Annotated in this window: 46 protein-coding genes (1 of these 46 running past the window's edge); 33 read left to right on the top strand and 13 right to left on the bottom strand. The window is 63.3% G+C overall.

What is annotated here, in order from left to right; all coding sequences use genetic code 11:
* Nucleotides 1-2951, top strand: partial view of an efflux RND transporter permease subunit gene (locus L981_RS01390; RefSeq protein ID WP_043611059.1) — the 3' portion only. It extends 205 nt beyond the left edge of the window; 2951 of the gene's 3156 nt are visible here — the last part of the coding sequence; the start codon falls outside the window, past its left edge; the stop codon is at nucleotides 2949-2951.
* Between the two features lie 54 nt (nucleotides 2952-3005).
* Here L981_RS01390 and L981_RS01385 read toward each other — a convergent pair whose 3' ends face one another.
* The gene (locus tag L981_RS01385; RefSeq protein ID WP_156133939.1) at nucleotides 3006-3548 is read right to left on the bottom strand and encodes a C1 family peptidase; all 543 of its coding nucleotides are present in this window, start codon (nucleotides 3546-3548) and stop codon (nucleotides 3006-3008) included.
* Between the two features lie 66 nt (nucleotides 3549-3614).
* Complete coding sequence (locus tag L981_RS01380; RefSeq protein WP_043611054.1) at nucleotides 3615-3803, bottom strand: hypothetical protein; 189 nt, start codon at nucleotides 3801-3803, stop codon at nucleotides 3615-3617.
* A 339-nt stretch (nucleotides 3804-4142) separates the two neighbouring features.
* Here L981_RS01380 and L981_RS01375 point away from each other — a divergent pair, with 339 nt between their 5' ends.
* From L981_RS01375 to L981_RS01265, 22 genes are all read left to right on the top strand, one after another.
* Nucleotides 4143-5072, top strand: coding sequence for a sugar ABC transporter substrate-binding protein (locus L981_RS01375; protein ID WP_043611052.1), 930 nt, complete (start codon nucleotides 4143-4145; stop codon nucleotides 5070-5072).
* Between the two features lie 149 nt (nucleotides 5073-5221).
* Nucleotides 5222-6064 carry a DMT family transporter gene (locus tag L981_RS01370; protein WP_052201521.1) on the top strand — a complete coding sequence of 281 codons (843 nt, stop codon included), beginning with the start codon at nucleotides 5222-5224 and terminating at the stop codon, nucleotides 6062-6064.
* A gap of 249 nt (nucleotides 6065-6313) precedes the next feature.
* A complete protein-coding gene (locus L981_RS01360) occupies nucleotides 6314-7546 on the top strand; it encodes an HlyD family secretion protein (RefSeq protein ID WP_043611048.1) in 1233 nt (410 codons plus the stop codon).
* The gene (locus tag L981_RS01355) at nucleotides 7528-9525 is read left to right on the top strand and encodes a glycosyltransferase (RefSeq protein ID WP_043611046.1); all 1998 of its coding nucleotides are present in this window, start codon (nucleotides 7528-7530) and stop codon (nucleotides 9523-9525) included. Before L981_RS01360 ends, L981_RS01355 begins: the two co-directional genes overlap by 19 nt.
* A 405-nt stretch (nucleotides 9526-9930) precedes the next feature.
* Nucleotides 9931-11544 (top strand): ABC transporter substrate-binding protein, encoded by a 1614-nt coding sequence (locus tag L981_RS01350; RefSeq protein ID WP_245281554.1) that lies wholly within the window; start codon nucleotides 9931-9933, stop codon nucleotides 11542-11544.
* A 19-nt stretch (nucleotides 11545-11563) separates the two neighbouring features.
* On the top strand, nucleotides 11564-12547 hold the full coding sequence (locus L981_RS01345) for an ABC transporter permease (RefSeq protein ID WP_043611044.1): 984 nt from the start codon (nucleotides 11564-11566) through the stop codon (nucleotides 12545-12547).
* Nucleotides 12544-13446, top strand: a complete 903-nt coding sequence (locus tag L981_RS01340; RefSeq protein WP_043611043.1) for an ABC transporter permease — start codon at nucleotides 12544-12546, stop codon at nucleotides 13444-13446. The genes L981_RS01345 and L981_RS01340 overlap by 4 nt, the downstream gene beginning before the upstream one ends.
* A complete protein-coding gene (locus L981_RS01335) occupies nucleotides 13443-14258 on the top strand; it encodes an ABC transporter ATP-binding protein (RefSeq protein WP_043611042.1) in 816 nt (271 codons plus the stop codon). Before L981_RS01340 ends, L981_RS01335 begins: the two co-directional genes overlap by 4 nt.
* Complete coding sequence (locus L981_RS01330) at nucleotides 14255-15205, top strand: ABC transporter ATP-binding protein (RefSeq protein WP_052201520.1); 951 nt, start codon at nucleotides 14255-14257, stop codon at nucleotides 15203-15205. Before L981_RS01335 ends, L981_RS01330 begins: the two co-directional genes overlap by 4 nt.
* Before the next feature lie 78 nt (nucleotides 15206-15283).
* The gene (locus L981_RS01325) at nucleotides 15284-17308 is read left to right on the top strand and encodes a beta-N-acetylhexosaminidase (protein ID WP_043611040.1); all 2025 of its coding nucleotides are present in this window, start codon (nucleotides 15284-15286) and stop codon (nucleotides 17306-17308) included.
* Nucleotides 17309-17537: 229 nt separating this feature from the next.
* Nucleotides 17538-18443, top strand: a complete 906-nt coding sequence (locus L981_RS01320; RefSeq protein ID WP_043611038.1) for a LysR substrate-binding domain-containing protein — start codon at nucleotides 17538-17540, stop codon at nucleotides 18441-18443.
* Between the two features lie 195 nt (nucleotides 18444-18638).
* A complete protein-coding gene (gene aldA / locus L981_RS01315; protein ID WP_043611035.1) occupies nucleotides 18639-20063 on the top strand; it encodes an aldehyde dehydrogenase in 1425 nt (474 codons plus the stop codon).
* A 108-nt stretch (nucleotides 20064-20171) separates the two neighbouring features.
* Nucleotides 20172-21449 carry a nitrate/nitrite transporter gene (locus L981_RS01310; protein ID WP_043611033.1) on the top strand — a complete coding sequence of 426 codons (1278 nt, stop codon included), beginning with the start codon at nucleotides 20172-20174 and terminating at the stop codon, nucleotides 21447-21449.
* 4 nt (nucleotides 21450-21453) lie between these two features.
* A complete protein-coding gene (locus tag L981_RS01305; protein ID WP_043611031.1) occupies nucleotides 21454-22671 on the top strand; it encodes a mandelate racemase/muconate lactonizing enzyme family protein in 1218 nt (405 codons plus the stop codon).
* 21 nt (nucleotides 22672-22692) lie between these two features.
* Complete coding sequence (locus L981_RS01300) at nucleotides 22693-24306, top strand: GMC family oxidoreductase (RefSeq protein WP_043611150.1); 1614 nt, start codon at nucleotides 22693-22695, stop codon at nucleotides 24304-24306.
* Nucleotides 24307-24558: 252 nt separating this feature from the next.
* A complete protein-coding gene (ggt, locus tag L981_RS01295; RefSeq protein ID WP_043611030.1) occupies nucleotides 24559-26298 on the top strand; it encodes a gamma-glutamyltransferase in 1740 nt (579 codons plus the stop codon).
* Nucleotides 26299-26506: 208 nt separating this feature from the next.
* A complete protein-coding gene (locus tag L981_RS01290) occupies nucleotides 26507-26863 on the top strand; it encodes an SPW repeat protein (RefSeq protein WP_043611028.1) in 357 nt (118 codons plus the stop codon).
* A gap of 611 nt (nucleotides 26864-27474) precedes the next feature.
* A complete protein-coding gene (locus L981_RS01285) occupies nucleotides 27475-28608 on the top strand; it encodes a YdcF family protein (protein ID WP_082005845.1) in 1134 nt (377 codons plus the stop codon).
* A 235-nt stretch (nucleotides 28609-28843) separates the two neighbouring features.
* Nucleotides 28844-29554, top strand: coding sequence for a 7-cyano-7-deazaguanine synthase QueC (queC, locus tag L981_RS01280; RefSeq protein WP_043611027.1), 711 nt, complete (start codon nucleotides 28844-28846; stop codon nucleotides 29552-29554).
* On the top strand, nucleotides 29554-29910 hold the full coding sequence (gene queD / locus L981_RS01275; RefSeq protein ID WP_043611025.1) for a 6-carboxytetrahydropterin synthase QueD: 357 nt from the start codon (nucleotides 29554-29556) through the stop codon (nucleotides 29908-29910). Before queC ends, queD begins: the two co-directional genes overlap by 1 nt.
* Entirely contained in the window at nucleotides 29907-30644 is a 738-nt protein-coding gene (queE, locus tag L981_RS01270; RefSeq protein WP_043611023.1) for a 7-carboxy-7-deazaguanine synthase QueE, read from the top strand. Before queD ends, queE begins: the two co-directional genes overlap by 4 nt.
* A 102-nt stretch (nucleotides 30645-30746) precedes the next feature.
* On the top strand, nucleotides 30747-31097 hold the full coding sequence (locus L981_RS01265) for a DUF488 domain-containing protein (protein ID WP_043611022.1): 351 nt from the start codon (nucleotides 30747-30749) through the stop codon (nucleotides 31095-31097).
* A 19-nt stretch (nucleotides 31098-31116) separates the two neighbouring features.
* Here the strand turns inward: L981_RS01265 and L981_RS01260 are convergent, their stop codons facing one another.
* Both L981_RS01260 and L981_RS01255 read right to left on the bottom strand, forming a co-directional pair.
* The gene (locus L981_RS01260) at nucleotides 31117-31962 is read right to left on the bottom strand and encodes an arylamine N-acetyltransferase (protein WP_043611020.1); all 846 of its coding nucleotides are present in this window, start codon (nucleotides 31960-31962) and stop codon (nucleotides 31117-31119) included.
* 2 nt (nucleotides 31963-31964) lie between these two features.
* Nucleotides 31965-33131, bottom strand: coding sequence for a serine hydrolase (locus tag L981_RS01255; protein ID WP_043611018.1), 1167 nt, complete (start codon nucleotides 33129-33131; stop codon nucleotides 31965-31967).
* Nucleotides 33132-33329: 198 nt separating this feature from the next.
* On the opposite strand from L981_RS01255, the gene L981_RS01250 reads away from it, so the two are divergent.
* From L981_RS01250 to L981_RS01240, 3 genes are all read left to right on the top strand, one after another.
* On the top strand, nucleotides 33330-34145 hold the full coding sequence (locus tag L981_RS01250) for an SDR family NAD(P)-dependent oxidoreductase (RefSeq protein WP_043611015.1): 816 nt from the start codon (nucleotides 33330-33332) through the stop codon (nucleotides 34143-34145).
* Between the two features lie 7 nt (nucleotides 34146-34152).
* The gene (locus L981_RS01245; RefSeq protein WP_156133938.1) at nucleotides 34153-35046 is read left to right on the top strand and encodes a LysR family transcriptional regulator; all 894 of its coding nucleotides are present in this window, start codon (nucleotides 34153-34155) and stop codon (nucleotides 35044-35046) included.
* 149 nt (nucleotides 35047-35195) lie between these two features.
* Nucleotides 35196-36047 carry an alpha/beta fold hydrolase gene (locus L981_RS01240; RefSeq protein ID WP_043611011.1) on the top strand — a complete coding sequence of 284 codons (852 nt, stop codon included), beginning with the start codon at nucleotides 35196-35198 and terminating at the stop codon, nucleotides 36045-36047.
* A gap of 57 nt (nucleotides 36048-36104) precedes the next feature.
* Here the strand turns inward: L981_RS01240 and L981_RS01235 are convergent, their stop codons facing one another.
* From L981_RS01235 to L981_RS01205, 7 genes are all read right to left on the bottom strand, one after another.
* Nucleotides 36105-37181 carry an ABC transporter ATP-binding protein gene (locus L981_RS01235; protein ID WP_043611009.1) on the bottom strand — a complete coding sequence of 359 codons (1077 nt, stop codon included), beginning with the start codon at nucleotides 37179-37181 and terminating at the stop codon, nucleotides 36105-36107.
* A complete protein-coding gene (locus L981_RS01230) occupies nucleotides 37178-39442 on the bottom strand; it encodes a glycoside hydrolase family 2 TIM barrel-domain containing protein (protein WP_043611145.1) in 2265 nt (754 codons plus the stop codon). The genes L981_RS01235 and L981_RS01230 overlap by 4 nt, the downstream gene beginning before the upstream one ends.
* 8 nt (nucleotides 39443-39450) lie before the next feature.
* A complete protein-coding gene (locus L981_RS01225) occupies nucleotides 39451-40272 on the bottom strand; it encodes a carbohydrate ABC transporter permease (RefSeq protein ID WP_043611007.1) in 822 nt (273 codons plus the stop codon).
* Nucleotides 40269-41168: a carbohydrate ABC transporter permease gene (locus L981_RS01220; protein WP_043611006.1), complete on the bottom strand. Its 900-nt coding sequence runs from the start codon at nucleotides 41166-41168 to the stop codon at nucleotides 40269-40271. Before L981_RS01220 ends, L981_RS01225 begins: the two co-directional genes overlap by 4 nt.
* 75 nt (nucleotides 41169-41243) lie before the next feature.
* A complete protein-coding gene (locus L981_RS01215) occupies nucleotides 41244-42512 on the bottom strand; it encodes an ABC transporter substrate-binding protein (protein WP_043611004.1) in 1269 nt (422 codons plus the stop codon).
* Between the two features lie 126 nt (nucleotides 42513-42638).
* Complete coding sequence (locus tag L981_RS01210) at nucleotides 42639-43655, bottom strand: LacI family DNA-binding transcriptional regulator (protein WP_043611002.1); 1017 nt, start codon at nucleotides 43653-43655, stop codon at nucleotides 42639-42641.
* 133 nt (nucleotides 43656-43788) lie between these two features.
* The gene (locus L981_RS01205; RefSeq protein WP_052201519.1) at nucleotides 43789-44676 is read right to left on the bottom strand and encodes a LysR family transcriptional regulator; all 888 of its coding nucleotides are present in this window, start codon (nucleotides 44674-44676) and stop codon (nucleotides 43789-43791) included.
* A 91-nt stretch (nucleotides 44677-44767) separates the two neighbouring features.
* Here L981_RS01205 and L981_RS01200 point away from each other — a divergent pair, with 91 nt between their 5' ends.
* From L981_RS01200 to L981_RS01170, 7 genes are all read left to right on the top strand, one after another.
* On the top strand, nucleotides 44768-45670 hold the full coding sequence (locus L981_RS01200; RefSeq protein ID WP_043611000.1) for a DMT family transporter: 903 nt from the start codon (nucleotides 44768-44770) through the stop codon (nucleotides 45668-45670).
* 200 nt (nucleotides 45671-45870) lie between these two features.
* Nucleotides 45871-46833: a galactofuranose ABC transporter, galactofuranose-binding protein YtfQ gene (gene ytfQ / locus L981_RS01195; protein ID WP_043610998.1), complete on the top strand. Its 963-nt coding sequence runs from the start codon at nucleotides 45871-45873 to the stop codon at nucleotides 46831-46833.
* A 133-nt stretch (nucleotides 46834-46966) separates the two neighbouring features.
* The gene (ytfR, locus tag L981_RS01190; protein WP_043610996.1) at nucleotides 46967-48481 is read left to right on the top strand and encodes a galactofuranose ABC transporter, ATP-binding protein YtfR; all 1515 of its coding nucleotides are present in this window, start codon (nucleotides 46967-46969) and stop codon (nucleotides 48479-48481) included.
* Nucleotides 48478-49503, top strand: coding sequence for an ABC transporter permease (locus tag L981_RS01185; RefSeq protein ID WP_043610995.1), 1026 nt, complete (start codon nucleotides 48478-48480; stop codon nucleotides 49501-49503). The genes ytfR and L981_RS01185 overlap by 4 nt, the downstream gene beginning before the upstream one ends.
* Nucleotides 49500-50468: a galactofuranose ABC transporter, permease protein YjfF gene (gene yjfF, locus L981_RS01180; protein ID WP_043610994.1), complete on the top strand. Its 969-nt coding sequence runs from the start codon at nucleotides 49500-49502 to the stop codon at nucleotides 50466-50468. The genes L981_RS01185 and yjfF overlap by 4 nt, the downstream gene beginning before the upstream one ends.
* Nucleotides 50469-50479: 11 nt before the next feature.
* Complete coding sequence (locus tag L981_RS01175; protein ID WP_043610992.1) at nucleotides 50480-51208, top strand: FadR/GntR family transcriptional regulator; 729 nt, start codon at nucleotides 50480-50482, stop codon at nucleotides 51206-51208.
* A 151-nt stretch (nucleotides 51209-51359) separates the two neighbouring features.
* A complete protein-coding gene (locus L981_RS01170) occupies nucleotides 51360-52886 on the top strand; it encodes an FAD-dependent monooxygenase (RefSeq protein WP_043610989.1) in 1527 nt (508 codons plus the stop codon).
* A 93-nt stretch (nucleotides 52887-52979) separates the two neighbouring features.
* Here L981_RS01170 and L981_RS01165 read toward each other — a convergent pair whose 3' ends face one another.
* Both L981_RS01165 and L981_RS01160 read right to left on the bottom strand, forming a co-directional pair.
* A complete protein-coding gene (locus L981_RS01165) occupies nucleotides 52980-56168 on the bottom strand; it encodes an efflux RND transporter permease subunit (protein ID WP_043610987.1) in 3189 nt (1062 codons plus the stop codon).
* A 3-nt stretch (nucleotides 56169-56171) separates the two neighbouring features.
* A complete protein-coding gene (locus L981_RS01160; protein WP_043610985.1) occupies nucleotides 56172-57284 on the bottom strand; it encodes an efflux RND transporter periplasmic adaptor subunit in 1113 nt (370 codons plus the stop codon).
* Between the last annotated feature and the right edge of the window lie 387 nt (nucleotides 57285-57671).

The raw sequence follows: 57671 nt of genomic DNA, 5'->3' as shown, positions 1-57671 counted from the left end.
AGATGCAGGACCAGGTCGTCAACAAGATCGAGCGCAAGCTGCAGGAAACGCCGCATCTCGATTTCGTGCGCTCCTATACGCGTGCCGGCAGCGCGATCATCACGTTGCAGGTCGAAGGCGATACCAACGCGCAGCAGGTGGCGGACGCCTTCTATCAGGTCCGCAAGAAGGTCGGCGACATCTCCAACGAGCTGCCCGAAGGCTTGCTCGGTCCCTATTTCAACGACGAGTTCGGCGACACCTTCATCACGCTGCATTCGCTGAGCGGCGAAGGTTACAGCTATCCGGAGCTGAAGAAGTTCGCCATCCAGGCGCGTGACATGCTTTTGACGACGCCCGGCGTCGAGAAGGCCGTCATCATCGGCGACCAGCCGGAGAAGATCTATATCGACGTCTCGTCCAATGCGCTGGCCGAGCGCGGGCTGACGCTCAACGATCTGCGCAGCACGATTGCCGGCCAGAACAACATCGATCCGGCGGGTGCGGTCGATACCGGCACGCGCTCGGTGCGCATCTCGGTCGAGGGTAGTCTCGACAAGGTGGAGGACTTGAAGAACCTGAGGCTTCGCGCCGGCGGCCAGATCACCCGGCTTGGTGACATCGCCACGGTCAGCTCCGGTCTCGAGGATCCCTATTCGCGCAAGTTCCGCTTCAACGGCCAAGACAGCGTGCAGATCGGCGTCGTCATGGCCAAGGGCTTCAAGGTGACCGACGTCGGTAACGCGGTGGAGGCGACCTATGAGCGCTTCGAGGCGTCGCTGCCCTACGGCGTCAAGGTCGACCAGGTCTCCAACCAACCCGAAGTGGTCAAGGAAGCCGTCGGTGAATTCATGAAGGCGCTCGGCGAGGCGCTGGCGATCGTGCTGGTCGTGTCGTTCCTGTCGATCGGCTGGCGTTCGGGCCTGGTGATCGCGATCACCATCCCGCTGGTTCTGGCCGCGACCTTCGCCATCATGTACGAGCTCGGCATCGACCTGCAGCGCATCTCGCTCGGCGCCTTGATCATTGCGCTTGGGCTTCTGGTCGACGACGCCATGATCGTGGTCGAGATGATGGAGCGCAAACTCGAAGAGGGCTTGGTGAAGGTCGAAGCTGCGAGCTTCGCCTATACCTCCACCGCCTTCCCGATGCTGACGGGCACGCTGATCACCACGGCCGGCTTCATTCCCGTCGGCTTTGCCGCCTCGACCGCCGGGGAATATGTGCGCTCGCTGTTCTACGTGGTCGGCATCGCGCTCGTCGTTTCCTGGTTTGTCGCCGTCTATTTCACCCCCTGGCTCGGCAACATGCTCCTGAAGCAGCGCAGCCACGCCGGCAACCATCACGACGTCTTCGACACGCGTTTCTATCGCCATCTTCGTACGACGGTGACGTGGGCCGTGCGCCATCGCATCATCGTGCTGTCAACGACGCTCGTCATCTTCTTCGTCAGCCTCTGGGCCTTCCAGTTCATTCCGAAGAACTTCTTCCCGCAGTCGTCACGGCCGGAAATCCTCGTCGACCTCTGGCTGCCCGAAGGCACCAGCATCAAGGAAGTCGAGAAACAGGCCAAGGCACTCGAAGCCCGCATGATGGACGACGAGGACAAGCGCTTCATCGCCACCTATATCGGCGAGGGTGCGCCGCGCTTCTTCCTGCCGCTCGACCAGCAGCTTCGCAATCCGAACTTCGCCCAGCTTCTCGTGATGGCCAAGGACGAGCCGGCGCGCGAACGGCTGATCGCCAAGATGCGCGGAATTCTAGCCGCCGATTTCCCGTCGATCCGCGCCAAGGTCGATCGCCTTTTCCTGGGGCCCCCGACCGGCTGGCCGGTGCAGATGCGCATCATGGGACCGGATCGGGAAGAGGTGAGGCGGATCGCCGACCGGGTGAAGGCGAAATTCCACGAGAACCCGCTTCTCGGTGCCGTGCATGACGACTGGCTGGAGCCGGTGCCGGGCATGAAACTGGTGATCGACCAGGACCGCGCCCGCGCGCTCGGCGTCACCTCGCAGCGCATCCGCCAGATGTTGCAGGCGAGCGTCACCGGTGCGCCGCTCGACAATTTCCGCGACGGCGAGGAGACGGTGGCGATCGTCGCCCGCGAGCCGGCGGACAGCCGCAAGCTGTTGAGCTCGGTCGACTCCATCTACATCCCGACCGACTTCGGTGGCTTCGTACCGCTCTCGCAGGTGGCCAAGGTCGTGCCGGTACTCGAACAGGGCATCGAATGGCGGCGCGACCGGCTGCCGACGATCTCGGTGCGCGGCACGCTGCCGGATGGCGTGCAGCCGAACGACGTGGCGATGAAGATGTTCGGCGAGATGCAGCCGCTGCGCGACAGCCTGCCTGCCGGCTACTCGATCGCAATCCAGGGCGGCGCCGAGGATTCGGCCGAAAGCCAGGCCTCGATTGCCGCCAAGGCGCCGATCATGCTCGGCGTCATCGTCATCCTGTTGATGATCCAGTTGCAGCATTTCGGCAAGGCAATGCTGGTTCTCGCGACCGGTCCGCTCGGCATCATCGGTGCGGCGGCTGCCCTTCTGATCAGCGGCGCGCCCTTCGGCTTCGTCGCGATCCTCGGGGTCATCGCGCTGCTCGGCATCATCATGCGCAACTCGATCATCCTCGTCGACCAGATCGACCAGGATATCGCGGCGGGCATGGACCGTGCCGAGGCGATCGTCGGGTCCGCCGTGCGGCGCTTCCGGCCGATCACGCTCACGGCGCTGACGGCGGTGCTGGCGCTGATCCCGATCTCGCGCGGTGTCTTCTGGGGACCGCTCGCCTACGCCATGATGGGCGGCATTCTGGTTGCGACCGTGCTGACGATCCTGGTTCTTCCGGCCGGCTATGCGCTCTTCTTCGGGCGCGAACCGAAGAAGGGTTCGGCCGAGCCTGAGACGGCGGAAAGCATCGAGGCCGAGGACGCAAAGACCGTAGCCTATCCCGCAGCCGTGGCGGCGGAGTAGGGCCACGGCTCCGTTCAGGGATGGTAGAACGGGCGGCGGGCAAGCCGTCCGACGTCAGCCGGTGATGTACATCGCCTGGCCCTGGGCGAGGCACTGGAACAGCTCATAGCCCATCCAGATATAGCCGCGGCGCCCGTTCCATTCGCAGCCCCAATTCTCACCGAAGCTGTTCTGGATGAGCACGGCCTGCTGCTCGTCGTCATAGCCGATGATCAGCATGCAATGGCCGGTGTTCGGCAGTTTTTCGAGGGGACCGGTCAGCACGCCGGGCCCTTCATAATCCATGAAGCCCTTGTTCAGTGACGTGCCGTAGCAGAGCGCGCCGCCCGCGACGATGACGGCCTTGATCGCGTCGAGATCGCTGGTCTCGACCGTCGCCCAGCCGGGGATCTGGAAGCTGGCATCGGCAAGGGCGTTGGGATCGTAGCGCGACCAGAGCTCGGGACAATTCGGGAAATAGGGCGCCGTCTTCCAGTTCGGGGTGCCGCCCTGCGTAAGCAGATTGAAATAGGAGGCCAGCTGTGATCCCGCGCAGCCCGTCTTCCCGTAGCTCTTCATCACTTCGATGTAGATATGGGCCGGACTTGCCTGCCGCACGGGTTGCAACGGCGCCTCGCCGGTCGAAACGGCCGCCCAATAGGTGGCAAGCCCGTAGGTCGTGGCTCAGGCGGCGCAACTGCCGGGACTGCCGACATGGCTCGGTGTGCCCTGCGCCTTGGGCGGCGGCAGATAAAGCGCGTTGACGCTTGCCGCGCTCGGCAGCGATGCCGGTATCGGCGGCCGGAGCAGCGGGCCGTCTTCCTTGATCGTGGGATCATAGCCGAAGTTGAGAATTGCTTCCTGTACGGTCATCGGGATCTCCTGCCGACAGCTTGGGTTGGGTGGGTGGAAGTCACGGATGCATGCGCCGCGCGCCGCCGATATGTCCGGTGAGACGACAGCCGAAAGCGGCGCCCTCGTTTCCCGAGGGGGCAGTCGAAATCTCCCCGGCGACCGCGGTGCGTGTGTCAAGGTGACACACGTATAGGTTTATATTATCAGGATTATGCACGCTGAAAATCCTGGGTTTCGAAGGGTTTTTTATCATTCCATCGTTGCGCATAATGAAATGTGCGTTTCATTATTGACATTTAATGGATCATGCATTCCGTTTAGCGTTCATAAGTCGTCTGGTCCCCTGGGAGGTTTCGAATGAGGAAGTTGCTGTTTGCCGCCATGTCGGTTCTGCTGGCTGGCACCGCCCACGCCGAGAACATCGGCATCACCGTTGCCCGTTCCGACAGCGCTTTCCTGACCATCCTGCGTCAGGGCATGGAAGACCGGGCGGCCAAGCTCGATGGCGTGTCGGTCCAGGTCGAGGACGCCCAGAACGATCCGAGCAAGCAGCTGGACCAGGTGCAGAACTTCATTTCCTCCGGCGTCGATGCGATCGTCGTGGTCGCCGTCGATGGTGACGGCACTCCGGCGCTGACAAAGATGGCGAGTGCTGCCGGCATTCCGATCGTCTATGCCAACCATCCGCCGGCCGATGTCGATGCGCTTCCCGAAACGGCGGCCTTTGTCGGATCGAACGAGGTGGACTCGGGCACGCTGGAAACGAAGGAAGTGTGCCGGCTGCTTGGCGGCAAGGGTGCCGTCTACGTGCTGATGGGCCCGCTCAACAACCATTCGTCGCTGACCCGCACGAAGGATATCCACGACGTCATAGCCACCGACGGCTGCAAGGGCATGAGTGTGATCGAGGAGCAGAGCGCCAACTGGGATCGCCTCGAGGCCAGCAACATCATGACCAACTGGCTCTCGACCGGACGGGAATTCGATGCCGTCATCGCCAACAATGACGAGATGGCGATCGGCGCGATCCAGGCGATGAAGGCGGCAGGCACCGACATGTCGAAGGTGGTGGTCGGCGGCATCGATGCGACGCCGGACGGGCTTGCCGCCATGGCCGCGGGCGATCTCGACGTCACCGTCTTCCAGAACGCAATCGCGCAGGGCGCAACCGCGATGGATGCCGCCGTGGCCCTGGCGCGGGAGGAAAAGACGGAACGGCAGATCTGGGTTCCGTTCGAACTGGTAACGCCCGAGAACATGAAGGACTACGCCAAGGCGAACCAATAGCCTTTCGCGTCAAACAATCACTGGTAGATCCCGGTTTTAAGCGATAGAGAAGCCGGCAGGCCGCTCGTTACGGGCCCGCCGGCTTTTCTCGTGTCCAACAGATGTCTTCTGATCGTTCCGCCCAGTACCCTTCCCAACCGATTGCCGACATGCAGATCGCAATCGCGGCCTTCGTGGCGGGGGCCGGATGGCTGTTTTCGATCCATGCGCTAGCCGAGCTGCCGCCGCTGCTCTTCCTCGGCAGCCGCTTCGTCATCGCCGGCCTGCTGATCGGTCTCCTGGCGCGGTTCGCGACCTTTGCCGAACTCGGCAGGGCGGTGCGGCTGCTTCCCGGCGCGCTCGCCTTTGCCGTCGCCATGATGGCCTGGATCTTCGGCCTGAAACAGACGACAAACCCTGGCGTTGCCGCCTTCATCTCCTCGACCGGCAACCTGCTGGTACCGGTTTTCGGCTTGCTGTTCTTCGGCTGGCCGGTCGGTCGAGCGCTCTGGATCTCGATCGCCGTCGCGCTTGCCGGGATGGGCCTGCTGTTTCTTGGCCCCGGCGCCCGCGTCGAGGCGGCTCACCTCTATTTTGTCGTCTCGGCCCTGCTTTGGGCGGCGAGCATCGCGCTGGTCAAACGCAATTCCGCCGAGGTCGGCGCGGTGGCCGTAGCCGCAATCCAGCTGGTGGTCGCAGGGGTGCTCATCCTCGCCGTTTCGCTGCTCGTCGAACAGATGCCCGCGGCAGTCCCTTCGATCGAGACCTGGGGCTGGTTCCTGGCAAGCATCCTGGTCTCGACCTGCCTGCGTTTCGTCCTGCAGTTTCGCGGCCAGCAGCTGATCTCGGCGGCGCGGGCATCGGTGATCATGTGCTGCGAACCGGTATGGGTTCTCGTCTTCGCGCTGGCGTTTCTCGGGACGCCCTTGGGCCTTTCCCAGATCCTGGGCTGCGTGGTCATCTTCCTCGCCATGATCTGTCAGGTTGCTTTGCCGTCCAGATCGGCCGCCTGAAGACCACTCTCACATTAACCCGAAGCATTTGCGCGGCATGATCGTTCCGGATCGAGAAGTCGCCCTGTTGTGTCAGGGGGCGCTGATCGTTCTCAACTGGTTAACCGAATGCCAAAAGCACCAATTTCTAAGGGTTGCCCTCCGCGCCTTTGCGCACAATCTTGCTTACGCGACCGGAGCCGCAGTTGCGCGCGAGATTGACGCGCCAATGTCTGCCGCCCTGGCATTTCGAGAGTGGGAACAGCAGGCATGCTCCTGAACCATCGCATCACACGCATAACCGTCGGCGTCCTGCTGCTCACGCTTGCAATCGCCGTGCTCCTGCCTGGCCTCACGGGCTTTACCAGCCTCGACGGCACTGTAAATGCACGCTTTGCGGTCATCAATGCGCCGATTGACGGGGAAATTGGACAGGCGCCGCCACGGATCGGCACGCCCGTTGCCGAAGACGAGACACTTCTGACCATCCGCAACGAACGCGTCAATCGGGCGATCCTTGCTTCCCTGCAGGCGGAAGGAAAGACGGCTGCCGATCGCGTCTCGGCGCTGGAGCGTGAACGGGACGAACTCGTCGCCTTGCGCAACCAGCTTGCCCATCGGCTCGAGAAATTCAAGAACGCCACCATTGCCAGTCTGGAACGAGAACTTCGCATCCTGCAGAAGCGGGTGGAGGTGTCGCGTGCCCAGGACGTCGTTGCACGGGTAGACCTCGACAGACGGCAGGAGCTGGAATCCAAGGGGATCTTCACCCGCAAGATGGTCGAGGCGGCAACCGCCGCCGGCGCGGCCACAGGCGGCGAGGTCGAGATCAGCAATTTGTCGCTCGATCTTCTCGAACAACGGCTGATGGCCCTGCGGGAGGGGATATTCATCGTTGGCGATGGTCAAAACGACGTGCCCTATTCGCGTCAGCGTCAGGACGAGGTGATCGTTCGCATAAACGACATCAACACCCGCATCGTCGAAAACCGCACGCGCGCCGACCAGACCGAACGACAACTGGAGGAAGAGGAGAAGCGCGTTCGCAGTCTCGAACTGGCAGAAATCGCGTCGCCGTTCAGCGGCGTGGTGTGGACCCGCAACGTCGTCAACGGCTCCAATGTCATCCTGAACAACGAACTGCTGCGTATCCTCGACTGCCGCGAACTGTTCGTCGATATTCTCGTTCCCGAAGTCGATTACGACGAGATCTATCCGGGCCGCGAAGCGGAAGTCCGGCTTCTCGGCCGCAGCGAAGTCTTCATAGGAAAGGTGCAGGCCGTCAAAGGCTCATCCGCAGTCGTCGAGAAAGACAATCTCGCCGCCAAGGAGCCGGAGGCCGAGGAGCGCGATGCGAGAATCCGCGTTCAACTCCTCCCCTCTGCTCTCAATACCGATTTCGGCAATTTTTGCCAGGTGGGGCGGTCCGCCCAGGTCCGCATCTCCCGGCACAATCTGCAACTGACACAGTGGATCAAAGGGCTGTGGTTCAACCTCTTCTAGCGCTCGCGCCCACATTACTGGTGATCGCCTTCTTCCTGCTTGGGCCATCGAACTGGTCTCGGCACCAAAGCTGGGCGCGCACCATCACCTGCGCGGTCGTCGGGGCGGTCGCATTGCGCTACATGGTCTGGCGCCTCTTCGAAACTGTCCTTCCCTATCCCGCCGATGGCGCCAACGTCTGGTGGGTTTGGATCGTCTTCATCATCGAGCTCCTTGCCTTCACGGAGGTCGTTCTCTTCCTCATTCTGATGAGCCGATACGTCGATCGAAGTTCTGAGGCGGACCGCTTGGGAAAGACGTTCTTCGCGCGCGAGGCGGAGGATCTGCCGACGGTCGATGTATTCATCCCGACCTACAACGAGCCACTCGATGTTCTGGAGCGCACGATTGTCGGAGCCTTGGCGCTCGACTATCCGAAGGACAAGTTCAAGGTCTATGTCCTCGACGACGGCCGGCGTGATTGGCTGAAGACCTTCTGCGCAGAGCGGGGCGCGGTCCACCTGACGCGGACGGACAATGCGCACGCGAAAGCCGGGAACATGAACAACGGGCTGCGGGCGAGTTCGGGCGATTTCATCGCCATCTTCGACGCTGACTTTGTTCCCTATCGCCATTTTCTCAAGCGCACCTTGCCGTTCTTTTCGGACGAGGGGATCGGGATCGTCCAGACCCCGCAGCACTTCTTCAACGTCGATCCGGTCCAATCCAATCTGGGTCTGGAGAACATCTGGCCGGACGAACAGCGCCTGTTCTTCGACGAGATCGCGCCCAGCCGCGACGTCTGGGATGTCAGCTTCTGCTGCGGTTCTTGCTCGATCGCCCGCCGCAAGGCCGTCGATGCGATCGGAGGCTTCCCGACGGAGTCGATCACCGAAGACCTATTGACGACGCTGTCGATGCTCAACAAGGGCTACAAGACCCGCTACCTGAACGAACGGCTGTCGATGGGATTGGCGGCCGAGAACCTGACGGGCTATTTCGTTCAGCGGGAACGCTGGTGCCAGGGCGGCATTCAGACGCTTTATCTCCACAACGGTCCGTTGCGTGGACCGGGCCTGTCGTTGTTCCAGCGGATCATGTTTCTCCCCATGTCCTGGCTGGTGCAATACGTGGTGCGCCTGATCGTCCTGCTCGTGCCGATCGCCTATCTCTGGTTCGGCGCCTTGCCGCTGCACTTCACGGGCGTTGCCGACTATGTCTCAAATCAGCTTCCGGTGCTCGCGGCCTATTTCCTCCTGATGCTCTGGATCACGCCGACACGTTATCTGCCCGTGGTCTCCAGCGCGGTCGGGACCTTCGCGACGTTCCGCATGCTGCCGACGGTTCTCTCCAGCCTCGTGCGGCCCTTCGGCAAGCCGTTCAAGGTAACCCCGAAAGGCACCGGCAACGAGGCGAACAGCTTCGACGCCTACACGTTTACCTGGATTGCCGCTTTCATCGCCGTCACGGCGCTCGGACTTCTGATCAACCTTGTGCCGGAAACGGCGCAGGTCCAAGGGGCGTTCTCGGCGATCGGAGCCGTCTGGTCGGGGATCAACATCGTCGTCCTCGTCATCGCGTCGCTGATCTGTTTCGAAAAGCCGCGTCGACTTTTCCAGGCTTTCAAGCTCGACGAGCCCGCCAATGTCGACGGGACGCCGGGGCGCGTGGTCAGCCTCTCGCTCGACAAGGCGGTGGTCGCGGTTCCGCCGGAGGTGCGCTTCGAGTCTGCGCAGGTGACCCTCAGGCTCGACGGTTTCGAGCCGCTGCAGGCTGATCTGAGGCAAGTGACGCAGCGGCGCGGCGACATATCGCGTATCGGCGACAAGCGGCGCTTCTATCTTCACCTTTACTACGACCTCGACGGCAAGGAACGCGACCGGATGATCGTCAAGCTCTATACGGGGCGCTACTCGCAGGACATTCCTGATATCGACAAGGTCGCGGTTTCCGTGAACCTCTTGCTGCGTGCCTTCGGTCGCACGCGCACTGTCTCCTAGCACACGGCCGCTGCGAGCCCGGCATGGCAGCTCCGGCAGCCACCAAACTTCGCCGGTCCGCGCAGTGATTCTCGCTTTTCATGATCCGGCCTGGATGCGTCTGCGCCCAATTTGGCGGCCTGAACGAACCGCTGAACGCCGCTTTTCCGGAAGTGGTATTCCCGTTCGAAATACCACTTGGCGGTTCTGATCATAACTTTAGTCTCGGCGAAAATACCCCGATTGACAGCGCGACTTTGGCGGACTTATCGTTAAGTCAAATTACTTGACTTAATAGTTCGATCAACGAAGCCTGAGGGGGAATTCGTCATGACGGCAGTCGAGGAAATGCGGCCTTTGCGCAATGCGTCGGGGGTCGGGAGGAGCGGTACGGCATGGCGTTTTGGGACGCTCGCGACCGTGCTGATGATGATCGGCGCCGCAGAGGCGCGCGCTGAATCCGTGCTCACCATGCATATCGAAGAGCAGACGAGCTGGGTGCAGAATTTCAACCCGTTCGACCTCGGCGGGCGCCGCCAGAGCACCATGGATTTCGTCTACGAGCCGCTGGTGATCTTCAACGATTACGACGGCGGCAAGCCGGTCTTTCGGTTGGCGACGGCCTACAAGTTTGCCGACGATTTGAAGTCGATCACCTATACGCTGCGCGACGGCGTGAAGTGGTCGGATGGCAAGCCGCTGACCTCGGCCGACATGAAATTCACGCTCGAGATGATGCTCAAGAACCCGGCCGTCGATACCGTCGGCGTCGGTGAGACCGTCGCTTCCGTAGAGGCGCCGTCGCCGACCGAGGTGAAGATCAATCTCAAGGACGTGGACACGCATTTTCCGGAGTCGCTTGCCGATTTCCCGGTTGTACCCGAGCACATCTGGAAGGATGTGAAGGATCCGCTGGCCTTCAAGAACGAGACGCCCGTCGGCTCCGGCCCAATGACCGAGATCCGCCGCTTCACGCCGCAGGTCTACGAGCAGTGCCGCAACCCCAACTATTGGGACGCGGCGACGCTGAAGGTCGATTGCCTGAAGCTGCCGCAGATCTCCGGCAACGACCAGATGCTGGCGCTCCTGCCGGAGGGCTCGATCGACTGGTTCGGCTCCTTCCTGCCGCAGATCGACAAGACCTATGTCGGCCTCGATGCCGAGCACAACGGCTACTGGCAGCCGCCGGCCGAAACCGTTGCCTTCCAGATGAACTTCAAGTCGTCGAACCCCGGCAATGCCGAGGCCTTCAACGACATGACCTTCCGTCGCGCCTTCAGCCTTGCCATGGACCGCACCGCGATGGTCGATATCGCCGGGTTCGGCTACCCGGTCGTCAACACCCATGCGAGCGGCCTGCCGCCGCGCTTCGACAGCTGGCGCAACAAGGCCGCCGAGGGCGCGCAGGACGAGTGGCTCGCCTATGACATCGACAAGGCCAACAAGCTGCTCGACGATGCCGGCTACAAGAAGGACGGCGAAGGCTTCCGCACCACGCCGAGCGGCAAGCCCATCGCCTTCCCGATCATCGTGCCGAACGGCTGGACCGACTGGATCGACGCGGTGCAGATCGCGGCCGAGGGCCTGCGCAAGATCGGCGTCAACGCTTCCGTTGCCACGCCCGAATACGAGCAGTGGCAGAAACAGATCCTCGACGGCAGTTTCGAGGCGGTGATGAATTCGCGCGCCGACGGGCCGACGCCTTTCCGCGGCTACTTCCAGTCGCTGTCGACCGGCTTCGGCGGGCGTATCACCAGCGCGCCCTCGCGCTATTCCAACCCGGACCTCGACAAGGTTTTCGACGATTACCGCCGCGCCGCGACGGACGAGGAGCGCAAGAAGCTGTTCGACCAGGTGCAGGTGATCGTCGCCGACAATCTGCCCGTCGTCCCCGTCTTCAACGGTCCGACCTGGTACCAGTTTTCGACCAAGCGCTTCACTGGCTGGGTGACGAAGGACGAGCCGGTCATGAACCCCGAGGATCACGACAACAACCGGATGCGGCTGGTGCATCTGCTTCGCCTGAAGCCCGTACAATAAGCGAAAGCGGGTTCCAGCGATGCGACTTTCCCGTCGACGGCTTACCGTCTACTGCGTGGCGTTCCTCTTCGCGATCGTCATGAATTTCGCGGTTCCCCGGCTGATGCCGGGGTCTCCCGTCGACAGCATGATCGCCCAACTCGGACCGCGGGCAACGCCCGCGGCCGTCGAGGCGATCAAGGCGCGCTTCGGTGCGATCGAGCAACCGATCTGGCAGCAGTTCGCCGACTATGTCGTCGGGCTCGCCCATTTCGATCTCGGCGTCTCGGTCAAATATTATCCGCAAACCGTGCTCGAAGTGCTCGGCCGGTCGGCCGGGTGGACGGCATTCCTCGTGGTGACCGCCATCGTCTTCTCGCTTTGCGTCGGCGTGCTGCTCGGCGCGATTGCCGCCTGGCGTCGTGGTGGACGTTTCGACAGTTTCGTCTCGCCCTTCTCGGTGGTGATGATCGCCGTTCCGCCTGTCATCATCGCGCTCGCGACTCTCTTCACCTTCGGCGTGACGCTCCGGCTGCTGCCGGTCGGCTACGCCTATGATCCGAACCTTGATCCGGGGCTGAACTTCACCTTTTTCGGCAGCGTCTTCCTGCATGCGATCATGCCGGTGCTGACGCTCTCGCCCTATCTGATCGGCGAGTTCCAGACGACCATGCGCTCCAGCATGATCTCGGTGCTCGGCGAGGACTATGTCACCATGGGCCGGGCCAAGGGATTGTCGGAAGCGGCCGTGATGTTCGGCTATGCGGCGCGCAACGCCATGCTGCCGGTGCTGACCAATCTGGCGCTGATGCTGGGCGCCGTCTTCGGCGGCTCGATCGTCACCGAAATCGTCTTCAACTATCCGGGCCTCGGCCTGACGCTCTATACCGCGAGCGTCGCCCGCGATTATCCTGTGATCCAGGGGCAGCTTCTCTTGATGACGATCGCCACACTCGGCGCCAATCTCCTCGTCGATATCATCTACGGCGTGGTCGATCCGCGCATCAGGGAGGGCAGGGCATGAACGCGGGCGTCTCCTTGTTCTGGCGGCAGAAGAAAGCCGTCGCCGGCCTTGTCATCATCCTCACGCTCTGCCTGATGGCGCTGTTCGCTCCGGTTCTGGCGCCCGGCGATCCGAGCGAACGTGTCGGCCGTTCGCATCAGCCGCCAACCGTCGAGCATGTCTTCGGCACGACGAAGATGGGCCGTGACGTCTTCTCGCAATTTGTCTGGGGCGCCAGGCCGTCGCTTGCCGTCGGTTTCGCCACCGGACTTGCGATCACCGCGCTCGGCACCATCGTCGGCCTCGTCGCCGGTTACTTCGGCGGCCGCACCGATGCGACGCTGGACCTTGCAACCAATGCGGTCCTTGTCATCCCGAATATTCCGCTGTTGATCCTGCTCGCATCCTTTGCGGGCACGGTCGGGCCGATGGCGATCATGGCGATCATTGCGCTCACCTCCTGGCCCTGGGGTGCGCGCATGACCCGGTCGCAGACCATGGCGATCCGGCAGCGTGAATTTGTGGTGGCGGCACGCATGGTCGGCGAGCCGCACTGGCGGGTCATCTTCGTCGAGATCCTGCCCAATCTGGTGCCGCTGATCGGCATCAACATTGTCGGCAGCATCATCTATGCGATCGTTGCCCAGACGACGCTCGAATATCTCGGCTTCGGCGATCCGCTGCGCGTCACATGGGGTACCATGCTCTACAACGCCCAGAACTCATCGGCGATCATCGTCGGCGCCTGGTGGGATATTGCTGTCCCGGCCGCGGGCATTGCGCTCGTCGGCCTCGGTCTTGCGCTCATCAACTTCACCTTCGACGAGATCGCCAACCCGCAGCTTCGCTCCGGTCCAGCACTCAGCCGCTGGCTGCGGCTGACGCGACTGCGCCGCCGTGAACTGGAGGCGGCCCGATGAGCGATGCACTTCTGGAAATCCGCAACCTAAACGTCGATTATCTGCTCGACGACGGCGCGTTCCGTGCCGTCAACGACGTCTCCTTCGAGGTCCGCCGCGGCGAACTCTTCGGCCTTGCCGGCGAATCCGGCTGCGGTAAGAGCACGATCGCCTATGCGATCACCCGGCTGTCGAAGGCGCCCGCCTGGGTCGCCGGCGGCGAAATCCTGCTCGACGGGCAGGACCTCCTGAAGATGCCGGAAGCGGCGCTGCAGAATGTGCGCTGGCGGCGGATCGGCATGGTGTTCCAGAGCGCGATGAATTCGCTCAATCCGCTGATGCGGGTCGAGGCCCAGTTCTTCGACGTGCTGCGCCGTCACAGCGGAGCGACGCGGCCTCAGGCACGTGCGCGGGCAGAGGAGATGTTCCGGCTCGTCGGCATTCCGGTGGGTCGCCTCGACGACTATCCGCACCAGTTCAGCGGCGGCATGCGCCAGCGCATCGTCATCGCCATCTGCCTGGCGCTGAAGCCGGAGCTGATCATCATGGACGAGCCGACGACGGCGCTCGACGTGGTGGTGCAGCGGGAGATCCTGGAGCAGATCGTCGACCTGCAGCGCAGCCTCGGCTTCTCGGTGCTGTTCATCACCCATGACCTGCACCTGATGGCGCAGCTCTGCCACCGCATCGGTGTTATGTTGAAAGGGCAACTGGTCGAGGTCGGCGACACGCTGCAGATCAGCCGGACGCCGGAGCACGACTACACGCGGAAACTCTGGGGCGCGATCCCGCAACTGCCCTCATCCGTGCGCAGCCTGGGGGTCGTCGAATGAACGTCATGCCGCTAACGACGACCATGGCTGATGAAGACGACGCAATCGTGCGCCTCAAGGACATCAGGCGCAGCTTCGGTGCCGTCGAGGCCTTGCGCGGCATTTCGCTCGCCTTGAAGCCCGGCCGGGCGCTGGCGCTGGTCGGCGAGTCCGGTTGCGGCAAGACCACCTGTGCCCGCATCGTAGCAAGGCTCGATGCGCCGACATCGGGGAGGATGGCGTTTCGCGGCGCCGACGTCACCGAGGCCGGCGACCGTGCCGAGGAGAAGTTGCGTCGCCGGGCGATCCAGATGGTGTTTCAGGATCCGTTCGCCTCACTCAACCCGGTGTTCTCCATCTACCACCATCTTGCGCGGCCGCTCCTGCTGCACGGTCATGCGAAGACCGGGGCCGAAGCACGGGCGGCGGTCGCGCGCCTGCTCTCCGATGTCGGTCTTGATCCCAGTGTGACCGCGCGAAAATTTCCGCACGAACTGTCCGGTGGCCAGCGCCAACGCGTCAACATTGCCCGGGCGCTCGCCGTCGGGCCGGACGTGCTCGTCGCCGATGAACCGACGTCGATGCTCGACGTTTCGATCCGGCTCGACATCCTGGAACTGCTTGCGCGCATCAAGCGCGAGCGCAACCTCGCCATGCTCTACATCACCCACGATATCGCCACGGCCGCCCACATCGCCGAGGAGGTCGTCGTGATGTTTGCAGGCCAAATGGTCGAGTGGGGCGAGACCAGCGCCGTCATCGGCAATCCCCGCCATCCCTATACGCAACTGCTTCTTTCCGCGGTTCCCGACCCCGATCGCCCGTTCGTGCCGGGGCAGAGCGCCCGCTTCCTCGCCCATGCCGACGAGGTGCGGCGAAAGAGCCGTCCGGCCTCCGACGACGTGGAAGAAGTTACCGTGAATCACTTCGTCCGTGCCCTTGGCCAAACGCCGACGGGAGCTATGTGAACCGAGGACACGCCTTCGCCAAAAAACGCGCTGTCCCTCCGGCCGAACGCAGAGACCAATCACTCATGGAGCCATTTGATGACGTTTGCCGCCAAATCTGACTATCTTCTGGAAACGCTCTGGGTGCCCGTCGGCACCGCCGACAGGTCGGTCTATGCGCTGACGCTCACCAACAATTCGGACCGGACGATCAAGGGTTTTCGCCTCGGCGTCTCCGGCCCCGCGCGCATCGATCCTGCCGCCGAGGTCGAGGGCGGGCAGCTTCTCGTCCGGCTCTCCAACTATGCCGAGTTCGCGCCGCCGGAAGGGTTTGAGCTGAAGCCCGGCGCGACCTGGACGCTCAAGGCCCTCGGCATGAGCTTCGAGCCGCGCCACTGGACCGATGGCGCCAATGCCGCTTTCCTCGTTCTGTCCGACGGCACGAATGCGCCGGTGGCCGTGCTTGCCTCGCGAGCGCACGGCGACAATGCCGAACTGAAGCGCGGCGCCGCCGTCTATCCGGTGCCGAAGGTGGCACCGGTGCCGGTCTCGATCGTGCCCTGGCCGCAGGCTGTTGTGGTCTCCGGTCAGTTGCTGGCGCCTCCGGGCCTTGACCTGAAGGCCGAAGGCAGTGAAGCGTCAGCCGCGGCCAAGGCCTTTGCCGATCTCACGGCTAGCCTGTTTCCGGTCGAGGGCATCGTCCGGCCGGCGGCGGAAGGTGGCTTCCCGGTCGCTCTGTTCAAGGCAGCAGACCTCGGTCCTGAGGCCTATACGATCCGCTTTTCGCCCGCCGGCGTTGCCGTTTCGGGTGGTAGCGAGACGGGCATCCTCTACGGACTGATCACGCTCGGTCAGGTCCTGCGCGGGGCGCGGTCGCATCCGGGCACCTTCGTGTTTCCGACGGGCGGCGAGATCAAGGACGAGCCGGCGCTCGCCTGGCGCGGCACCCATCTCGACGTCGCCCGGCAGTTTTATAGCACCGCGGAAGTCGAGCGCTTCCTGCGGCTGATGGCCTGGAACAAGCTCAATCGTTTCCACTGGCACCTGACCGACGACGAGGCCTGGCGCATCGAGATCGACGCCTATCCGGCGCTGACCGAAATCGGCGCCTGGCGTGGCCACGGCCGCAAGATCCCGCCGCTGCTCGGCTCCGGTCCTGAACCGACCGGCGGCTATTACACCAAGGCGGCGGTCCGCCAGATCGTGGCGCTGGCAGCAAGCCTTGGCATCGAGGTGATGCCGGAAATCGACATTCCCGGACATTCCTATGCGATGCTGCAGGCGATCCCGGAGCTGCGCGACCCCGACGAGAAGGGCAGCTATCATTCGGTCCAGGGCTTCCCGGACAATTGCCTCAATCCGGCGCGCGAAGAGACCTATCGCGTGCTGGAGATCATCTTCGACGAGTTGATCGAACTCTTCCCGATGCGCGCCATCCACGTCGGTGCCGACGAGGTGCCGCTCGGCGCCTGGTCCGGTTCGCCGGAAGCACTGGCACGGCTGCGCGCGCTCGCCGGCAACGAGGTCGCCGAAACCCATGCCAAGCGGCTGAACGTCGTCACCAACACCCACGGCGCCGACGAAATCGACGGCTCGGGTGCGGCGGTGCTGCAGGGCGAGTTCCTGGCCCGCGTCCAGAAGTTCCTGGCAAGCCGCGATTGCGTCACCGGCGGCTGGCAGGAGGCTGCCCACGGCAATGTCATCGACAAGGCGAAATCGCTGCTCTTCGGCTGGCGCACGGTCGAGGCATCGGCAGCACTTGCGGAGGAAGGCTATGACATCGTCGTCTGCCCTGGCCAGGTCTATTATCTCGACATGGCCAACAGCCCGGCCTGGTCGGAGCCGGGCGGTAGCTGGGCCGGCTGGTCGGATCCGGAAAAGCTCTACACCTTCGATCCCGTGGAAGGCTGGACGGATGCCCAGAAGAAGCATCTGCTCGGCGTGCAGTGCTGCATCTGGTCCGAACCGATGACCGACCGCGCCGTCTTCGACCGGCTCGTCTTCCCCCGGCTTTCGGCGCTCGCCGAAACCGGCTGGACCAAGCCGGAGCGCAAGTCCTTCAAGCGCTTCGAGGCGTTGGTCGGGCTGATGCCGGTTCTCTACGGCTTTTATGCCGCGGAGTAGGCGCGATTGAGTTTCCAGTTTTCGTCTGGGCTTGGCCAGACGATGGATTGGATAGGTAAACGGCGGCGAGAGCCGCCGTTTGTCGTTGCGAGACAACCGGACGCATGCCAGTGGTCCGTGGGTGCGATTTGGATTTTCGTGCTTGTGCGCTAGAGCACGGCACGCAAGAGTAAGCATCGATCCGCGGCAATCCGCGGAGATATAGTAGTTTCCCGAGGCCACGTTATCGATGCGAAGACTTCCTGGACTGTCGGCGATGAAGGTCTTCGAGGTGGTCGGGCAGACCCGCAGCTTCACGCGGGCGGCTGAGCGGCTCAACCTCACGCAAAGTGCGGTCAGCCGTCAGGTCCGCAATCTCGAGGACGAGCTTGGCGAAGACCTGCTCATTCGCCGCCACCACCATCTCGAATTGACGCCGGCCGGCGCCGAATTGCTGGCGACGATCCAGGAGGCGTTTCACAGCATCGAGGTGTCGCTACGCAGCATCACCGAGAAGAGCAACCAGAACCGCTTGCGGGTCAACGTTCCGCCGACCTTTGCCAAGCGTTGGCTGCTGCCGCGTCTTGCCCGGCTGCGCGCAGCCTTGCCCGACGTCGATATCAGCCTCAGCACGGAGGCGACGGACACGCTTGCCGAGCGCGGCCTTCTCGACTGCGCCATCCGCTTCGGCGACGGCGAGTGGCCGATGCTGGATGCCAGCATCCTGATGACCGAGCGGCATGTCGTCGTCTGTGCGCCGTCGCTGCTCGAAGGCGTGAAAGTCGAGGGTCCGGCGGATCTTCAGCGCTTTACCTTCCTGCATGTATTGGCCTCACCCGACCGGCGTTATCTGACCTGGCGCCATTGGCTGGATGCGGCCGGGTTCCAGGATGTCGATACGCGCGGCGGGCTGGAGTTCGACCTGCTGGATCTTGCGATCGAAGCGGCCTGCGCGGGCCTGGGCGTCACCGTTGCCGATCGTTCGATGGTGCGGGTTCAGTTGGAAACTGGGCAGCTCGTGCAACTCTTCGATGTCGAAGTCGAGGGGCATGAGTCCTACTGGTTCGTGACGCGGCCGCAGGCCGGAACCGACAGCAAGGTCGATGCTTTCCGTGCCTGGCTGCTTACGGAAGTTTCGGCCGACCGCGCGGCCTGAGCCAAGCATTCCATTTTGGAATGCTCTCACTGAAAATTACTCGCTTGTGCCTCCGGTCCTATCGTCGCAACAGTTTCGTGACGGTCTCGGTCGGGGAGAGAGACGGGCCGTCGCTCGTTGTGCTCTCTCCCGCGCAGTCCGCTTGTCCCGCGCGCCTTTGGCGCCCGGAGCCGCGGCCAACACATCCGAGATGCCATGAGCCCCTATCGCAACTTTTCCGGCGGTCGTTTCATCGAAAGCACGTCTGCGATGACGATCGACGTCCGCAATCCGGCAACCGGCCAGGTCTTCACATCGGTGCCGGCGGCCACGGATGAGGAGGCAACAGCGGCGGTCGAGGCAGCCATGAAGGCGCAGCGCGCCTGGGCGGCACTGCCGGCCATCCAGCGCGGTGACGCGCTGCGCCGACTGGCGGCGGTACTGGAAAACCGGGCCGAGAACATCGGCGCTGCCTTGGCAAAGGAGTCGGGCAAGAGCCTCGCCGACGCGACCGCCGAGGTCATCTACGGCGCCGAACTGATGCGCTACCACGCCGAATGGGCCCGCCGCATCGAGGGCGAAGTGATCGAGAGCGACAATCCCGGTGAAACGCTGCTCTTGAAGCGCGTTCCGATCGGCGTCGTTGCCGGTCTGATCCCGTTCAACTATCCGATCTACACACTGGTGCGCAAAATCGCTCCGGCGCTGATTGCAGGCAACGCCGTTGTCGTGCGGCCGAGCAACAACACGCCGACATCCGCCTTCGTTTTTGCCGAAGCGATCGTCGAGGCCGGCCTGCCGGAAGGTCTCGTCAACATCCTCACGATGTCGCACGACGTCGCGAAAACGCTCTGCACCCATCCCGGCGTCGGCATGATCACGCTGACTGGCAGCGTTTCGGCCGGCCGCATCGTGCTCGATTACTGCAAGGAAAACATCGCCAAGCCCTCGCTCGAACTCGGCGGCAAGACGCCTGTCATCGTCGAGCCGGACGCCGATCTCGATGCTGTGGCACAGGCGATCATCGCCGCCAAGACCGCCCATTGCGGCCAGGTCTGCACCAGCGCCGAGCGGCTCTATGTCCACGAAAGCGTGCATGACACGCTGCTCGCCAGGCTGCGCGAAGGGTTTGCCGCCCGCACCTTCGGCGACCGGGCGGATGATGCGACCCGCATGGGGCCGCTTGCCAATGCCGCCGCGCAAAAGCGCGTGCACGAAATGGTCGAACAGGCGAAGGCGGAAGGCGGAACAATCGAGACCGGCGGTTACCTGCCGGAGGGCCCGGGCTACTTCTATCCGCCGACGCTGATTTCCGGCTGCCGGCAGGAGATGGAGATCGTGCGCGAGGAGGTCTTCGGTCCGGTGCTTGCGGTGATCCGCTATTCCACCTTCGAGGAAGCGCTGGCGCTGGCGAGCGATCATCAGTTCGGCCTGAGCTCGGTGCTCTTCACCGAGAACTATCGCACCGTGATGCGGGCCAGCGACGCTATCGAAGCCGGCGAGCTCTACATCAACCGCTTCCCGGCCGATCCCTATCAAGGCTTCCATGCCGGCTGGAAACGCTCGGGCCTTGGCGGCGACGACGGCAAGCATGGCATGCTGGAATTCACCCAGACGCGCCTCGTCGTACTGAAACACTGATCATTTGAAATGACGCAATTCCGGACGGGAACCGGAATTGTTCGGACATCAACATCAAGACCGGGCCGATGGCATTGCTCCCGCCATCGGTCGGGGAGGAGACGACCCTTGAGCTCAATTTCCGAAACAGACATCGCTGCGCCGTCCGTGTCGGCCCGCAGCCGTTACCTGCAACTGGCGCTGATCGTAATCGCTGCCGGTGCGATCTATCCGATCCTCTATCTGCGCCAATCCTACCAGACGACGATGCTGGAGGTGCTGAAGCTCTCGAACACCGAGCTTGGCGTCCTTTATTCCATCCTCGGCACCAGCTTCCTCGTCGGCTACCTGCCGAGCGGTTGGCTTGCCGACCGCGTCCAGCCGCGCATCCTCATTCTCATCTCCATGGTCGGCACCGGTCTGCTCGGCCTCTGGTACGCGACGCTGCCCGGCTACTCATCGCTGCTCGTCATCTACTGCGGTTTCGGCGTCACGACGGGCCTGACTTTCTGGGCGGCGACGCTGAAGCAGGTGAATCTGATCGCCGGCGCCAATGAGCAGGGCCGCTTCTTCGGCATTCTCGACGGCGGCCGTGGCCTGGTCGAGGCGCTGCTGGCGAGCGTCGCCATCGCGCTCTTCGTCTTCACGACGGAAACGCGCGGTGCCGGGCTTGCGATGGGTTTCCGTGATGTCGTGCTGCTCTATGCCGTTTTCTGCATCGTCGTCGGCATCGCCTATTTCGCCGTGTCGCAGCCCGTCGCTGTCGACAAGGGCGCACGCAAGCGCGAGGGCAACCTGCTTGCCGACATCAAGACGTTGCTCCGTATCCCCGAGGTTTGGCTCGTCGCCGCCATCATCTTCTGCGGCTATCACGTGTTCCTCGCGACCTACAGCTTCTCGGCCTATCTGCAGGAAGGCGGCTTCGGCATTTCCGCCGCCATGGCCGGTCTGATCGTCACGATCAAGCTCTGGCTGCGCCCGGTCGGCGGTATCGGCGGCGGCTTGCTCGGTGACCGCTTCGGAAAGACTGGCATCCTGCTCCTGAGCTTCATCGTCGCAGCCGCCAGCCTCGTGGCGATGATCGCCCTGCCGGGCGTCGGCTCCACGGTCCTCTTCGTCGGACTGGTGCTGCTCGTCGGCCTCATCACCTACACGATCCGCGGCCTCTATTGGGCGATCCTCGACGATTGCCAGGTGCCGGCAAACATCACCGGCCTTGCGATCGGCATCATCTCGCTCATCGGCTACGCGCCCGACACCTACCTGCCGCTGGTCAACGGATACCTGTCGGACCGCTATCCGGGCATCGCCGGCTACCAGTTCTATTTCGGCTACATCGCCGCCATCTGCGTCGTCGGCGCCATCACCACCCTGGCGCTGATGGCCCGCCTCAAGAAAAAGGGATGACCCCATGAAGATCGCGTCTCTCAAGACCTATGCCGTCGCCGTGCCGCCGCCGCATGTGGGCGGCATGTACTGGATCTTCGTGCGCCTCACGACCGCCTGCGGCATCGAGGGCATCGGCGAGATCTACGCGACCTCGTTTCACCCGAGCGCCATGTCGCCGCTGATCGAGGACGTTTTTGAGCGGCACTTGCTCGGCCATGACCCGCACCAGATCGAGCGCTTCTGGCGCTCGGCCTATTCGAGCGGCTTCACCCAGCGCCCCGACCCGACGATGATGGGTATCGTCTCGGGTCTCGAAATCGCCTGCTGGGATATCATCGGCAAGGCCGCCGGCCGGCCGGTCGCAGACCTCTTGGGCGGAACGGTGCACGAGAAGCTCCGCGCCTATACCTATCTCTATCCGAAGAATGCGGCCGGCGAGTTCGACTTCAACGATCCGGATCTCGCCGCCGAATGTGCCGTCGAAATGGTCGAGATGGGCTTCACCGCCGTCAAGTTCGACCCGGCAGGTCCCTACACCAACTATTCCGGCCATCAGCTTTCGCTTGGCGTGATGGACCGCTCGGAGGAATTCTGCCGCAAGATCCGTGACGCGGTTGGAAGCAGCGCCGATCTGCTTTTCGGCACCCACGGCCAGATGGTGCCGTCTTCGGCGATCCGGCTGGCCCGGCGTCTCGAAAAATACGACCCGCTCTGGTTCGAAGAGCCGGTTCCTCCGGGCCAGGAAGCGGCGATGGCCGAGGTGGCGCGCGCGACCTCCATTCCGATTTCGACCGGCGAACGACTGACGACGAAATACGAGTTCCAGCGCGTGCTCGAGCTGAAGGCGGCATCGATCCTGCAGATGAACGTCGCGCGCGTCGGCGGACTTCTGGAGGCGAAGAAGATCGCCGGCATGGCCGAGGCCTACTACGCCCAGATCGCGCCGCACCTTTACAACGGTCCGGTGGGGGCTGCCGCCAGCATCCAGCTTTCGGCCGCGACACCGAACTTCCTCATCCACGAGGCGATCCTCGATTTCAGTGGTTTCCACGCCGATGTGCTGAAGACCAAGCTCGTGGTCGAGGACGGCTATATCATCCCGTCGCGCGAGCCTGGCCTTGGCATCGAGCTCAACATGGATGTCGTCGAAAAGCACACGCCCTACACCGGCGAGCGCCTGCACCTGCAGATGGACAGCCGGCCGGCGGACGTGAAGGCCTTCGCGCCGGCGCGCGGATAACAGCGACGATAGGACATGCAGATGATCTACGATTACATCATCGTCGGCGCCGGGTCGGCGGGCTGCATCCTTGCGAGCCGGCTCAGCGAAAACGGTCGCCACACGGTGCTTTTGATCGAGGCCGGCGGCAACGACAATTCCTTCTGGTTCAAGATCCCGGTCGGCTATGCCCGCAGCTACTACAATCCCGCGGTCAACTGGATGTATTCGAGCGAGCCGGAGGCCGCGCTTCAGGATCGCAGCATCTACGTGCCGCGCGGCAAGGTCCAAGGCGGATCGGGCTCGATCAACGCGATGATCTATGTGCGCGGCGCGCGCGACGACTTCGACGACTGGAAGAGCGCCGGCAACACGGGCTGGGGCTACGACGACGTGCTTCCCTATTTTCGCAAGCTCGAAACCCATGCGCGCGGATCGTCCGAGTGGCATGGCGACGAAGGCCCGATCCACATCACGCCGATGCGCGGCATGACGCACCCGATCACCGACGCATTTCTGGAAAGCTGCGGATCGCTGCAACTGCCGCTGAATGAGGATTTCAACGGCGCCTCGATCGAGGGCGCCGGCGTCTACGACGTCAACACCAACAACGGCCGCCGTTCGCATTCGAGCGCGGAATATCTGAGGCCCGCCCTCAAGCGTCCCAATCTCACGATCGAGCGCTATGCCCAGGCAGAAAAGCTGGTCTTCGGCGAAGATGGACGCGTGACCGGTGTTGATGTCATCCAGAATCGGACGCGGCGGCGCTTCACGGCGGGGCGCGAGGTCATTCTGGCCGCCGGCGCGGTCGGTAGCCCGCAACTGCTGCAAGTCTCAGGCATCGGTGACGGCAAGGCGCTGTCGTCAGCGGGCGTGGAAACGCGGCGGCATCTGCCGGCGGTCGGCCAGAACCTGCAGGATCACCTCTGCGCCAGCTTCTATTATCGCGCAACGATCCCGACGCTCAATGACGAGTTCGGCAGCCTGTTCGGCCAGATGCGTCTTGGCCTGCAATATCTGTTGACCGGCAAGGGACCGTTCTCGATGAGCGTCAACCAGGCAGGCGGCTTCTTCCGCGGCCGGCCTGACGAAGAGCGGCCGAACATCCAGCTCTACTTCAACCCGCTCTCCTACCGGATCCCGAAGGACCCGAAGGCCGGGCTGAAGCCGGAGCCCTATCCCGGTTACCTGATCTGCTTCAACTCCTGCCGGCCGACCAGCCGCGGCAGCATCTCGATTGCGTCCGGCGACCCCTCGGCGAAACCGTTGATCCGACCGAACTATCTGACGACCGATCGCGACATCGACGAGGTGCTGCAGGGCAGCCGGCTCGTCCGGCGCATCGCATCTGCCTCGGCGCTCTCCTCGCTGACCGCGGAAGAAATTTCGCCGACGCCGCGCGTCGAAAGCGACGAAGCGCTGATGGACTATTTCCGCGAAAACTCGGGCTCGATCTACCACCTCTGCGGCACCTGCGCGATGGGGCCGGACCAGGCGAGTTCGGTCGTCGACAGCCGCCTGAAGGTCCACGGCGTGCCCGGCCTGCGCGTCGTCGATGCCTCGATTTTCCCCAACATCACCGCCGGCAACATCAACGCGCCGACGATGATGGTCGCGGAAAAGGGCGCCGATCTGATCCTTGCGGATGCAGCCTGACGCTTGCGCGACGCTTCCCCGTCTCGAAGGCGGGGGAAGCGGACGCGGACCGACGGGCGGCGCTCGGGCGCCGGCCGCGGTCACCTGTGATTTGCCATCGTCGATTGAGCGTGACTATACTTCCCGCACTTCATAGCCGCCCACATCAGGTGCTTGCCCCTACCCGAACGATCGTTGCCACCGCGCTCGACGCGGCGAGGCCACGGTCATTGAATTTTGGCAATGCGCCGCGAGCCTGCGAGGGAGAGACGCATGCCGAGTTCCCGCTTGAAGACCCTGTCGATTACGTTGCTCATTGCATCGAGCTTGACGCCCTGGGCGGTGCAGGCGGCCTCACCCGAGCCCGTGAAGGCGGAGCACGGCATGGTGGTCTCCGCCCAGCACCTGGCGTCCGATGTCGGTGTTGCCGTGTTGAAAAGCGGCGGCAACGCGGTGGATGCGGCCGTTGCCGTCGGCTATGCGCTGGCCGTCACCTATCCGACCGCCGGCAATATCGGCGGCGGCGGTTTCATGACGATCCGCTTCAAGGACGGCAAGACGACGTTCCTCGACTTCCGCGAACGGGCGCCGCAAGCTGCGACCAAGACCATGTATCTCGACGCCAAGGGCGACGTCGTCGATGGGCTGAGCACCGAGGGCTATCTCGCCGTCGGCGTGCCGGGGCCGGTCATGGGCTTCGAAACGGCGCGCAGTCGCTATGGCACCAAACCGCTTTCCGAATTGATCGCACCGGCGATCGCGCTTGCCAAGGACGGCTTCGTGCTGGAGCAGGGCGATATCGATTCCTTCGAGGGCGAGACGGACAGGCTCGCCAAGGACCCGGCCGCCGCCGCCATCTTCCTCAAGGACGGAAAACCGTTCGTCGCCGGCGAGAAGCTGATCCAGGCCGACCTTGCCGCTTCGCTTTCGAGCATTGCCGAGAAGGGCACCGACGCCTTCTACAAGGGCACGATTGCCGACCAGATCGTCAAGGCGAGCGCGGAGAAGGGCGGCATTCTGGCGAAAGCGGATTTCGAGCGTTACGCCGTGCGCGAACTGGAGCCGGTCAAGTGCAACTACCGCGGCTATGACATCGTCTCCTCGCCACCGCCGTCCTCAGGCGGCGTGATCATCTGCGAAATCCTCAACGTGCTCGAAGGCTATCCGATTTCCTACATGGGCTATGGCGCCGCCGAGACCGTGCATGTGATGATCGAGGCCATGCGCCACGCCTATGTCGACCGCAACACGGCGCTCGGCGATCCTGATTTCGTCGAGAACCCCGTCAGCAAGCTCACCGACAAGGCCTATGCCGAGGAAATCCGCGGCAAGATCGATCCGTTCCGCGCCGGCGTTTCGGCGACGCTGATCCCCAAGGGCTTCGGCGAAAGCAAGGAGACGACGCACTATTCGATCATCGACGACGAGGGCAATGCCGTCGCCGTCACCTACACGCTGAACGGCTCCTTCGGCGCCGGCGTGGTGGCGCCCGGAACCGGCATTCTGCTCAACAACGAGATGGACGATTTCACCGCCAAACCCGGCGTGCCCAATCTCTACGGGCTGGTGCAGGGCGAGGCCAATGCGATCGCGCCCGGCAAGACGCCGCTGTCGTCGATGAGCCCGACGATCATTTCCAAGGACGGCAAGCCTTTCATGGTGATTGGCAGCCCCGGTGGCGCGCGCATTATCACCATCACGCTCGAAGCGATCCTCAACGTCATCGACCACGGCATGAACATCCAGGAGGCGGTCGACGCACCGCGCATTCACCACCAGTGGCTGCCGGACAAGGTGTTCATGGAGCCTTATGCGCTCTCGCCCGATACCCGCAAGCTGCTGTCAGCTATGGGGCATAACGTTCAGATCGACGAAAGCTGGACGATCTGGGGGCAGGCGACCGGCATTCTCGTTGGCGGCGAGAGCCTGTCTGACATCAAGGCCGGAGGTGGCGCCCGCTACAATGGCGCGGTCGACAGCCGCATCGGCGCGGGCGCTGCGCGCGGCTACTAGAGCCTGCGCGAAACGGCGCACAAACCGTGCCTAGGCACCGATTAAGGGCGGCGGATCGCCGGTTCGCCGCTCGATTTCGCGCATGCCACCACCACGTGCTCACGCGAAAAAGATTTGAAAGCGGTTCCGGTTGAATTTATTATGTTTTCAGAGCGTGCGACCGCACGCGATCGTACGCTTTGGCCAAGCTTCATTCGTGGAGGTTGTCATGGCACTGATGGAAGGAAAGAAAGCACAGGACTGGATCAATCTGGTTCTTGCAATCTGCCTGTTCGTCTCCCCCTGGATCATGGGTTTCGTTGTCGAGAGCGTTCCGGCATGGAACGCCTGGGGCGCCGGCGTCGTGCTCGGCGTTCTGGCGATCGCGACGCTTGCCATGTTTGCGGAATGGGAAGAATGGGCAAGCCTCATCGTCGGGCTCTGGCTGATCGCTTCACCCTGGCTGCTCGGTTTCTCGACCAGTCCCAACCCCATGTGGACGCATGTCGTCCTCGGGGCGCTGGTGACCGTGCTCGCGATCTGGGCCGTCTGGGACGAACGTCAGCATCCGCATGCGCATGCATGACGATGAGTAAGGAAAGATCGCGGCCCGGCGCCGCAGCGCCGGGCCGCGAGCAAATCTGAAAACCGCGAGGAGCCATCCTCTTCGGATTTGCGTGACTTCAAACGTCAGATCTCTTCGAACCGTCAAACGGGTCGGCGCATCGGCCCCCCGCTATGGTGCCTTCGACAGCGGCGCGCAAAGAGTGCGCTGAGACTTTCCGAGCGGCGGGGTAGGTTCTTGACGGCGCATCGGTAGCGAGGTCGTTGAAGCAGGCTTTGCCCTTACTGAAAATCACAGCCGGCCCGCCATGACACCTTGGTCATTCAGCGATTGCGCCCGCTCGCTGTGCGCGCCTGCTGCGCAATTGGATAATACCAATATAACGCCAATCAGTGACTGTTTCGGAACGCGCGCGCAACTTGTATTCGCTATCTGTAAGAAATGTAACACGAATTGTTGCGGCTTTGCGCGCCATTCCGGCTGGTTGCGCTGCCGCGAGCTGGACAGGTGGTCATGTTTTGGTATTTCTAATATTGGCCGCAAGGAGATGGCCAAATCGCAAGTGAATACGGAAACGCTATCGGCCCGAGGGCGAGAAAGCCGGCGGGCAACCGGAAAACTGGGAGATTTAAATGAAGCCGAGTTCCATTTTTGCCCCCTCGGGGTCGACCGTGACTGCATCGGGCACCCCGCGTTCGGTGAAGGCGCGTAGCGCAAGGCGCCGCCTCCTCGGACTGTTGACAGCGACAGCGTGTCTCATTTCAGCCTTTCCGGCCGGCGCCTTCGATCAGGCAAACGCTGCCCGTATCAAACAGCTGGTCGATACCGGCATGCAGTATTACTGGTCGGGCGGCGACGTCAAAAAGGCGGAAGCTGAAGTCTTCAAGGGCATTACGCTCCACGGCAAATATGACGTCGTGGAGGAAGCCTTCAAAGAAGCGGCGACGCTCGCGCCTGAGCGGCTGGACTTCCAGTATGCCGTTGCGGCGACCCAGATCATCCAGAAGAAGCTCGACGACGCCCAGGCGACCTTCGAGGGCATCCTTGGCAAGGACCCGACCGCTTTTGATGCGCAAAGCTGGCTGGAGGCCATCGCCCGTATTCGTGGCGATGAGACCAGCGCGGCGCTTGCCCATCAGGCCCTGGCCGGTCTCGATCGCGAGCGGGCGGAGGAGTACCGCAAGAGGTTCGTTCGGGCAGAACAGATCATGGCTGAAAAGCCGAACTTCGACGTCCCAACCGTGCCAGGCAAAGTCGTGATCGTCGCGCTGGGTTATGCGCTCGCCGATGACGGCAAGGCGCAGCAAACCCTGCTCGACCGTCTCGAGGTGACGTTGAAGGTCGCCGAGGCCAACCCGACAGCGCTGGTCATGGTGAGTGGCGGCGTGCCGAAAAATGGCGTTACGGAAGGTGACGTCATGTCCAAGTGGCTGGTCGACAAGGGGATCAGCCGCGATCGCATCATGATTGAGGACAAGTCGAAAGATACGATCGGCAACGTGATCAATGCCGCCAATCTCCTGGTGCGGCATCAGGCCGACACGGTGATCCTGGTGACCAGTTCCAGCCACATGCGCCGTGCGCGCACGGTCATGGAGGATGCCTTGAAGCAGCGCGACCTGCCATCGGCCGTGGTGCCGCTGAATGCACTGGACGCGCCAACCCAGGATGAAGCCGCAAAGGTCGGGGCTGACGAGCGGTTGGTCATTTACCGTGATCTGATGCGGGTTTCGGGCGTATGGGCCTATCCGGGGCTGCAGCAGTAGTCATCGGAACATCCCCGAAAAGACCTGATGTTTGCGCGTCCCACCGTTGCATTTAAGGGTGGGACGCGTGCGTTTCTGGCTCAGTTTGAGAATGCGCCGGTCGCGTATGTGGCGCGCAGGAAGAGGCTGTGTTCTCCCGCACGTCAACATAACGCTTCCCATCGGTCCTGCTTTGCCCTAGAAGGCGCGCCGTAATCCGGTCGCAGCCTACCCGGTCAAAACAAGGACACCTATCATGAAGACAATCGTCATCTGCTCCGGCGGATTGGACTCGGTATCGCTTGCCCACAAGGTCGCAGCCGAGCAAGAACTCATTGGCCTCATCTCCTTCGACTATGGCCAGCGACACCGCAAGGAACTGGACTATGCCGTCGCCTGCGCCAAGCGGCTCGGCGTTCCGCATCAGATCATCGATATCCGCGCCATCGGCGCCCATCTCACCGGATCGGCGCTGACGGACGATGTCGACGTGCCGGACGGGCACTATGCCGAGGAAACGATGAAGGCGACGGTGGTTCCGAACCGCAACGCCATCATGCTCGCCATAGCCTTCGGGCTGGCGGCGGCACAGAAAGCGGATGCGGTGGCGGTCGCCGTGCATGGCGGCGACCATTTCATCTATCCCGACTGCCGCCCCGGCTTCATCGACGCGTTTCAGGCGATGCAGAACCACGCACTCGACGGCTACGCCGACGTCAGGCTCTACGCGCCCTATGTGACGATCTCCAAGGCGGACATCGTCACCGACGGTGCGAGCCACGGAACGCCCTTTGCCGAGACCTGGTCCTGTTACAAGGGCGGGGCGCGCCATTGCGGCCGCTGCGGCACCTGCGTCGAGCGGCGCGAGGCCTTCGGTCTGGCGGGGGTCGCCGACCCGACCGACTACGAGGATCCGGATTTCTGGGTGGCGGCGACGTCGGCCTTCGCGGCCGAGGAGGTGAAGTGATGTTCCGGATCACCAAGGAATTCCATTTCTCCGCTTCGCACCAACTGAAGAGCCTACCGGCCGACCATCAATGCGCCCGGCTGCATGGGCACAACTACGTCGTCGAGGTCGAGCTGACGGGTGCTGAGCTCAACGAGCATGGCTTCGTGCGCGACTATCACGAGCTTTCGCCGCTGAAGCGCTACATCGACGAGAGCTTCGACCACCGTCATCTGAACGAGGTTCTCGGCCACGACCGGGTGACGGCCGAATGCCTTGCGAAGCATTTCTACGACTGGTGCAAGGCAAGGCTGCCGGAAACGTCGGCCGTGCGTGTCAGCGAGACGCCGAAGACCTGGGCGGAATACCGGCAATGAGCGGGCCGGGAGAGGCGCGCATTCGTGTCAGCGAAATCTTCGGGCCGACGATCCAGGGCGAGGGCATCCTGATCGGGCTGCCGACCGTGTTCGTGCGCACGGGCGGCTGCGATTATCGCTGCAGCTGGTGCGACACGCTGCACGCGGTCGATAGCGAATACCGTGAGCAATGGCTGCCGATGGGCGTCGAGGAGATCTGGCAGCAGGTCGTCAAGCTTTCCGGCGGCAAGCCGCTGACGGTTTCGCTTTCCGGTGGAAACCCGGCGATCCAGCCGCTTGGTCCCCTGATCGCACGCGGACGCGAGGAGGGGTACCGCTTCGCGCTGGAAACGCAGGGCAGCCTCGCCAAGGACTGGTTTGCCGATCTCGACGTACTGGTCTTGAGTCCGAAGCCGCCGTCGAGCGGCATGGAGACGGATTGGCATGCGTTCGACGACTGTCTTCGCATGGCAGCGGATGGGCCGCAGGTGGCGTTGAAGATCGTCGTCTTCGACGAACGCGACTATGCCTATGCGCGGGACGCGGCGGCGCGCTACCCGCATCTGCCGCTCTATCTGCAACCCGGCAACCATACCCCGCCACCGCCTGATGACGACGACGCGCAGGTGGACATCGACGGTATCATCGATCGCATGCTGTGGCTCGTCGGCAAGGTCACGGAGGACCGTTGGTTCGAAGCGCGCGTGCTGCCGCAACTGCATGTCCTGCTCTGGGGTAACCGGCGCGGCGTGTAGGCGGCAGGCGCGCCTTTACCGCTTGCCGGCAAGCGCCTTCGCGCTTGGATCGCCAATCGGCGGCAGCTATGGTCCTCAAATCAGGACCAATGAGGGGCGTTCATGCAGCTGAAGACGAAACGTGTCTATGAGCCGAAGGCCGATGGCGACGGGATGCGCATCCTGGTCGATCGCCTGTGGCCGCGCGGTTTGACAAAGGCGGAAGCCGCGGTTGATCTCTGGCTGAAGGACATCGCGCCGACCACGGAGCTGCGCCGCTGGTTCCATGCGGATGAAGGCGCGTGGGAAGAGTTTCGCGAGCGCTACCTTGCCGAACTCGACGGCAATCCGGCGGCAGTTGACCTGTTGCGACAGCGCATCGCTGAGGGCCCGGTGACTTTGCTTTACAGCGTGAAGGATGAGGCCCGCAATCATGCGGAGATCCTCAAAAGCTACATCCTCGCCCATCGATAGACGAGGCGCCGGGTTCACGTCATGTCGTTGGAATGGATGCCTCGAATGCGCCGCCGACGCGCGCAGTGATCCGGCGCCAGTCGCCGTCGAGGGGTAATCCGAAGACGTCGATAAGGGCAGTTTCGATTGCCGGTGCATCGAATTCCTGGCGCGTGACGGTGCCGTTCCTGTCCCGGATCGTCAGCCGGTTTCCGAGCAGGATGTTACGTGTCTCCTCCGTGGTCAACGTCACCAACAGGGTCTGTCGGAAAAGCGAATGCGGATCCGTGTATGTCGCGATGTTTGCGATCCGATACGCGTCCTCTCCACAAATGCTCGGCGATACCTCGTAGACCGGTACCCAGTCACGACCAAGCGATGCCTCCAGCAGGTAGCCATCGAGCGTTCGGCTCAGACGGAACGGCTCATGCGGCGTCGGTTGCGGTGTGGTCCGGTCGAAACGCAGCGGCGCGGTCGGCACGCAACTGCCGAAACCGACATCGACCAGATAGCCGACATCGTCCACGAAGACGCGGAGCGCCATGTGCGACCAGGCCGGCGGCGGCGCGCCCGGGGCGCGCATCCACAGGACGCGGGCGATCAAGGGATCCACCCGGTAGCCGAGCGATGTGAGCACGCGCTGCAACAGGCTGTTCTGCTCGAAGCAATAGCCGCCACGCCGGCGGTCGATGAGCTTGGCGTCGACCGCCGGCGGCGACAGGTCGATCCGACCGCCGAGAAGCACGTCGATGGCCTCGAAGGGGATCGACGCTGCATGGCGGGCGATGATCCTGCCAAGCGTTGTGAGATCGGGCGACAGCGGCCCGACATGACCGATGCGGGCGAAGTAGCGGCCGAGGTCGACGGGAAATGGGGCGCTCCGCATGGCTAGAGGCTCCGATAGATGGCGTCGCGAAGATCGTCCGGGAAACGTCCGTTCATGCCCTCGAAAGCGGTGTTGGTGAGCGCAAGGACTGACAGGCCGCGGGCCGGGTCGATGAACCACTTGTGCCCGTAGGCGCCGTCCCATTGCAGTGTGCCGCGCGACTGCGGTGTTCCCGCCATCTCGGGTTCGACAAGCACGGCGCCGCCGAAACCGAACTCCCACCCGGCGCCGGCGGCCAATCCGCCCGTCCTTGCCTGAATGTCGAACATCGAGCGGGTGCTGGCGGCGTCGAGCACCGGCGAGTGTCCGGTCCTGAGGCTTTCGAGTAGGCGGATCAGGTCGCCTGCCGTGCCTGCCATGCCGGCTCCTCCGGAGGGAAAGGCTCGAGGATTGAAGATCCGCCCGGGCGAGAGGCGCACGGGATTGCCGAAGAAGGGAACCGCATCGTCGCCAACGAGCCGCCGTGGCCGCGGCGAGGCATCGCCATAGTGGGCCACAAGCCTGCGTGTATCGGCCACCGAATAGGCGGTGTCGCTCATTCCCATCGGGCCTGTGACGATCGCCGCGATCGCCTCCGACAGCTTTGATCCCGTCGCCTGTTCGATGACCGCACCGAGCACGTCGAGGCTCATCGAATAGCCCCAGCCGTGTCCGGGCGGATAGGATAGCGGAATGGCGGTGAGCTTGCCGATGAGGGCCGTGAGATCGTCGTCGGTGTCGTCGAGGCCGCTGCTGATGGCGTGCCGGTGGTACGGTCCATCGCCTTGCTCCATGAACACGTAGCTCAAACCGGCACTGTGCGTCAGGAGTTGGCGAATGGTTATCCGAGGCTCGCTGCCGTCCGGCAACTGCGGCCTGAACGCGGGCAGCCGTTCCGACACGATATCGTCGAGACCGATGGTGCCGCATTGCACCAGGTGGAGAGCGGCGACCGTGACGATCGGTTTTGCGACCGAGGAGAGCAGGAAGATGCTGTCCTCGGTCATCGGCCGGGCGGCTTCGCGGTCCGCGAGCCCGGCGGCATGTCGGTAGGCGGGCTCGCCGTCGATAAGGATCTCGACGACCGTGCCGACGATGCGCTGTTCATCCAGGGCTTCCGCAATCACCCGGTCGAGTTCGGCCTTCAGCCGCGTTCTGCGCTGTGATCTTCCCTGTCTTGTCGCATCCATGATCGTCTCCTGTGCTTCTCGAAACTGCGGCCCGATCGACGCTTCAGGGCGAAAGACGGGTTACCGGACAAAGGCAAAGCCCGTTCGCAGCGAAAGTCGATCGTCTGTTCCCGTATGGGAGGCATACGCGCCTGCACGAGGCAGCCGTCGTCGTCCGGCGCTAAAAACGGTGCGACAACGTCAGATGGAGTGGGGTTGATGAACACAAACAATCTGGGATTTGCAGGCAAAGTCGCCTTAGTCGCAGGCGCCAGCAAGGGTATCGGTGCGGCCACCGCCCGCGCCTTTGCGCAGGCCGGCGCATCCGTTGTCCTTCTTTCCCGTTCGAAGACGGCGGTCGAGGTGTTGGCAATTTCCATTCGCGAGGCGGGCGGGGACGCACTGGCGATCGCGGCCGATGTCGGCGACGAGAGTGCCATGAAGCAGGCGCTTGCAACCGTGATGCAGCACTATGGCCGGCTCGACGCCGCCTTCAACAATGCGACGGATGGAACCATGCCGGCCCCGCTTGCCGATCTCGATATCGAAGGGTTCGATCGCGGCATCCGCACCAACATTCGCGGCACCTTTCTCGGCATGCGTTACCAGATCGAGGCGATGGCGAGGGGCGGTGGCGGTGCGATCGTCAACATGGCGTCGGTTGCCGGCATCAACGGCACCTCTGGGCTTTCCGCCTATGTCAGTGCGAAGGCCGGGATCATCGGGCTGAGCAAGGCTGCGGCGCTGGACTATGCCGACCAGGGCATCCGGATCAATGTCGTTGCGCCCGGGCCGATCCTCACCCACCATCTCGAGGCCGCCGGCGCGGACATCCAGCGGCAGGCAGCACTTTCGACGCCGATGCGCCGGCTTGGCCGGGTGGAGGAGGTGGCCGCAAGCGTGCTCTGGCTCTGCTCCGATGAGGCGAGTTACATCACCGGTGTGGTGTTGCCGATCGACGGGGGCATGACGGCGGGCACGAAAGTGCCTATGAATTATCGTCGAGGCGAGCCGCCTCGGCCGGCTGAAACCTGAGGTGCCTGTGGACTGGGAAGAACTCCATCTTGTTCAGCACTTGGTCCGCCACGGCTCGCTGAGTGCAGCCGCCCGTGCGATGGGCACCACGCAACCGACGCTCAGCCGTCGCCTCGAGGCTTTTGAGCAGAAGACGCGCAAAACACTGTTCGAGCGGCAACCGGGCGGCCTCGTGCCGACCGCCGTGTGCCTCTCCATCCTTTCTGCGCTCGAGTACATGGAGGCAAACGCGCTTGCGGTGGAGCGGCGCCTTGCGGTGCAGGACGACGCACTAGAAGGCACCATCACCGTGACCAGCCTCGACTGGATCGGAGACTACCTCCTGGCGCCGATCCTGACCAAGTTTGCAGCAATGCATCCGGGCGTCAGCATTCACCTTTTGAACGATGGCCGGCGCTTCAACCTGTCCCGGCGGGACGCGGACATCGCCTTGCGTTTCGGCAGTTTCGACCAAAACGATATCGTCGAGCGCAAGGTTGCCGATGTCGCCTACGGCCTGTTTGCAACGGAAGCCTACCTTGATCGTTTCGGCCACCCGGATGTTGCGGGCGAAGGCAGGAACCAGACGATTGTCGAGCTGGTGGAGACGCCTGTGCGGGTATCGCTCTCGACCTGGCTTAAAGATCTTTTGCCGGAAGCGAGAGTGCTGCTGCGCACCAATTCGATCCGCTCGCAATTGAGTGCGGTTGAGACCGGACAGGCACTTGCCACGCTGCCGCACTTTATAGCCGCCGGCCGGAATGGCCTTGTGTCCCTTGACCTCGGCGTTGCCGCGCCGGTTCTGCCGCTGAAGCTCGGTGTTCACCCGGAATTACGTGAATTGCCGCGGGTGCGAAAACTCATGGATTTTGCCGTGTCGCAATTCGCGCCCCTGCGACTGAGCCTCAACCCGACAGGCTGAAGTGCCGGCGGACCAAGGCGCGAAGCATTTTCTGGGCACCGCAACGAATGCGCGAAATTTTCTTGGGCGTCGATGTCGGGATGTGACGACGTCATGCGTCTTAATCTCGAAGGCGGTGTTCAACCGCACCGACCACAAGGAGATTGAGAATGTTTCGTACCGCATTGATCGCTGGCGCCCTGCTGATGTCCGGCACCGCATTTGCCACGGCTGAGACTGTCGATGTCAACGGCATGAAGATGTACTACGAGGTCTCGGGCGAGGGCGAGCCGCTGGTCGTTCTGCACGGCGCCTATATGAACATTCCGTCGATGGGGGCGATCATCCCGAAGCTGGCCGAGACCCACAAGGTCTATGCGGTCGAGTTGCAGGGTCATGGCCGCACCACCGATATCGACCGGCCGATCACCTATCCGAACCTCGCCGACGACGTCGCCGCCTTCATGGATGCGGTGAAGCTCGAAAAGGCGGATGTCTTCGGCTACTCGATGGGTGCGGCCGCCGCCCTCCAGCTGGCGATCCGCCACCCGGAAAAGGTGAACAAGCTTGCGGCCGCATCCGTCGCCTATGATGCTGAGGGCTGGCAGCCGGAATTCAAGGCCGTGATCCCGCAGATGACCGTGGAGATGATCGTCGGCCTGCCCTTTGCCGAGGATTATCGCAAGCTCGCAGCCAATCCGGACGGTTTCCCGGAACTGGCCCGCAAGCTCATCCAGCTCGAAAAGGAGCCCATGGCCTGGGAGGCGGACGTCAAGGCGCTGAAGGCACCGGTTCTGATCATTGCCGGCGACGCCGATGTGGCGACGCTCGATCACAACGTTGCGATGTTCCGCCTGCTCGGTGGCGGCGCGATGGGCGACATGGGCAAGCCGCTTTCGGCTTCGCGTCTCGCCATCCTGCCGGCAACGTCGCACACGGCGGTCATCAATCAGACGGACCTGCTCTACGCCTTCATCGAGCCCTTCCTGAAGGGTGAGACGCCGAAGGGCATGTTCCCGTAACAATAACGAACGGCGCCACCTTCCTAGGTGGCGCCGTTCTGCCGTGGTAGATATTTTCTAGCGCAGGCGCCTGCCGTCTGCGTCGAACACCAGAGCGGCCGTGGGTTCGAAGCGGGCGGCGATGCTGTCGCCGGACTTCAGGCCGCGGCCGTTTTTCGTTTCGATGATGATCAGTTCGCCGTCGCCGTGCCGGGCATAGGCAAAGGTCTCGCCGCCCAGATGCTCCAACATGTCGATCGTCAGATCGAGGCTCGCCGAGCCACTGTCGCCGAAATGCTCCGGGCGAATGCCGATGGTGACGGTGCTGCCGGGCGTCGCGTCCTTGACCGCAATTGGCAGCGTCGCATTGCCGAAATCCGGCAGGCGGACATGCTTTTCCCCGCCGGCGCCCGTTTCGACGATCCCCTTCAAAAAATTCATCTTCGGCGAACCGATGAAGCCGGCGACGAAGAGATTGGCGGGGTCGTCGTAGAGGTCGAGCGGCGAGCCGACCTGCTCGACCACGCCGCCGCGCATGACGACGATCTTGTCGGCAAGCGTCATCGCCTCGACCTGATCGTGGGTGACGTAGACGATCGTGGTCTGAAGCTTCTTGTGCAGCCTGGCGATTTCGATGCGCATGTGCACCCGCAGTTCCGCATCGAGGTTCGACAACGGCTCGTCGAAGAGGAAGATCTTCGGGTGCCGCACGATCGCCCGGCCGATCGCCACGCGCTGGCGCTGGCCGCCCGAAAGCTGTTTCGGCTTGCGGTCGAGCAGCGGCCCGAGTTCCAGGATGTTCGCGGCTTCGCCGACGCGCTGCGCGATCTCGGCCTTCGGCACGCCGGCAAAACGCAGCGCGAAGCCCATGTTCTCCCGGACCGTCATATGCGGATAGAGCGCATAGGACTGGAACACCATGGCGATGCCGCGTTTCGACGGATCGACATCGTTCATGCGTTCGCCGTCGATCGTGAGATCGCCCGACGTGATCTCCTCGAGCCCGGCAATCATTCTAAGCAGGGTCGACTTGCCGCAGCCGGATGGCCCGACGAAGACGACGAACTCACCGGTCTTGATGTCGAGGTCGACGCCCTTGATGACCTCGAAGGTGCCATAGGACTTTCTGACGTCTTTAAGTTGGAGTTCGCTCATGCAGCCGCCGCCTCGTCCGACACTGCCGAAAGCTCCAGTCTCACGGTGCCGAGCCGTGTCGAAGTCACCACGACTGCGATGCCGCCGGCAGCCCCCGTCGTTTCCAGCCAGAAGCCGGTCGAACCGCCCTGGAAAACCAGGCGCTCAGGCCCGACCAGGCGGGCAGGGCCGGTGACTGTGACATCGACCGCATCGTTGAGGAACGGCAGCACGTTGGCGGCCTGATCGAGCGCGCGCACGATCACCCGCACGCTGTCGCGCCCTTCGGCCCGGAGGGCCGTGCTGTCGGCCACGACCTCAAGCGTCGTCGGCACCGGGTCGGCGACCATGCGCAGGCTGGCGACGGGTTCGCCGTCGAGGAAGCCGGTGAAGGCGGCGTCTTCCCACTTCATGCCCCAGACACCGAGTTCGTCCTTGGTGAAATGACGATGGTCAATGACGACGGGCGGATGGGGCAGATGCGGGAAGTTCTCGCGATCCGGGCCGACGCGCTTGACGAGCGAGCCGTATTTCAGCTCGACCTCGTCGCAATTGGTGAGCACGATCAAAGGCAGAACGCCGCCGATGTTGCGCTCGCCGCGTGCCCAGAAGGTGACCGGCTTCATCACCACGCCCTCCGACGGTTCGCCTTGGCTGGCATAGACATAGGCCGCGAATTTCGGCTGGCGGAACATGTCCATGACACCGTGATAGCAGATCCGGTCGCCGGAGCCGAAGTCCTTGTGGGTATTGTAGTCGAACATGCACCAGCCGACAGCGCCGGAAATGCTCGGGTCGCCATAGGCCGCGTTCAGCACTTCCAGATGCCGGCGCACATGCTCGGCCTGGCGCTGCTCCTGGTCGTAGATCTTCGTCGGAAACATGTGACCGCCGAACTCGGTGATCATATAGGGGACCTTGCGGGTGAGACCGGTGCATTCCTGCTGCGGCCGCAGCGCCGTGCGCGGGCGGTTCGCGCCCGGCAGTTCCTCGTTGCCGAGGATGAAGTCGTTCATGGTGTAGACGTCTTCGAGGTACTCGCTGTCGGTAATGTAGCGCACGCCGCCGGTCTGCCGCGTCGGGTCGAGTTCGCGCGCCAGCCGGTTGGTCTCGGCGTAGAAATCATGCGAGTCTTGGGATTCGTTGATGCGCACGCCCCAAATGATGATCGACGGATGGTTCCAGTCGCGCTCGATCATGCGGCGGACATTCTCGATCGCTTCCTGCTTCCACGCCTCGCCGCCGATGTGCTGCCAGCCGGGGATTTCCTCGAACACCAGCAGGCCGATGCGGTCGCAATGGTCGAGGAACCATTTTGACTGCGGATAGTGCGAGGTGCGAACGAGATTGCAATGCAGCGTGTTCTTCAGGAGTTCCGCGTCGCGTTCTTGTGCCGTGCGGCCCATGGCGTAGCCGACATAGGGGAAGGCCTGGTGGCGGTTGAGGCCGCGGATCTTCAGCGGCCGGCCGTTGAGCTTGAACCCCTCGGTGGTGAATTCGGTCGTGCGGAAGCCGAAGCGCGACGACAGCCGGTCGCTGCCACGGTCGCTTCGCAGTTGCGCCTCAACTTCATAGAGAACGGGGCTGTCGATATCCCAGAGCGAAAGCCCCTTCAGCCCCCTGAGCTCAAGCGTGACGCTCTCGCCGCGGCTTTCGCCGGCAACCTCCGCCAGCACTTTGCCGTTCGCGTCCTTGAGCAGCGCGGTAATTGTGCCGGTGAAAGCCAGTCCTTGCGGATTGGCGAGGTCGCAACGGATCGAGACGGACTTGGTTTCGCTCAGCGCATCGCGGGTCTCGATCTTGAGATTGGCGATCGAAACGGCATCGGTGACCTTCAGCCAGACGTCGCGATAGATGCCGGCATAGGTAAGGTAATCGATGCGACCGCCGAAGGGCGGGATCTCGGGATTCTCGCTGCCGTCGATCTTGACGGTGATCAGGTTGTCGCCCTCCCGCAGCTTGTCCGTCAGGCGCGCTTCGAATGGCGTGTAACCGTCCTTGTGGGCGATGATCTCTTCGCCGTTGAGGTAGAGGACGGCGTCGGCCATGGCGGCGTCGAAGACGAGCGAGACTTCGCGGCCGTGAAACTCCCGACGCCAGGCGAGCACCTTCTGGTAGGTGAAGGCGCGTTGATAGGACGCCTCGTCGAAATAGTTGAACGGCAATTCCACCGCATTGTGCGGCAGGCTGACTGGCTTGCCCACCTGCAGGCGCCCGGCGCTTGCCGCATCGAAGCCTTCGGAGAAAATCCAGCTGTCGTTGAAGGAGGTAACAGAACGCATGATCATTCCTATTTGACTGAGCCCAGCATTCCCTGGACGAATTGGCGTTGCATGAAGAAGAAGACCGCGAGGGTGGGAAGCGTCGCGAGAATGGTGCCGACCATGACGACGCCGTAGTCGGGGTAGTAGGCAGACGCGAGGGAGGAGATGACCAGCGTGATCGTCTTCTGCTCGTTCGACTGCAGCACGATCAGCGGCCAGAGATAGTTGTTCCACGCCGTCATGAAGACGATGATGAAGGCGGCCGCATAGGTCGAGCGCATCACCGGCACGTAGATGAACAGGAAGATCTGCCATTCCTTGAGGCCGTCGACCTTGGCCGCGTCGCGCAGTTCGGACGGGAAGGCCTTGGTGGTCTGGCGGAAATAGAAGACGATGAAGGCCGAGCCGATCGTCGGCAGAACGACGGCAAGGTGCGTGTTGATCAGCCCCGCCTTGCCCATCATGATGAAGAGCGGGATCATCAGCGCGGCAAACGGGATCATCATCGTGATCAGCATGGCGCTGTAGATCCGATCGCGGTGGCGCGAGCGGAACATCTCGAAGCCGTAGCCGGCAAGCGACGAGACGGCGAGCGTCAGCACCGTTGCCAGAATGGCGATCTTGGCCGAATTCCAGAAGACCAGCGGAGCGTTCACCTGGGTGAAGAAGGTGGCGATGTTGGTGGCAAGCGCGCTGCCCGGCATCATCCTGCCCTTGATGATGTCGATCGACGAATTGGTTGCGCCGAGAAGCATCCAGACGAAGGGAAAGATCGAGAGAAAGGCCATCAGCCCGACGAAGCCGTAGGTGACGATGGTGCCGGCGATACGTGTGGTTCCGTTGCTCATCGGTCGCGCTCCCGTGCCGCGAAGAACTGGAGGCAGGCAAGCAGCGCGACGAGCACGACGATCACATAGGAGACCGTCGCCGCGTAGCCGAAATTCGGCATGAAGCGGAAGGTCAGGTTGTAGATGTAGAGCGAGAGCGTCAGCGTCGCGTTCGACGGGCCACCCTTGCCTTCAGTCAGGTTATAGACCTCGTCGAAGAGCTGGATCGTGCCGATCGTCGAAATGATCGTCGTGAACAGGATGACGGGTTTCAACAGCGGGATGGTGATGTGGGTGAAGCGTGCCCAGGCGGGCACGCCATCGATCCGGGCGACCTCATAGATCGACTTGTCGATGTTCTGCATCGCCGCGAGGTAGAAGATCATGTTGTAGCCGGTCCAGCGCCAGGTGATCGCGATGATGACGAGGGTTTTTGCCCAGAAGGGATGCGTCAGCCATGGGATCGGCGAGGCGATGAGGCCGATCGTCTCCAGCGTCGAATTGACGATGCCGTCGATCGCGAACATGCCCTTGAACAGCACCGAATAGGCAACAAGCGAGGTGACGCAGGGCAGGAAGATGGCGGTGCGGAAGAAGCCGCGGCCAACGAGTTTGGGGTTGTTGAGCAGTGACGCCAGGATCAGCGCCAGAAGGATCATGATCGGCACCTGCACGACGAAATAGGTCAGCGTGTTGGTGAGTGCCTTGATGAAGACCGGATCATTCCAGAGGCGGACGATGTTCGAAAAGCCGGCGAATTTCAGCATCATGCCGCGGCCGGACTGGAATGACATCCAGAGCGACCAGAGGATCGGGTAGATCATGAAAAGCGCGATCAGCCCGAGCGCCGGCGCGACGAACAGCCAGCCATTGACGTTGTAGTATCGGCCGATGCCGCCGCGGCGTGCGAGAGCCATCATCATCCTCATGGGTAAAAGGAGCCGTCGGCCGTGGCTTTTGCCACGGCCGGATGCGGTCGGTCGCGGGAGCGATTACTGGATTTGGGCGCTGACTTCGGCGTCGATTGCCTTCAGCACCTCGTCAACCGGCGTGCCCTGGTTCAGGGCCGGCAGTTGCGCCGTGACGGCGGTGTCCGCCTCGTTCGTGAAGACGCCGTAGTTGACCGAGGGCACTTTCGCGAGCCAGTCCGAGAAATTCTGCCAGACCTTTTCGCCGCCGAAGAAGGCATCGGCCTCGCCATAGGCGGCCCCGCTACGGGCAGCGAGCAGCGAGCCGACGGCGCCGCGATCGGTCAGGATCGTCTGGTAGAAATCGACGTCCTTGGCGTAGACCTCGTTCAGGAAGTCGATCGCTTCGGCCTTTTCGGCCGAGCCTTCAAGCACGTACCAGCTCGATCCGCCGAGGTTGGAGGCATGCGTTGCGCCGTCGATTGACAGCGCCGGGATCGGCGCCACGCCCCACTTGCCGGACTGGTCCGGCTGCGCCTTGACCGTGCCGGTGATCCACACGCCGGTGATGACGGTGGCGACATCGCCCGAGGTGAAGGTCCCGACCCAGTCGGACCAGCCGGCGGCCGGCTTGTAGATGTTGGCGGCCATGATCTTGTTGATCGTTTCCAGCGACGCCTTCAGGGCCGCGTTGCCGGTGATGTTGGCCTTGCCTTCCTTGTCGAAATACCATTGCCCGGCCGATTGCATGATGATGCGCACGAGGCCCGCGTCGGTCGGGTCGAGACCCATCATCTTCTTGCCGGTCTTGGCCTCGACCTGCTTTCCGATCTCGATGAAGCGATCCCAGGTGATGCCTTGCATGTCCTCCGGCTTGAAGCCGGCCTGCTCCAGATAATCCTTGCGATAGTAGAGGCCGGTGACGCCGGAATCGAACGGCATGCCGTAGACCTGGCCATCGAGTGTCATCAGCTCGACCTTGTAGGGAGCGAAGCCGGAATAATCGACGGTGCCGGAGAGCGGCGCGAAGGCGCCGGGGAAGGACTGCAGATATTTCTGCGCGCCGTAGTCTTCGATCAGAACGATGTCAGGCAGGGCGTCCGCAGTGCCGGACGAAAGGCCGGTCTGCAGCTTCTGCTCGACGTCGGCCTTGGCGAAATCGACGATGTTGAAGGTCACGTCCGGGTGCGTCTTGGTGTAGCGCGCCCCGGCCTCCTTCATGATCGCAACGTTGAAGTTCGGATCCCAGCACCAGATGGTGATTTCCTTGGCCTCGGCGGCCGTGACGGCCAAGAGGCTGGCGCCTGCAAGCGCGATGGCGGCAAAGCGCGGCAGATAGGTACGCATGTCCATAGTTTCTCCTCCCTCGAAATTCGTTCCCCGAGACGTTCCTCCTGGTCTCGGCGCGGAGTATTTCGCAAAATTCTGGAGAAGGCAATATTTCAGTAAATTTTTACCACGCGTTTTTTACCGACCCTTTTACGCGCCGGCGGCAGCCGTGCTGCCACGCCAGACCATCTCGGTTCCGAGGATCACTTTCTTCGCGACGTCGCGTCCGGTCAGCCGCTCGACCAGAAGGTCGACGGCCGTCTCGCCGATCACTTCGGCCGGGATCTTCACCGTCGAAAGCGGTGGCCCGAGAAACTGGGCTACGGGAATGTCGTTGAAGCTTGCGACGGCGACGTCGTCGGGGATCCTAAGCCCCATCTCGTGAATGGCGCGGTAGGCCCCGATCGCCATGTTGTCGTTGCAGGTGACAAGGATCTTGGGCGGATTGGGCTTCGACAGCATCGCCTTGGCGAGCGTATAGCCGCTGTCCGGCGTCAGCTTTTCGACCATACAGAGTTCGGGATCGTAGAGGCCGGCCTTCGTCATCCAGTGGATGAAGGCGCTGCAGCGACGCTCCGAATGGATGTCGTCCTTGTCTCTGAAAGCGTCGATCCAGCCGAGAAAGCCGATGCGGCGGTATCCCATGCCGTAAACGCCGTCGAGCAGGCGGTTCATCGCGATCGAGACGTCGCTCATCACACTGTCGTCGACGTCATCGTCGGGCGCGAAATCCGCAAAGACCAGATGGCGGCTGTGCCGCCGCAGCCAGTGGACTTCTTCGCCATAGTGGTGGCCGACGGCGACGACGCCATTCGCCCCCTGCAGGATCGCCGCCTCCGGCAGGTTGCCGTTGTGGAAGACTTTCACCACCTCGATCTTCAGAGCCTGGCAGCGGTTTTCGATGCCGAGCCGGACGCCGACATAATACGGGTCGATCAGTTCCTGGGCAGGCTGAAGGAAATGCACCAGTGCGAACTTCAGGCCCTGCATCGGCCCGGCACCGCGGCCGCGGTTGCGGGGCGTCGCGTAGTTCAGCGCCTCGGCCGTTTCGATGATCGCCTGTCGCTTCTTGGTCGATATCGAAAGGGTCGGATCGTAGTTCAACACTCGAGAGACCGTCGCCGAAGAGACCCCGACAGCCGAAGCGATTTCCTTGATTGTGACCATATCCAATGTCCTGCCCGCCGCCGCGGCCTTCCTTTCGGGCGCGGCGCATTTTTATTTAGTAAAATTTTGCCTCGGCTTTTTCAATCTCTGGGCGTCTTATTTCGTTCATGGAAAGGGGCGCGGCCGCGCGCGGTCACGCGGCGCGGCCGGTTGCCAGGGCCTGCGCCTGCAGTTCGTCGGAAAGAAACGCCCAAAGTGCCGCGACCGGGCGGGACGCCAGGCCCTGATCGTCGGCGGCGAAAAGTCCAAGCTCGATCACCGGGGCGGGCGGCAGGCCCTCTTCGGCGCCGAGAACCCGCATCGTGTTGGGACGGATGTTGAGATCCAGGAGAACGGCGATGCCAAAGCCCGCCTCGATCATCGATTGGATGGAGGACAGACTGGCGCTCGTCAGCACCGTGCGCCACGGGCGATCCCCGCCCTTCAGCGCCTCGATCATCTTTTGGCGCCAGGTGCAGACGCCGTCGAAGGCGATGAGTGGCAGAGGCCCTTCCGTCGGCACCTCGAAACCGCGTGCCGCGACCCATCGGAGCGGCAGCCGCCAGGTAAGGATCGGCTCGCCGCGGATCAGCGCCGGGTCGCCGATCGCGACATCGAGCTGGCCCTGCGACAGCTTTTCCGACAACACGGTGCTTTCGGTCACCGTCAGTTCGAGCGCCACATTCGGATGGCATTCGGCGAAGCGCTGCAGCGCCCTCGGCAGTGAGCCCACCGCAATGTCCTCGATCATGCCGAAGCGGATGGGTCCCTGGAGCGCCTGTCCGGCAAGCGCGCGCCGGGCGCCGGCGCTGAGCCCCAGCATCTTCTGCGCATAGGGCAAGAGCACATGCCCGGCTTCGGTCAGGTCCATGCCTCTTGCGTTGCGGTTCAGGAGCTTGGCGCCGAGATCGTCCTCCAGTCTGCGCAACTGCATACTGACGGCCGCTTGCGTTCTTGCCAGCCGCTGCGCCGCACCGCTGACGCTGCCGCATTCGGCGGTGACAACGAAGGCGCGCAACAGGGCGATATCCAGATCATGCATATAACGATCCCTTATGAAGGCATCACAATTATTAGCGTTCCTTATTCTGCCGGGATTGCTATGTCTGTTCAAGCCCAAGAGGAGAACGGACATGGCGGACACGGAGACGACAGCGGATAGCGCGTGGAGCGAACCGGGTGCGGCGAGTGACGCCAACGGGCGCGTCACGATCGCCATCGTCTTTTGCCTGCTTTCGATGTCGAGCGTGCAGTTTGGCGCCGCACTCTCGAAGCCGGCCATGGAAAGCGTCGGCGCCTTCGGCGCGACCTGGCTGCGGCTCTCCTGGGCGGCCGCCTTCCTGCTTATTCTCGTCCGCCCGCCCTTTCTCCGCTACACCCGGGCGCAGTGGATTTCCGGGCTTTCGCTCGGCGCGACGATGGCGGTGATGACGCTCTGTTTCTTCGCGGCGATCGCGCGCATCCCGCTCGGCCTTGCGGTGGCGATCGAGTTTCTCGGTCCCCTGACCGTTGCGGCCGTTTTCGGCGGTCGTGGCTGGCGCCTGCTCTGCCCACTAATCGCAGCCGCCGGCGTGCTCTGCCTCTCCTGGGACGGTTCCTCCTGGGTTGCGGATACGCGCGGGCTTCTGTTCGCCTTCGGTGCGGCGATCGGCTGGGGCGGCTATATCATCCTGATGAAGCAGGCCGGCCAACGCTTCAAGGGATTGGAGGGGCTTGCCGTTTCGCTGCTCTTTGCAGCGTTGTTTGCGACGCCGTTCGGCCTGTCTCAGGTCCAAGCCGGCTTCTCCTTCGACATGCTTTTGATGACGGCCGGGCTTGCCATCCTGGTGCCGCTGCTGCCCTACGCGCTCGAATTCATGGCGCTTCGGCGCATGCAGCCGTCGGCCTTCGGCATCCTAATGAGCCTCGAGCCGGCGATCGGTGCCGGTGCCGGCTTCCTCGTGCTCGGGCAGGCGCTCTCCCTCAACCAAATCTTCGGCGTGGTCCTCGTCATGCTCGCGAGCGCCACCGGGACCTTGCTGGCTGCGAAAGCCTAGCGCGCAGCAGCCAGTCGGCCTTCTGAAAATCCCGGCTGGGTGCCGGCGCCTCAGCGGGCCCTGTCGCCCCTCCACGCCGACCTCTCGTAAAAATTCGACCGCGTGGCGTGCCACAGGCGAAATGTGCCCGTTTACAAAAGTAATATTATATGATTTTTTCTCATAGGCTGCGTGGAGGCAGCTTTCTTTGGGAGGAAATCATGAAAATCGCCAAGGCACTTGCGAGTGCAACGATCCTTGCTGCCTGCACGTTCGGCAGCGCTTCGGCCGCGGACCTCGTTGTCGGCTTTTCGCAGATCGGCTCGGAGTCCGGCTGGCGCGCCGCCGAGACGACGCTGACCAAGCAGCAGGCCGAACAGCGCGGCATCGACCTCAAATTCGCTGACGCTCAGCAGAAGCAGGAAAACCAGATCAAGGCGATCCGCTCCTTCATCGCGCAAGGGGTGAACGCCATCCTCGTCGCCCCTGTTGTCGCTACCGGTTGGGACGAAGTGCTGCAGGAAGCCAAGGACGCGGAAATCCCGGTCATCCTGCTCGACCGCACGGTCGATTCGTCGAAGGATCTCTACCTGACGGCGGTCACCTCCGACCTCGTGCATGAGGGCAATGTGGCCGGCAAATGGCTGGTCGATGCGACCGCGGGCAAGCCCTGCAACGTCGTCGAGCTTCAGGGCACGACCGGTTCGTCGCCGGCGATCGACCGCAAGAAGGGCTTCGAACAAGCGCTTTCCGGCCACGACAACCTGAAGATCGTCCGCAGCCAGACCGGCGACTTCACCCGCACCAAGGGTAAGGAAGTCATGGAAAGCTTCCTCAAGGCCGAGGACGGCGGCAAGAACATCTGCGCGCTCTACGCCCACAACGACGACATGGCCGTCGGCGCCATCCAGGCGATCAAAGAAGCCGGCCTGAAGCCGGGCAAGGATATCCTGGTCGTGTCGATCGACGCCGTTCCTGACATCTTTCAGGCGATGGCCGCCGGCGAAGCCAATGCCACGGTCGAGCTGACGCCGAACATGGCCGGTCCCGCCTTCGATGCGCTTGCCGCCTTCCAGAAGGATGGCACGGCGCCGCCGAAGTGGATCCAGACGGAATCGAAGCTCTACACGCAAGCCGACGAGCCGCTGAAGGTCTACGAGGAAAAGAAGGGCCTCGGCTACTGACGTCGGCCGTGGCCCGCGCTGCTTCTCGCGCGGGCCACGCTCTTTCTCGAGTTTCCGTCTGAAGAGCACAGCTTGCCGCAGCCAGGCGCTGCGCTCTTCGCCGGCAGATACCAGCATCGCGGAGACGGTATCGATGCAGACCAGTGACCACATTCTCCAGGCGATCCGGATCGAAAAGACCTTTCCGGGGACCAGAGCCCTCGACAAGGTCGATTTTTACCTCAGGCGCGGCGAGGTTCATGCGCTGCTTGGCGAAAACGGTGCCGGCAAGTCGACCCTGATCAAATGCCTGACCGGCGCCTACCGCCGCGACGGAGGCGCCATTCTGCTCGATGATACCGAGGTCGATCCGCGCGACACCTTCGAGGCCCAGGCGCTCGGCATCGGCACGGTCTACCAGGAGGTCAACCTGCTGCCGAACCTGACGGTTGCCGAGAACCTCTTCCTCGGGCGCCAGCCCCGTCGTTTCGGTATGGTCGACACCCGTGCCATGAACCGGCGCGCGCGGGATCTGCTTGCCGATTACGAACTCGACATCGACGTCACTTGCGATCTCGCCAGCTATTCGGTCGCGATCCAGCAGGTGGTCGCGATTGCCCGGGCCGTCGATCTCTCCGGCAAGGTGCTGATCCTCGACGAGCCGACGGCAAGCCTCGATGCGCATGAGGTGGCGATGCTGTTCCGCATTGTCAGGCGCCTCAAGGCACGCGGCCTCGGCATCGTCTTCGTCACCCATTTTCTCGAACAGGTCTATGAGATTTCCGACCGGATCACCGTGCTTCGGAACGGGCAGCTTGTCGGGACGCGCGAAACCGCCGGCCTCGATCGCCGCGAACTGATCGCGATGATGATCGGCCGCGAATTGGCGGCGGAAATCCATGCGCCGCGCGCGGAGGCCCAGCAAGGGCCGTTGCGTTATCGCTTTCGCAACTATGGCCGCAAGGGTCGTGTCCGTCCCTTCGATCTCGATGTTCGCGCCGGCGAAGTGGTCGGCATGGCCGGCCTGCTCGGCTCCGGACGGACGGAGACCGCGGAGCTCCTCTTCGGCGCCTATCGCCCCGATAGCGGCGAGGCCGAGATCGATGGTCGTGCGGTCGACCTTTCGTCGCCGCGCGCCGCCATCCGCCACCGCTTCGGTTTCTGCCCGGAGGATCGCAAGACTTCAGGCATCATCGGCGATCTCTCGGTGCGCGAAAACATCGTGCTCGCCCTGCAGGCCCGCCGAGGCTGGACGCGTCCGATCTCGCGGGCGGAGCAGAACCGGCTGGCGGACCACTATATCCGCGCGCTCGATATCCGCACGGCCGATCGGGAGAAGCCGATCAAGCTCTTGTCCGGCGGCAACCAGCAGAAGGCGATCCTCGCGCGTTGGCTCGCGACCGAGCCTGAATTTCTGATCCTCGACGAGCCGACGCGGGGCATCGATGTCGGCGCCCATGCGGAAATCGTCAAGCTGATCGAGGCGCTGCGCGAAAAGGGCCTGTCCCTGATCGTCGTCTCCTCGGAGATCGAGGAACTGGTCGCCTACAGCACCCGCGTGATCGTGCTTCGCGATCGCGCCCATGTCGCCGAACTCGACGGCAGCCGGATCACCGCCGGCGAGATCGTCGAGGCGATCGCCGCAACCGATGAAAGGAGGACGTCGTGACGTCGTTCCTCAGGCTCTATTTCAACCGGTTGCTACCGCAACTGATCGCGCTCGGCGTCATCGTCGTGGCCGTATCGCTGGTGTTTCCCGGCTTCCTCAATCTGCAGATCCAGAACGGCCGCCTCTATGGCAGCCTCATCGATATCCTCAATCGCGGCGCACCGGTGGTGCTCCTGGCGATCGGCATGACGGTCGTCATCGCCACCAAGGGCATCGACCTCTCGGTCGGCGCCGTCATGGCGATCTGTGGGGCAACCGCCGCCGCCGCGATCACCTCGGGGCATTCGCTCGCCGCAACGCTGCTGATTACGCTTGGCGTTGGCATTCTCTGCGGTCTCTGGAACGGGGTGCTGGTCGCGGTGCTCGACATCCAGCCGATCATCGCGACGCTGGTCCTGATGGTTGCCGGACGCGGCATCGCCCAGCTCATCACCGAGGGTGCGATCCTGACCTTCAACGATCCTGGCCTCATCTTCATCGGCAGCGGTTCCTTTGCCGGCCTGCCGATGCCGGTGGTGATCTGGCTGGTTTTCGGAATATTGATCGCGGTGCTCGTCCGGCGCACCGCACTCGGCATGCTGATCGAGGCGATCGGCGTCAATCGCCAGGCGAGCACACTGTCCGGCGTGCTGACGCCGGTGCTCCTGATCGCCGCCTATGTTCTTTCCGGGCTCTGCGCTGCCATCGCCGGCATTATCGCCGCCGCCGATATCCGCGGTGCGGATGCCAACAACGCCGGCCTGTGGCTGGAGCTCGACGCCATTCTCGCGGTCGTCGTCGGCGGCACGTCGCTGCTTGGCGGCCGCTTCAGCATCGCCGCATCTGTGCTCGGTGCCATTATCATCCAGGCGATCAACACCGGCATTCTTCTCTCCGGCTTCCCGCCGGAGTTCAACCTGATCATCAAGGCTGCGATCATCGTCTTCATCCTGGTGCTTCAGTCGCCGCGCTTCCGCACCGCCTTTGCCTTTCTCGTGCCGGCGCGCGGCGCGAGAAACCCGAGCGAGCGAGCCGCAAAATGAAGCCGAAATATCTTCCGCTCACCGCGACGCTTGTGATCTTTCTCCTGGGTTACGCAATTTGCGTGGCGCAATATCCGAACATGCTGTCGACGCGCGTGATCGGCAACCTTCTGACCGACAACGCCTTCCTCGGCATTGCGGCCGTCGGGATGACCTTCGTGATCCTCTCGGGCGGCATCGATCTTTCGATCGGCTCGGTCATAGCCTTTACCGGCGTATTTCTCGCCGTCGTGCTCGAACACACGAGCCTCCACCCACTCATTGCCTTCGCGATGGTTCTGGCGATCGCGACGCTCTTCGGTGCCGCGATGGGGGCGATCATCCACTATCTGGAAATGCCGCCCTTCATCGTCACGCTGGCCGGCATGTTTCTCGCGCGCGGCATGGCCTTCGTGCTGTCGATCGATAGCATTCCGATCAAGCATCCTTTCTACGCGACCTTGAAGGGGCTCTATTTCAAGCTGCCGGGTGGCGGCCGTATCACGCTGATCGGCGGGCTGATGCTGCTCGTCTTTGCGATCGGTATTCTGATCGCACACCGCACACGCTTCGGCACCAATGTCTATGCGCTCGGCGGCGGCACAGCGACGGCGCGGCTGATGGGCGTGCCGGTCGCAGCGACGACAATCCGCATCTATGCCCTTTCGGGCCTGCTGGCGGGATTGTCCGGCATCGTCTTTTCGCTCTACACCTCGGCCGGCTATTCCCTTGCCGCCGTCGGCGTCGAGCTGGACGCCATCACCGCCGTCGTCATCGGCGGCACCCTTCTGACCGGAGGCTCAGGCTTCGTTGCCGGCACGCTGGTGGGCATCCTCATTCAAGGGCTGATCCAGACCTACATCACCTTCGACGGGTCGCTGTCGAGCTGGTGGACGAAGATCCTGATCGGGCTTCTGCTCTTTGCTTTCATCCTGCTTCAGAAGGGCATCATCTTCGTTTCGCGCCAGCGTCAGCAGCGGGCGTGAGGCAGAGGGCGATGTGGCCGTCCTTCCATCAGCCGCGCAAGCGCACGAGCCACCGGCTCGTGGTCGAGGAGCTCGGCCAGGCGGTGGTCGCAGGAGAATTCGCAGTCGGAGACATCCTGCCGGGCGATGTCGAGCTGGCGGCGCGTTTCAACGTTTCGCGCACGGTCCTGCGCGAGGCGATGAAGACGCTCGCCGCCAAGGGGCTGATCGTCGCCCGGGCCCGCATCGGCACGCGCGTCATGCCGCAGGCAAACTGGAACCTGTTTGATGGCGACGTGCTCTCCTGGCATTTCCGGGCGGGCGTCGACGAGGCGTTTCTTCGCCATGTGAGTGAAGTCCGCCTGGCGCTCGAACCCTACGCAGCCGCACTGGCGGCACGCCGCGCCACGGATGCCGACATTTCCCAGATGATGCGCCTGGCCGTCGCCATGGGCGATGCCGGCCATAGCGCGCAGACGCTGGCGCGCGCGGATCTCGAATTCCATCTCCGCCTGCTCGACGCCTCGCTCAATCCGTTCATGCAGACGGTCGGCAGCCTGATCGAGGCGGCGCTGATGGGCGTCTTTCAGCTGAGCAACGCGGCCGCCGACGGCGCCGAGATCGACCGCGTCGCCGTCGCGCATATCCGCATCGTCGAGCAGATCCGCCTGCGCAACGAAGAAGGCGCACGCATCGCGATGGAGCAGGTGATCCGTGTCGGCCAGCAGCAGTTGATCGCCAATTTGAGGGCGCGCAGCTGATCCAAGGCTGCGTCCGTCGGGCAAGGCTCAAGGTGGGTCCCTCGGCACTGCTTGGCATCTGCCGTCACCTGCGCGTAGGCTGCTGTTACTGGCGGAGAAACCCAGTTCCCGATGCGACCGGGCCGCCGGCAGTGCGAGCGGGGAGGAGAGGGTGAAACAGGATGTGCTGATCGTCGGCGCAGGACCGACCGGCCTGGTGCTGGCTCTCTGGCTGACCGCTCAGGGCGTGAAGGTCCGCATCATTGACAAGAACGTTGGTCCCGGCCCGACGTCGCGGGCGATGGTGGTGCATGCGCGAACGATCGAGCTATATCGGCAACTCGATCTGGCCGATGCCGTGGTCGAAGCGGGACACCGCAACCCTTCGGTCAACCTCTGGGCGAAGGGCAGGGTCAAGGCGCGCATATCCTTCAGCCCGACGGGCGGGAATTTGACGCCCTATCCCTTCGTTCTTGTCTATCCGCAGGACCATCACGAGCGGCTGCTCGAGGCCCGGCTGGAGGCCTTGGGCGTGAAAGTCGAGCGACAGACCGAGCTTGTCGACTTCGAGCATGATGCCGCCGGGGTGAGCGCGCGGCTGCGCTTGCCCGATGGCGGCTCGGAAGTCTGCACGGCGCAGTATCTGGCCGGTTGCGACGGCGCGCGCTCGCCGGTCCGACACAGGCTGGAGGTCGATTTTGCAGGCGGCACCTACGACCAGACCTTTTACGTCGCCGACGTTGACGTGAGCGGCGCGACGGCGAATGGCGAAGCCCATATTTCGCTCGAGACCGGCGATTTCGTCGCTCTGCTCGCCTATGCCGAGGGTCGGGGCCGCCTCATCGGTCTCGTGCGGGAGACGCGGGACGATGGAGACGAACTCACCTTCGCCGATGTGAGCCATCGCGCCATCGAGAGCCTTCGCCTCACCGTCGACAAGGTCAACTGGTTCTCCACCTATCGTGTGCATCACCGTGTCGCCGATCGCTTCAGACGCGGGCGTGTGTTCCTGCTGGGGGATGCGGCGCATGTGCACAGTCCGGTCGGTGGCCAGGGCATGAACACCGGCATCGGCGATGCCGTCAATCTGGCCTGGAAGCTTGCAGCGGTGCTGAAAGCGCATGCACCCGACAGCCTGCTCGACAGTTTTGAGGCCGAGCGGATCAAGTTTGCCCGGCAGCTCGTCGAAACCACCGACCGGCTGTTCACCTTCGTCACGGCGGACGGCAGCGTTGCGGATTTCCTGCGCGTTCAGGTCGCCCCCGCATTGGCGGGCATCGCTTACCGCGTCGGCGTTGTCAGGGAGTTCCTGTTCCGCATCCTTTCGCAGACGCAGCTCAACTATCGCGGCAGCCCCTTAAGCCGCACCGCGCACGGTCGGGTGCAAGGCGGTGACCGGCTGCCCTGGGTGCGCGTCAATGGCCTCGACAACTATGCTTCGTTGGCAGCCATCGCGTGGCAGGTGCATGTCTACGGCGAAGCGGGCGGCGACATCCGGACATGGTGCGCGGCAAAGCACGTGCCGCTTCACGTCTTCCCTTGGGGGCCGCAACAGGCGGGCGCGGGCTTGGCGCGGGATGCTGCCTATCTGGTGCGCCCGGACACCTACGTGGCGCTGGTGACGGAGGCAGCACGGCCGGAAGCCCTCGAAGCCTACTTCGCCGAGCAGGGCATCCGCCTGTGGGCAACTTCTGTTTAACGCCTCCCGAAAAGGCGTCGCCGTCCGGCACTGTCTCGATGAAGCTCGCGGGACCGGCGAGGCCCGTCCCCCAGCCTTTGAGCCAGGCCGGCCTTAGTGACCGGCCGGCGTCTCGGCCTTGCCTTCCGCCGCTTCACCTTCGACCGCCGGATGCCTGGAAATGCCCACGAGCTTGTGGCCGCGCTCGCGCAGCCACTGGAAGGCGACGTAGAGCGCCGGGATGACGAAGATGCCGACGACCGCGGCGGCGAGCATGCCGCCGGCGACGCCGGTGCCGACCGCACGCCGGCTGAGTTCTCCCGCACCCTTGGCAATCACCAGTGGTACCAGGCCGAGGATGAAGGCGAAGCTCGTCATCATCACCGCGCGGAAGCGGGCGCGCGCGCCTTCGATCGCCGCGTCGATGATGCTTGCCCCGGCTTCACGGTGCGCCTTGGCGAACTCGACGATCAGGATCGCGTTCTTGGAGGCGAGCGCGATCAGCACGACGAGGCCGATCTGGGCGTAGATGTCGAAGGAGAGGCCGGCGACGAGCACCGACAGCAGTGCGCCCGAGACGCCGAAGGCGACCGACAAGAGCACCGGTACGGGGATCGTCCAGCTTTCATAGAGTGCCACCAGGAAGAGATAGGCAAAGAGCACGGCCATCGCCAGGATCGCCGTCGTCTTGCCGGCGGCCTCAAGTTCCTGCAATGCCGTTCCGGTCCATTCGTAGCTGTAGCCGGGCGGGAGCGTCGAGGCCGACAGTGCCTCCATCGCCGCGAGCGCCTCGCCGGACGAATGCCCGGCAGAAGGTTGGCCGTTCAGCGTGATCGAGCGATAGTTGTTGTAGCGCACGATCGACTGCGGGCCGACGATGTAATCGACCTTGGCGACCGAGGCGACCGGCACCATGTCGCCGTTGACGTTGCGTACGTGCAGGCGCTGGATGTCGTCCACCGCGTCGCGGTCGGCCTGTGCCGCCTGCAGCGTCACTTTCCAGGTGCGGCCGAACAGGTTGAAGTCGTTGACGTAGTAACTACCGAGCGTGCCCTGCAGCGTGGTGAAGAGGTCGCTCACCGAGACGCCGAGCGACTGCAGCCGGTCGCGATCGATGTCGAGGTAGAGTTGCGGCGAGCTTGCCGAGTAGGTGGTGAAGGTCGGCCCCAGCGCCGGGTTCTGGTTGGCGGCGATGATCAGTCCGCCAGCCGTGGCTGCAAGGTCTGCGACCGAGCGGCCCTGCAGGTCGAGCAACTGGTACTCGAAGCCCGAGCCTGTACCGAGACCCATGATCGGCGGCAGGTTGAAGGCGAAGATCTGCGCGCCGCGGATCGCCTGGGCCTTGCCCATGGTCGTGCGGATCGCCGCTTCGACGCCTGCAGACGGGCTCAGACGTTCTGCGAAAGGCTTCATCGTGACGATCGCGAAGGCCGAGTTCGACTTGGAAAGGCCGTCAAGGAAGGAATAGCCGGTGACGGTGATGACGTTGGCAACGCCTTCGATGCCGCCAAGCATCGTCTCGACCTGTTTCACCACCTCATCGGTCCGGTTGTAGGACGCACCTTCCGGCAGGCGGATTTCGGTGAAGAACGCACCCTGGTCTTCCGCCGGCAGGAATCCGGTCGGAACGACCTTGAAGAGCAGGCCGGTGGCGACGAAGGCGGCGGCGAGGAGAACAAGGCCGATGATCGCGCGTCGAGCGATGTGGCCGGCGACGAAAGCATATCCGTCGCGCCCCTTGTCGATCGTGCGCGAGATATAGCCGAGGATGCCGCGCTTGGGCCCGTGATGCGGCTTCAGAAGCACGCCGCAGAGTGCAGGGCTCAGCGTCAGCGCGTTGATTGCCGAGATCACCATCGACACCGAGACGGCGACGGCGAACTGCTGGAAGAGCTGGCCGCTCAGGCCCGGGATGAAGGCGACCGGTACGAAGACCGAAAGCAGCACCAACGTAATGGCGACGATGGCGCCGGTGATTTCGCCCATGGCGCGCCGGGCGGCTTCCGCCGCCGACAGGCCCGGATTCTCCTCCATCACCCGCTCGACGTTCTCGACGACCACGATCGCATCGTCGACGACGATGCCGATCGCCAGCACCATGGCGAGCAGCGACACGGTATTGAGCGAGAAGCCCATGGCAAGCAGGACGGCAAAGGTGCCAATGAGCGCGACCGGAACGGCAACGAGCGGGATCAGCGTCGCCCGCCAGTTTCCGAGGAACAGGAAGACGACGAGAATGACGAGGACGAAGGCCTCCAGCAACGTTTCCTCGACGTTGTCGACGCTGGCCTCGACGAATTGCGAGGTGTCGTAGGAGATCGCGTAGGTGACCCCCGGCGGGAAGGATTTCGACAGCCTCTCCATCGCCTGTTGCACGCCTTCGGCGGCGGCCAGCGCATTGGCGCCCGGCGCCTGGTAGGTGCCGATCATGGCGACCGGCTTGCCGTTGAAGCGGGCGCTGGAGTCCGAGCTGGATGCGCCGAGGTCGACCCGCGCGACGTCGCGGATGCGCACATAGGAGCCGTCCGGCCTTGCGCGCAGCACCACATCCTCGAACTGCTTGGGATCGGTAAGACGGCCCTGCGTCTGCAGGTTCAGCTGGAACAGCGGGTCGTCGGTCATCGGCTGGGCGCCGATGCGGCCGATGGCGGCCTGGACGTTCTGGGCCTTCAGCGCGTTGATCACGTCGGTCGGCGTCAGGTCGAGGCTCGTCATCCGGTCGATGTCTAGCACGACGCGCATCGCATAGTCCTGGGCGCCGAAAAGCTGGGCGTCGCCGACGCCGGGCACGCGCTTGACCGTGTCGAGCACGTTGATGGTCGCGTAGTTCGACAGAAACAGGTTGTCGAAATTCTGTTTCTCGTCAGCACCATAGATGGTGATCACCTGCATCAGCGCAGACGACTTCTTGCGCACGCTGACGCCGCTCTGCTTGACCTCGGACGGCAATCCGGCTTCGGCAAGCGATACGCGGTTCTGCACGTTGACGGTTGCAATGTCGGGGTCGGTGCCGACCGCAAAGGTGACGGTCAGCGTGTAGGAACCGTCGGCGCCGCTGGTCGATTTCATGTAGAGCATGTCATCGACGCCGACGACCTTGCTCTCGATCGGCTGGGCGACAGTGGTTTCGACCACGTCGGCGCCGGCGCCGGGATAGCTGGCGGTGACGCTCACCTGCGGTGGCACGATGTCGGGAAACTGGGCGACGGGCAGACGGGTGAGCGCAAGCAGACCCGCCAGCGTCAGCACGATGGAGATGACCGTGGCGAACCGCGGGCGATCGATAAAGATCTCTGAAATCATCGGTTAGCCACCTGCTGCCGTGGCGGCATCGACGGTGATGCCGGGCCGCACCTTGCCGGCGCCCTCGGTAATCACGTTCTCGCCTTCCTTGAGGCCCTTGCTTATGACCGCCTGGCCGCGGGTGTTGCGCGCCACGTCGACACGGCGAAGCTCCACCTTGGAGCTGGCGTCAACCACCAGAACGAAGGCGCCCTGTTGGTCGCGCTGGATTGCCTGCTGCGGCACGGCGAGCACATCCTGCTTGTCCGACTGCTCGAGGATCACGCGCACCAGTGCGCCGTCGAGCAGGATGCTGTCCGGATTGGGGAACTCGGCGCGCACGATCACCGTGTCTGTCCCTTGTGAGACGTTGCTGGCGATGAAGTTGATCGTGCCCTTCTGCTTGTATTCCGTTCCGTTCGGCAGGCTGAGCCCGACATTGGCGCCGCCGCTGATCTCGCCTTTCAGAACGCGCTCGCGGTAGGTGAGGTAGAGCGCGGTGGCGACGGGGAACTGGACATAGATCGGGTCGAGCCGGGTCAGCGTCACCAGCGGGCCGCTGTCGGGACCGACGAGAGCGCCGACGTCGGCAGCCGTCAGACCGACGATGCCGTCGAAGGGTGCCGTGATCTTGGTGTAGGAGAGATTGAGGTCGGCGTTGTCCTTGCTGCCCTTGAGGCGCGTGAGGTCACCGTCCGCCTTCTGGACCTCGGCGTTGGCCTCGTCCACCTTCGCCTGGGAAATGGTCTTGGTGGTCAAAAGCTGATCGGCGCGGTCGCGCTCGAGGACGGCGAGTTGCTTGGCGGCTTCGGCTGCTTCGATCTGCCCCTGGATTTCCTGCACGGCGGCGCGGTAGGCGCCGTCTTCGACCTGGTAGAGTTCCGTCCCGGCCGTGACTTTCTGCCCTTCGGTGAAGTTGACCGCTTCGAGGAAGCCCGAGACGCGCGCGCGAATGTCGACCTTCTGGATCGCCGTCACCTTGCCCGTCAGGTCAACGCTTTCGCGCAGGTCCATGATGGCGGCCGGCGCCACGACCACGGCCGGCGCCTGTTGCGCGAACGCCGTTTGCGCGGATAACCCGACGGCGACAAGGAATGCGGATGAAAGTGAAAGCGCAAGAATTCTCGAACGACGCATGCAACGTTTCCCCTGAACGAAACAGCTGGAGATGACTTCAGTCGCCTGGGCAGTGCACTGAAATCAGAACATGTTATCCGCCCCAAGTCACGCAACCATTAGTTGATTTAAGCGAGGGCTTGCAAAGATAACGCAAATACCCACGAGAGGCGGGATCAGAGAGAACTTGTCACAAAAGCAATGATTTGCTCGGCCCCTCCGGTTCAAGGCGAGGGAAGGGCGACGGCCCGATTCTGTCGGGGTTCGGTTGAGGGCGTTGCGTGAACGCGAACGTTTTACGTGTGCCCGCATCGTCACAATTGCCGCGTCGGTTCTGCAACCTCCGGTGACGGTTTCGCCGAGCCGTCGGGCAGACGGGCCCCGGCGCGATGCCGGGGCCCGAGCTTG

Origin of the sequence: Ensifer sp. ZNC0028 (genome assembly GCF_000799055.1) — a bacterium.
Lineage (GTDB): Bacteria > Pseudomonadota > Alphaproteobacteria > Rhizobiales > Rhizobiaceae > Ensifer.
Note: the sequence above shows the minus strand (reverse complement) of the source record. Positions and strands in the feature narration are given on the sequence as shown.

Bases quoted from the DNA above. Each gene is read 5' to 3' on its own strand.
- L981_RS01325 (WP_043611040.1), top strand. From the start codon at position 15,284: ATGACGTTTGCCGCCAAATCTGACTATCTTCTGGAAACGCTCTGGGTG.
- L981_RS01285 (WP_082005845.1), top strand. From the start codon at position 27,475: ATGAAGCCGAGTTCCATTTTTGCCCCCTCGGGGTCGACCGTGACTGCA.
- L981_RS01320 (WP_043611038.1), top strand. From the start codon at position 17,538: ATGCGAAGACTTCCTGGACTGTCGGCGATGAAGGTCTTCGAGGTGGTC.
- L981_RS01225 (WP_043611007.1), bottom strand. From the start codon at position 40,272: ATGAGCAACGGAACCACACGTATCGCCGGCACCATCGTCACCTACGGC.
- L981_RS01290 (WP_043611028.1), top strand. From the start codon at position 26,507: ATGGCACTGATGGAAGGAAAGAAAGCACAGGACTGGATCAATCTGGTT.
- L981_RS01265 (WP_043611022.1), top strand. From the start codon at position 30,747: ATGCAGCTGAAGACGAAACGTGTCTATGAGCCGAAGGCCGATGGCGAC.
- L981_RS01345 (WP_043611044.1), top strand. From the start codon at position 11,564: ATGCGACTTTCCCGTCGACGGCTTACCGTCTACTGCGTGGCGTTCCTC.
- L981_RS01330 (WP_052201520.1), top strand. From the start codon at position 14,255: ATGAACGTCATGCCGCTAACGACGACCATGGCTGATGAAGACGACGCA.
- L981_RS01340 (WP_043611043.1), top strand. From the start codon at position 12,544: ATGAACGCGGGCGTCTCCTTGTTCTGGCGGCAGAAGAAAGCCGTCGCC.
- L981_RS01360 (WP_043611048.1), top strand. From the start codon at position 6,314: ATGCTCCTGAACCATCGCATCACACGCATAACCGTCGGCGTCCTGCTG.
- ytfR (WP_043610996.1), top strand. From the start codon at position 46,967: ATGCAGACCAGTGACCACATTCTCCAGGCGATCCGGATCGAAAAGACC.
- queD (WP_043611025.1), top strand. From the start codon at position 29,554: ATGTTCCGGATCACCAAGGAATTCCATTTCTCCGCTTCGCACCAACTG.
- L981_RS01240 (WP_043611011.1), top strand. From the start codon at position 35,196: ATGTTTCGTACCGCATTGATCGCTGGCGCCCTGCTGATGTCCGGCACC.
- L981_RS01255 (WP_043611018.1), bottom strand. From the start codon at position 33,131: ATGGATGCGACAAGACAGGGAAGATCACAGCGCAGAACGCGGCTGAAG.
- L981_RS01375 (WP_043611052.1), top strand. From the start codon at position 4,143: ATGAGGAAGTTGCTGTTTGCCGCCATGTCGGTTCTGCTGGCTGGCACC.
- queE (WP_043611023.1), top strand. From the start codon at position 29,907: ATGAGCGGGCCGGGAGAGGCGCGCATTCGTGTCAGCGAAATCTTCGGG.
- aldA (WP_043611035.1), top strand. From the start codon at position 18,639: ATGAGCCCCTATCGCAACTTTTCCGGCGGTCGTTTCATCGAAAGCACG.
- L981_RS01200 (WP_043611000.1), top strand. From the start codon at position 44,768: ATGGCGGACACGGAGACGACAGCGGATAGCGCGTGGAGCGAACCGGGT.
- ytfQ (WP_043610998.1), top strand. From the start codon at position 45,871: ATGAAAATCGCCAAGGCACTTGCGAGTGCAACGATCCTTGCTGCCTGC.
- L981_RS01350 (WP_245281554.1), top strand. From the start codon at position 9,931: ATGATGATCGGCGCCGCAGAGGCGCGCGCTGAATCCGTGCTCACCATG.
- L981_RS01210 (WP_043611002.1), bottom strand. From the start codon at position 43,655: ATGGTCACAATCAAGGAAATCGCTTCGGCTGTCGGGGTCTCTTCGGCG.
- L981_RS01175 (WP_043610992.1), top strand. From the start codon at position 50,480: ATGTGGCCGTCCTTCCATCAGCCGCGCAAGCGCACGAGCCACCGGCTC.
- L981_RS01305 (WP_043611031.1), top strand. From the start codon at position 21,454: ATGAAGATCGCGTCTCTCAAGACCTATGCCGTCGCCGTGCCGCCGCCG.
- yjfF (WP_043610994.1), top strand. From the start codon at position 49,500: ATGAAGCCGAAATATCTTCCGCTCACCGCGACGCTTGTGATCTTTCTC.
- ggt (WP_043611030.1), top strand. From the start codon at position 24,559: ATGCCGAGTTCCCGCTTGAAGACCCTGTCGATTACGTTGCTCATTGCA.
- L981_RS01380 (WP_043611054.1), bottom strand. From the start codon at position 3,803: ATGACCGTACAGGAAGCAATTCTCAACTTCGGCTATGATCCCACGATC.
- L981_RS01370 (WP_052201521.1), top strand. From the start codon at position 5,222: ATGCAGATCGCAATCGCGGCCTTCGTGGCGGGGGCCGGATGGCTGTTT.
- L981_RS01215 (WP_043611004.1), bottom strand. From the start codon at position 42,512: ATGGACATGCGTACCTATCTGCCGCGCTTTGCCGCCATCGCGCTTGCA.
- L981_RS01205 (WP_052201519.1), bottom strand. From the start codon at position 44,676: ATGCATGATCTGGATATCGCCCTGTTGCGCGCCTTCGTTGTCACCGCC.
- L981_RS01250 (WP_043611015.1), top strand. From the start codon at position 33,330: ATGAACACAAACAATCTGGGATTTGCAGGCAAAGTCGCCTTAGTCGCA.
- L981_RS01165 (WP_043610987.1), bottom strand. From the start codon at position 56,168: ATGATTTCAGAGATCTTTATCGATCGCCCGCGGTTCGCCACGGTCATC.
- L981_RS01230 (WP_043611145.1), bottom strand. From the start codon at position 39,442: ATGCGTTCTGTTACCTCCTTCAACGACAGCTGGATTTTCTCCGAAGGC.
- queC (WP_043611027.1), top strand. From the start codon at position 28,844: ATGAAGACAATCGTCATCTGCTCCGGCGGATTGGACTCGGTATCGCTT.
- L981_RS01160 (WP_043610985.1), bottom strand. From the start codon at position 57,284: ATGCGTCGTTCGAGAATTCTTGCGCTTTCACTTTCATCCGCATTCCTT.
- L981_RS01260 (WP_043611020.1), bottom strand. From the start codon at position 31,962: ATGCGGAGCGCCCCATTTCCCGTCGACCTCGGCCGCTACTTCGCCCGC.
- L981_RS01220 (WP_043611006.1), bottom strand. From the start codon at position 41,168: ATGGCTCTCGCACGCCGCGGCGGCATCGGCCGATACTACAACGTCAAT.
- L981_RS01300 (WP_043611150.1), top strand. From the start codon at position 22,693: ATGATCTACGATTACATCATCGTCGGCGCCGGGTCGGCGGGCTGCATC.
- L981_RS01335 (WP_043611042.1), top strand. From the start codon at position 13,443: ATGAGCGATGCACTTCTGGAAATCCGCAACCTAAACGTCGATTATCTG.
- L981_RS01235 (WP_043611009.1), bottom strand. From the start codon at position 37,181: ATGAGCGAACTCCAACTTAAAGACGTCAGAAAGTCCTATGGCACCTTC.